A 57,671-nucleotide genomic window follows, 5' to 3' on the forward strand; every position below is an offset into this window, starting at 1 on the left:
GCATGGGCGGCACCCGTACCCAACGACATTGACGCCTTACTGGACAACGGTCAGCTTGGTGAAGCCATACTGGAAGCCATGCAGCTGTTTGCGCATGGTGCACGGGGCAATCTTGTGGATCTGACCGCAGCAATCGCAACCTTCCGACGCGTGGGCCTGGAAGACACCGCGCGGCGCGCAGCGCTGAGCCTGTTGATCCTGCAAGAGCGTTGAAGATGGCTATTCCGGCGACAAATGAGCTATGGATTTCGACCTTTCTACAGGCCCAGGCAGCGGAACTTGGCGCGGCGACAAATACCTTGCTGGCCTATGGGCGCGATCTGAAAGACTTTGCATCCTGGTTGCAGCACAGGGGATCCGGATTCGATCAGGCAGATCGTGATCAGATCGAGGCCTATCTGATCGACTGCCAGGCACAGGGCCTGTCGCGTTCCACCCGCGCGCGGCGATTGTCGGCGATAAAACAGCTGTACCGCTTTGCGTTCGAGGAAGGCTGGAGCGAGACGAACCCCGCCATCCAGATCAAAGGTCCGGGGCGGCAGAAACGACTGCCCAAAACGCTGGACGTACCCGAAGTCGACCGTCTTCTGGCAGCCGCCCGACGAACCGGGCGCAGCAAGGCTGATCGCATACGCAATACCTGTTTGATGGAAGTTCTCTACGCCACCGGGATGCGTGTGACCGAACTTGTGTCCCTGCCTGTTTCCTCGGCCCGTGGCGATCCGCGTATGCTGTTGGTGATGGGCAAAGGCGGCAAGGAACGCATGGTGCCCTTGTCCCCACCGGCGCGGGATGCTTTGGCTGCCTGGTTGACCGCGCGGGACGAAGCCGAAGACCAGACCGTCGAGAAAGGCGGTCAAAGGTCTCGTTTTCTGTTTCCGTCGCGCGGCAAGTCCGGCCACCTGACACGGCACAGGTTTTTTCTGCTGGTCAAGGAACTGGCCGTTCAGGGTGGCGTTTCGCCCGAGAAAGTCACCCCGCATACCCTGCGCCATGCCTTTGCCACGCATCTGCTGGCCAACGGCGCTGATCTGCGTTCGATCCAGACCTTGTTGGGTCATGCCGACGTTGCAACGACCGAGATTTATACTCATGTTCTGGATGAACGGCTGTCGGAACTGGTGTTGCAACACCACCCGCTGAGCAAAGACCCTGACGAAGACCGGGGCTAAGCCCTTGATCCAGCAGCGCGGCATCCCCATAACGGATACGTCACCCTAACCCACCAAGGACCAATGGAACCCTCATCTTCTCTGATCGACAGCGCATTCTGGTTTACGTCAGGCGCGATCCTCTTGTTGCTCGTTTTGTCCGGCTTTTTCTCGGGTTCGGAAACGGCGCTTACAGCCTCTTCTCGCGGAAAACTGCGGGCGCAGGCCGACAAGGGATCACGGGGCGCGAAAAAGGCGCTGGAAATCACCGATGACAATGAACGCCTGATCGGCTCGGTTCTTCTGGGTAACAACCTTGTCAACATCCTGGCGGCCTCGCTGGCGACGGCCTTGTTCACCCGTTTGTTCGGCGAAAGCGGCGTGGCGTTGGCGACCCTGGTCATGACTTTGCTGGTGCTGATCTTTGCCGAAGTGCTGCCCAAGACCTACGCCATCACCAATTCCGAAAAGGCCGCGGCGGCTGTCGCACCGATCATCAGCGTCGTCGTGACGGTATTTTCGCCCATTGTGGCCGCGGTGCGGCTGCTGGTGCGCGGTGTGTTGCGTCTGTTCGGCGTTCAGATCGATCCTGACAGCAACATTCTGGCTGTACGCGAAGAGATTGCCGGCGCCTTGCAACTTGGTCATTCCGAAGGCGTGGTCGAAAAGGAAGACCGCGACCGCATCTTGGGTGCGCTGGATTTGGGCGACCGAACGGTGGAAGAGATCATGCTGCACCGATCGAATATCGAGATGATCGACGCCAATGCCGCCCCCGAGGCGATCCTGAAACAATGTCTGCAAAGCCCCCACACCCGTCTACCTGTGTTCCGGGACGAGCCGGAAAACATCGTGGGCGTTGTCCACGCCAAGGACCTCTTTCGCGCCATGTATGCGCAGGCAGGCAGCAGCGACGGCGGGACCGACCGTTTGGCAAGCTTTGACATCGGAAAGGTGGCAAACGACCCTTACTTTGTGCCCGAAACCACGACGCTGGACGACCAGATGCGGGAATTCCTGCGGATGCACAGCCATTTTGCATTGGTTGTGGATGAATATGGGTCACTGCGAGGCCTGATCACGCTTGAAGATATTCTTGAAGAAATCGTGGGCGAGATTGCCGATGAGTTCGACATAGACGAAGAGGTGCCGGTAACACGCACCGAAGATGGCCAGTATCTGGTTGAAGGTTCCATGACGATCCGGGATGCCAACAGGGCACTGGACTGGTCTCTGCCGGATGACGAGGCGAACACGCTGGCCGGTCTTGTGATTCACGAGGCCCAGATGATCCCTGACGTCGGTCAGGTGTTTTCGTTCCACGGTTTCCGGTTCGAGGTCACGGCGCGTGAAGGCAACCGCATCACCGGACTGAAAGTGCGCCCCCTGTAGCGCCTGCGATTTTTCTGAAATGTTCCGCGCGCTGCCCAAGCGCCTGTCGTCAACTGTACGACCCAATTGCGCTGAACTGGCCGCGGATATTCCGATCATCGCAAAGTCCGGCCCAAGCACGGAGCTGGGCGAGATGGGCCAGTTTGATCACCCCGACTTTGTTTCAGCTGTGCAGTAAAGTGGAAAAGCAGCCTTCAAGGCCGAAAAACCACCGGGCGATGTCGTGCTGAACAAGGCGCAGGCCGTCTGTTTGTTTGCCCTCGGTTACAGGTTTCGACGCACTTTGGCTGCGCGAGAAGACTGTGCAAATCCAAAGCTGGTACAATAGGTGACATACGACACTTGTTGTCGCTAACAGACGAGTAATATCCCCATCGGCTCGACAGTTTTTTCCAAAGTCATGGGGAGGAACACTGTGAAAACCACCTGTCAGGTTGCCGTCATCGGGGGCGGCGTCGTCGGCTGTTCGGTGCTCTATCACCTGACCAAGCTGGGTTGGTCCGACGTGATGTTGCTGGAGCGGTCGGAACTGACCAGCGGATCGACCTGGCACGCGGCGGGCGGGTTTCATACGCTGAACGGCGACACCAACATGGCCGCGCTGCAAGGCTATACCATCCGGCTGTACAAGGAGTTGGAAGAGATCACTGGCATGTCTTGCGGGCTGCACCATGTGGGCGGCATCACGCTGGCCGACAACCAGGACCGGTTCGACATGCTGCTGGCCGAACGCGCCAAGCATCGCTTTATGGGGCTGGAGACCGAGATCGTCGGCCCCGACGAGATCAAGAAGATCGCCCCCATCACCAACACCGACGGCATCATCGGCGCGCTCTATGACCCTTTGGACGGACACCTCGACCCCTCGGGCACGACCCACGCCTATGCCAAGGCCGCGCGCATGGGCGGAGCCACGATCGAGACCCACTGCATGGTGCGCGAGACCAACCAGCGCCCCGACGGCACATGGGACGTTGTGACCGACAAGGGCACCATCCACGCCGAGCATATCGTCAACGCCGGCGGCCTCTGGGCGCGCGAGGTGGGCGCGATGGCGGGCATCTACTTCCCGCTGCACCCGATGGAACACCAATACCTGGTCACCGACAACATCCCTCAGATCGAGGCGATCATCGACGCGGGCGGCGAACATCCGCATGTCATGGACCCGGCCGGCGAAAGTTATCTGCGGCAGGAAGGGCGCGGCCTGTGCATCGGGTTCTACGAACAGCCCTGCAAGCCCTGGGCCGTGGACGGCACGCCATGGGAGTTCGGGCACGAACTGCTGCCCGATGATTTCGACAAGATCACCGACAGTATCGAGTTCGCCTATCGCCGCTTCCCGGTTCTGGCCGAGGCCGGAGTGAAATCGGTGATCCACGGCCCCTTCACCTTTGCCCCCGACGGCAACCCGCTGGTCGGGCCGGTGCCGGGCGTGCGCAACTACTGGTCGGCCTGCGGCGTGATGGCCGGGTTCAGCCAGGGCGGCGGCGTCGGCCTGACGCTGGCGCAATGGATGATCGAGGGCGAGCCCGAGCGCGACGTCTTTGCCATGGACGTGGCCCGCTTCGGCGACTGGATCACCCCCGGATACACCCGCCCCAAGGTGATCGAGAACTATCAGAAACGCTTCTCCGTCGCCTACCCCAACGAGGAACTGCCCGCCGCGCGGCCCAACCGCACCACGCCGATGTATGACATCTTCAGCGATCTGGGCGCGGTCTGGGGCCAGCAATACGGGCTCGAGGTCGCCAACTATTTCGCGCAAGCGGGCGAACCTGGCTATGAAACCCCGTCCTTCCGCCGCTCGGACGCGTTTGCGGCAACGGGCCGCGAGGTGCGCGCCGTGCGCGGTGGCGTCGGCATCAACGAGGTGCACAATTTCGGCAAATACCTTGTGACAGGTCCGCGCGCCCGCGACTGGCTGGATCGGATCATGGCCGGACGCATCCCCAAGCCAGGCCGCCTGTCGCTGACCCCGATGCTGTCGCCCAAGGGCAAGCTGATCGGGGATTTCACCGTGTCCTGCCTGGGCGAGGAGGAATTCCAGCTCACTGCCTCCTACGGCGCACAGAACTTCCACATGCGCTGGTTCCAGCACCATCAGAAAGACGGCGTAACCGTCGAGAATATCAGCGACAAACGCAACGGTTTCCAGATCGCGGGCCCCAAGGCCCGCGAGGTTCTGGCCGCCTGCAAGCGCGCCGATATCAGCGACATGCGCTTCATGGACGTGCGCTGCATGGTCGTCGGCATGACCGACTGCATCGTGCAGCGGGTCAGCTATACCGGCGACCTGGGGTTCGAGATCTACTGCGATCCGATGGCGCAGCGCCAACTATGGTGGACCCTGTGGCAGGCCGGTCAGCCGCACGGCATCACCCCCTTCGGGATGCGCGCGATGATGAGCCTGCGGCTCGACAAGTTCTTCGGCTCGTGGATGCGCGAATTCTCGCCCGACTACACAGCCGCTGAAACCGGGCTCGACCGCTTCATCGCCTTCAACAAGCCCGCTGATTTCATCGGCCGCGCCGCCGCCGAGGCGGAACGTGCCAACGGCCCCGCGCGCAGGTTGGTGGCCTTCGAGGTCGACGCAGACGACGCCGACGTGAACGCCTATGAACCGATCTGGCTGGATGGCACTGTCGTGGGCTTCTGCACCTCGGGCGGTTATTCGCATTATGCCCGCAAGTCCGTCGCCATCGGCTTTCTGCCAACCGAACGCGCAGCAGACGGGCTTGGAGTCAAGATCGAAATACTGGGCCAGATGCGCAAGGCAAAGGTCATCTCGACACCCTTGTTTGACGCAGATGGCGCCCGAATGAGGGGATGACTCGCGCTCGGGCCGACGGCATTGTACCGAAATGACTGAAATACCCATTATCCTTCTGGCAGCGGGTCAATCCAGCCGCATGGGCGGCATCGACAAATTGATGCAGCCGATCAACGGTATTCCGTTACTAGCCCGCTCGGCAAGCACAGCTTGCGCCGTGGGTCCTGTGATTGTCGCCCTGCCCCCTGAACCAAATCCCAGATATGGCGCACTTGATGGCATGGATGTTCAGATCGTTCCGGTCCGGGATGCGGCAGAAGGCATGAACGCCAGTTTGCGCGCCGCGATCCAAAAACTGCCGCCGGATGCACCCGCCGCGATGGTTTTGCTGGCAGATCTGCCCGATCTGACCGAAGCTGACCTGGCAACAATCCTGAAAGCGCGACAATCCCATCCCGACAACCTGATCTGGCGTGGTACGACCGAGGATGGAAAGCCCGGCCATCCGGTTGTGTTTGACAGATCCCTTTTTAGTCAACTGTCACAGTTGCAGGGGGACGACGGTGCCCAGGAGATCGTGCGGAAGCATAAAGACTTTGTTCATCTGCATCCGCTGCCTGGCCGAAACGCACTTTTGGATCTGGATACCTTGGATGACTGGAAGGACTGGCACAAAAAACATGCCCCCTGAACAAACACGGCCCGGTCTTATCGACCGGGCCGGTGCCCAAAACAGGACTACCACTTTGCTCAATCTCCAAAGTGTGGCCAGTGTGCTTTCAGAAACACTCCGACTCCCAAACAGCCAAACCTAAACAAGACCCCCTCGTTAACACGCCGCTATCACTTTTGGTGATCGAGTTAGCCGCCAGCGCCCCCTAGCGCTTTTGGCTCCCCTCACTTGGGCACCTTCATCCTCACTTATCCGATCGCTCGAAACAACGTAAAATTGGAAGGAATGGTTAATTTGGGTCTTCTACGAATGGCTTTTACGCAACATCGCGCGAGACTAGGATCAACTTAAAGGAGACTCTTCAAATTCTGAAAGGGTAGCGATTCGTGATTAAGCGCAAACTTATTCACCGATATCCGCACTCGATAAGATTTTTAGTGCGTCAAGCCATGCCTCACACAGACCCACCCACAACCATTGGAAGAGCAGCTTTTTTCTCCATCATTCGGAAGGATGATTGTCAACAAAACAAAACAAATTCAATATTTTTGAAAGTTTGACGCCATTTTTAGCAACAATCCTCCGATTCGCTCTGGTGCGGATCGGTGAAATTCCGCGAATCCCGATCGACGTCGACCGCAACCCAACACCGGCTTTGTGGCAAAATTAAGATTTATTAATTGATCAGTCAGGAAACGCCAATTCTGAGCAGGCATCTGTTGTCTCAACGCGCAGCCGCAACTGCGCGACGATAATCAGGAGACACAAATGAGCATCCGCAAATCCTCGCTTCTACTTCCCCGCACTTCCAACTGGGTGGGTGTCAGCGCGCTCGGCGCGGCCCTACTGGCAACGACGGCTATACCGTCCATGGCGGACGAGGCATTGGCCGATCTGGTTGAGACCGTTTCACCCTCGGTCGTAACCATCATCGCTGAACAAGATACAGCGCCGACCCCAACCCAGGGGCAAAACTTTGACTTCGAAGGACACCCTTTTGGTGAATTCTTCAAACGCTTCGGCGGCCCCGAAGGGTTCAACATGCCGCAACGCGGCCCGTCTCAGGGCCTGGGTTCGGGATTTGTTCTGGACGAAGCCGGATACATTGTCACCAATCACCATGTCGTCGACAATGCCTCGACCGTGACCGTAAGGCTCAGCGATGACCGTACCTTCGAAGCCGAAGTGGTCGGAACGGACCCGTTGACGGATATCGCGGTTCTGAAAATCGACGCAGGAACTGACCTGCAAGCCGTGGAGCTTGGCGACAGTGACGAGATCCGCGTAGGTGAAGATGTGGTCGCCATCGGCAACCCCTTCGGCCTGAGCTCGACCGTGACCACAGGCATCGTTTCGGCAAAAGGCCGCAACATCTCGGAAGGCCCTTATGCCGAGTTCATCCAGACAGATGCAGCGATCAACAAAGGCAACTCGGGCGGTCCCCTGTTCAACATGGATGGCGAAGTGGTCGGTGTGAACTCGGCCATCTATTCACCCAGCGGTGGTTCTGTGGGGCTTGGATTTGCCGTCACGTCGAACATCGTTGAACACATCGCGGCCGATCTGCGGGATGACGGACAGGTGAGCCGCGGCTGGCTGGGCGTGTCGATCCAGAACGTAAGCCCACAACTTGCGGCAGCGTTGGGAATCGAGGCTTCCTCGGGTGCGCTGGTGTCTGACGTGGTTGCCGGCAGCCCGGCAGACGGCGCCCTGAAGCAGGGAGACGTTATCCTGAGCTTTAACGACGATGCCGTGGAGTCCAGCGGTGACCTTCCCATCCTTGTGGGCACGACCAAGGTCGGCACCGACAGCACTCTGACCGTTTTGCGTGACGGCAAGATGGAAACTGTGACCTTGACGGTTGGCCAGCATCAGGCCGCATCGGCCGAGGCCGACAAACCGGTCGAGGCGGAAGTTGCGGGAACAACACTGGGGGTGACCGTGGCCCCCCTGACCGAAGCGGTTCGGGCAGAAAATGGTGTTGCTGAAACCGTCGAGGGCGTTGTCGTCACCGACCTGAAGCCCGACAGCCCAGCGGCAAAGGCCGGCCTGCAACGCGGCGATGTGATCGTCAAGCTCGGCAATCAGGACACTGTCACTCCGGATGCTTTGAAGGCTGCGCTGGACAGTGAAAAAACCGATCCTGCCCTGGTGCTGATCAATCGTGGCGGCAGCCAGATTTTTGTCGCGGTCGAACTGGCCTGACCTTGAACATGCGTGCGCCGCTTGATGGGGATTTTCGGCGCACGCTTCACCCGGCGGATCAGAGTTGTCCACTATCCGCCGGGATTGCCGGGTGCCGGCCCAGCACCCGGCAAGAACTTCTTCTAACCATATGCTTTAGTTAAAATTTGTGTTTAAATATCAAAAGAAAGGATCCCGACCATGAGCCGCCGTCTGTTGATCGTCGAAGATGATGCTGACACCAGGGACTTCATCGCCAAAGGTTTTGGCGAAGAGGGGTATGTGGTCGAAACCGCTGCTGACGGTCGTGAGGGGTTGTACCATGCCACGGACGGTGGGTTTGACGCCATTGTTCTTGACAGGATGCTACCCGGTCTGGACGGGCTGTCGCTGATCAAGTCGATGCGGGCCGCCGGTTTGAAAACCCCGGTTTTGATGCTGACGGCGATGAGCGCCGTGGACGAAAGGGTAAAAGGGCTGCGCTCGGGCGCTGACGACTACTTGGTCAAGCCTTTTTCGTTTCAGGAGTTGCACGCCAGAATCGAAGCCCTTTTGCGTCGCCCTCAGGAATCCGAAGAGACGCCGACATTGACTTGCAAAGACCTTCAGATGGATTTGCTGACCCGCAAGGTCACACGCGACGGGCACGAGATCACCCTGACACCGCGTGAGTTTCAGATTCTCGAATTTTTCCTGCGCCGCAAAAACCGCGTGGTGTCGCGCACCATGTTGCTTGAAGGCGTTTGGGATTATCATTTTGACCCAAACACCAACGTCGTGGACGTGCATATTTCGAAGTTGCGGCGCCAATTGGACGAAGGCGGTGACGCGCCATTGATTGAAACCGTCCGCGGAGCGGGTTACATGATGTCCGATGGATAACCTTCGGCTTTCCCTGAACAATTCCCGCACAAGGCTGGTTGCAACCAGCATGTTTCTGAGCACGATTCTGACGGCGTCTGTACTCGCCATCGTCTATGTGACCGCCAATCGAAGCATCGAGGCCGAAACCCGCTCGGTCGTATCAGCCGAGTTGACAGGGCTTGCGGATGAATACGAAAGGCGTGGGCTGATAGGTTTGATCACTGCAATTGAGCGCCGTTTGCCAAGTGCCGCCGAGCGGGACGCGCTGTATCTTTTGACAGACAGGTTGGGGGTTAAACTTGTCGGCAATCTCAAGTCTTGGCCGGTGAACATTGCCGCTGGAAGCGGTTGGGTGGACTTGGAATTGCGCCGGGCCGACAATGATCAGCTTGTGCCGGTTTCAGCTGCATCCATCCGCCTTCCGGGCGGCGAGCGCCTGCTGGTTGGACGGGATGCAGCGTCGCGCCAGCAATTCGACAGGGTTTTGTTTCGCTCGGTTGCGTTGGCGCTTGGGATTGCTTTGGTTCTGAGCGTCATCACCGGCTGGTTGTTCACGCGTTTGGTGTTTTCGCGCCTTTCGGATATCGCCAGCACGGCCGAGAATATCGTTTCAGGCGACCTGTCAAAACGGATGCCGCTGCGCGGAACCGGGGACGAATTCGATCAGGTTTCAGGCACATTGAACAACATGCTTGACCGGATCGAGGAGTTGATAAGCAACCTTCGCACCACCTCGAATTCGATTGCACATGATCTCCGCTCACCTTTGTCTCGTCTGCGGCAAAGGGTCGAGGCCCTCTCTGAACCCGACAAAAGCGACTTGGATCGCGAGATCGACATTGCGCGGGCGACGGGTGAAATCGATCACGTCCTGCGGGTTCTGGGGCAGCTCACCGAAATCTCTCGGGCCGAGGCCGGCCTGGGGCGCGAGCAATTCGAAACCATCGATTTGCAGCAACTTGTTGGTGATGTTGTCGAGCTTTATGACCCGGTCGCCGCCGATCAAGGCGTGCAGCTTGAAGTCAAGGGTTCCGCCCCGGCCATTCAGGGGCACCGGCCGCTTCTGTCGCAAGCTCTTTCCAATCTGTTGGAAAACGCAATGCGTTACGCGCCAGAACATACTGCAATCACGATCTCGATCGGTACTCGCGACGGTTTCACCCAACTGAGCGTCAGGGATCGTGGCCCCGGCGTACCGCCCGAAGAATTGGATCGCCTTCAGCTTCCCTTCGTGACACTTGACCCCGCGCGGACGGAGCGGAATGCGGGTTTGGGCCTGGCTCTGGTGGCCGCAATCTCACATATGCACGGCGGAAAATTTGCCGCCCGGAACTGCGACCCCGGGCTGGAAACCACGATCAATCTGGCACAACTGCGTTAATCCGGAACACCGTATATCGCCATGGTTTTGTTCTTGTATCGCGTGTCGGCGGTGACATCCGCACCGAACCAATCCGGTGGCACGTATCCTTTGGCCTGCTCCTCCGAAGTGAACTCTACCTCGACCAGGCGCAGCGGCGCCAGATCGCCTGAAAAGACGTCCAGCTCGAACAGCAAACCATCCGGCAAATGGCCGGTGTAGCGCTCTTTTTCAACCCTGCGCCCTTCGGTTTCCGGCCAGAAGGTTTCGAACTGATCCGCGGTGATCTCTGCCTCTCGTTCTACCCGGACCAGGCCACCGACCCCTTTCAAGGTCAGGAAATACGCATCGTTCTTTTGCCTCAGCCGAAGCTCGGTGGAATCGTCGGGGGCCGTCAGATAACCCTGTCTTACGACGGCTTTTTTCGCTTTGCTCAGGTCCGGCAGGCTTGAAACCAGAAACTTGCGCTCGATTTCCTTGCTCATTGGTTCGAAATCACTCCGTTTTCCAGCTCTTCGAACAGCGCCCTGTAAGACGCACAGGCCGCACTGCGCCCGGCATAGGTGCAGACCGGGGCACGATACTGACCCATCTTTTCAATATCCGCAGCGAAAGGAACCACCGCCTGCAAAAACCGTTTCGGATACAGCTTGCGCATCGCCTTCATGGTTTCCTGATGCAAAACCTTCCGGTGTTGCACCATCGAAAAAAAGGCGCGCAGCTTCTTCTTGCGCAGCTTGTGTTGTTCAAAAAAGCTTACCAGCTGATCGAAACTCCGCTCGGACAGGGTTGTCGGCATGACCGGCACGACGATTTCATCGGCAGCTTTGAAGACATTCTCGGACAAAGTTGAAAAGTTGGGCGGGCAATCCAGAATGATCACGTCATAGTCGCTGCCCGCGGCCATCAAAGCTTTTTTCAGCCGCGAGCGTTTGTTCCGCATCCGCGACAGGAACACGTCGAAGTCGCGAAAGGTCAGGTTCGCCGGCAGCACGTCCAGCCCTTCGAAATCACTGGCCCGGATCGCCTTGATAAACCGCCCCACATCCTCGAAAAACCGCGCATCCTTCAGTTTTTTTGATGGCTTCACCCGAAAGTAGAACCCTGAAGCGCCCTGGGGGTCGAGATCACACAACAGCACCTGTTGCCCCGCCTGCGCATAGGAATAAGCCAGGTTCACCGAAGTGGCGGTTTTGCCAACACCGCCCTTGTTGCTGAAACAGGCAATGATCTTCATTCCTCACTCCTTTTGTCGGTGAAACAAGTTCTGAAACAGGTGCCGGGTATCTGGACCGTCAAACTTCTGAAAGCTGGCAATCACGCGGCTCCGCTCGGCCTTTTGGCGCTGATCCAGAACCGCAATCAATCCCCCAACGGCCAAGCCCATCCGCGCATCCACATGGCCCCGCGTGTCGCTGTGCTGCGCGACAAAGGCCAGCAAGGAGTTTTGCTGAACAGCGCAGTCGTTGAACACGCCCAGATTGTCCTGGAGCTTTTTCAATGGCTTGATGATGTTCTTGAAGCTCTTTTCATCGAACAGAGGCCCAAAAAACTCCATCAGATAGCGCAGTTTCTTGCAATCGATACGAAGGTCATGCACGGTTTCGTCCGGAGTTTCGTCGGTGATACCGTGTGCGATTTTGCAGACCTTGCGATACCGTTTCCAGATCAATGTGCACGCGTATTCATGTGCTGCCCGTTTCGCGTTTGATCCGGGCGTCAGGTGATCCGTTCCGTTGAACATCGCCGTCAGATCGGACATACGGGCGTCGTATTCGTCACTGCGCAACCGGCGGGACAAGCGTGACAGTTCCTTGGCGCGCTCCTTCTCGAAAAGGTCGAACATCTCTTGCAGGCCCGCGTGAAGACTGGGCGGTACAAGACTGAAGTATTTATCTTTTTCCAGAAGGTAGACATCCAGATCACGCAAACGTCCGGTGGCGGCCATGAGATCGGAAAAGACACGCTTCAATTGCACTGTCTGCGCGTCTGAAAAAACGTCTTTGAACAGGCTGATCACGGATCGGACCTTTCGCAATGACACCCGGTAATCATGCAGAAACTCTGTGTCGATATCGGCTATCACCCCATATTCGTTTTGCCGGGCAACTTGCAGATATGTTTGAATGATATCTGCCGCGACCTGAACAGATGGCTCAGCTTTTCCCAACTCGATCTCTGGCTTGGCGCGATAGGCGGCCATGCCCGGGAAAAGTCCGGCACAAAGCGCTTCGACACCTGGCCCACCCCCGGACAAGGCGGAAATCGCGGTGTTCACCTTTTGAAATTCTTTATCATACCCCCGCAGCCGCTGAAGCTGAACGATTGCTGCCTGACCCGTCTGCGAAGACAGGCACCAAGCCGTTCCCCTGACCAGCGTTTTCTCCAGCTCGTCCAATACGGCCAGGGGTTTCGTCTGAACCTCTCCGGTTCCGATCTGCATCAGCGCACGCAGTTTGGGGAAACCCTTCAAAGCCGCTTTCACCGGACCCTGCGGCAGGTCTTGCACAAACCGCCCCTGCCCCTTGCAACGTTGAGACAGCGGCGCACGGCCATTGTGGAAAAGCCACAGTGTTTCTGCGACCTCAACCAGAACACGACCCGAATTCCGCAACGATTGATCGTGGCAATCCAAAAGCACGAAAGATCTCGATTCCGTTGGTGAGTCGATCCTGATCGTGAACCCGGGAATGAGCTTTTCAACACGCGTTTTGTCAATGGATTGGGACAGAATGCACTGAACACCTGAAGGTTCGGTCATGATCCACCAACCCGGGGTGTTTTCAGGTGTTCATTGACACTTGTCTCAACGATCTTCTGCACGCTGGTTCCTTCTTCGACGGTTCTGATCCTTCATCACGTTCAGCGTATTCGGCTTCAACCTTGGCCAGGAGCTTGTCCGGCCCTGGACCGACCCGCGTTTGGTATCTTTTGGCTTTTGAAACCCGGACCGCCGAGGCAGCATGACTTCATGAGAGCGGAAACACCAGAAGACAGCAAGACATTATGTTTTGCCAACGCGCAAACATGGGTGACAGAACCCAGAGGTGCAATTAAGACAGGCTCATGAGCGATCCAGTTTCTTCGATCCGCAACCTTGGACCGGCTTTCGAGCAGGCCTGCGCGCGCGCCGGCATCCACTCGGCTGAAGACCTGCGACAGCTGGGACCGGATGAAGCCTATGCCCGGCTTTTGCGGGCTGGTACCAAAGCACATTTCATCGGCTACTATGTTTTGGTGATGGGGCTTCAGGGACGCCCCTGGAATGATTGCAAGGGTGAAGAGAAAAAGAAGCTGCGACAGCGTTTCGATGCGATCAAGGCCGGCAACAGCGCCTCGCCGGAAAACCAGATGGTTACCGATCTGGATGCCATCGGGGTTCGGGTTGAACCCAAAGATCTAAAGCAGGTCTGAACAAAAAAGGCCGCTCATGGCAGAGCGGCCCGATCATTCGGCAAAAAACCGGCTTAGCCGACCAGTTCGATGCCCGAGAAGAAATATGCGATCTCAACAGCCGCGGTTTCCGGTGCATCCGAACCATGGACCGAGTTTTCGCCAACCGATTCAGCAAATTCCGCGCGGATGGTGCCCGGTGCTGCGTCCGCCGGGTTGGTTGCCCCCATGACTTCACGGTTCTTCGAAATGGCACCTTCGCCTTCCAGAACCTGAACAACGACAGGAGCCGACGACATGAATTCGCACAGTTCGTCATAGAACGGACGCTCGGCATGTACTTCGTAGAACTTGCCGGCTTGTTCCTTGGTCATGTGGATGCGCTTCTGCGCAACGATACGCAGCCCGGCTTCTTCGAACTTGGCGTTGATCTTGCCAGTCAGATTGCGACGCGTTGCGTCGGGTTTGATGATCGAGAATGTACGTTCCAGTGCCATGTCGGCCTCTCCTTACAATGTGGCGCGGGTCCGCGCCGAAATCCATCGCGCGCCGCGTACCACGGTCTTTCGCTTATGAAAAGTGTTATGATGGTTTGCCTGCCGCTTTGGCGCTCAGAATGTATCCGGCAAAGGGTCTACCCGGTCCAGACGCCGAACGTAAAGCACTGCAAGCAAACCTGCAAAACTGCTGGCCCACATCATGCCCAGAACCAGAAACGGCCCGTTTTCAGGGCTGACAAACGCACCCGTCATCGAGGTCAGGATCGCGCCAAGCCCGACCACCATCGCCCCGGACAACCCTGCAGCGCTGCCTGCCAGTTTGGGTCGCACGGACATGACCCCTGCCGAAGCGTTTGCATTGGTCAGTCCATTGCCGAACCCAACGCAGATGGCCGAACCGAAGAATACCCAGACTGACCCAAGCCCGGCGATGAACAGAAGCAATCCGCAGAATGGCCCGGTCGAAGCCACAACGCGGCCGATCAGGATCATTGTGGTCAGACGTGTCCGTGCCGCGATCCGACCAGTAACGAAGTTACCGACCATGAATCCGCCTGTTATGATACCAATCCCAAGTCCCAACATGGCAGGGCTCAGATCAAACCATGCGGCGGCCACCAATGGCGCGCCGGTGATGAAGCTGTAGAACCCACCAATCGAAAACGATGCGCATAAGGCATAGCCCCAGAATCGGCGGGCGCGAAACAGATCCGGATACTCGCGCAATTGGGCTGTAAAAGTTGAAGAGCGGTTTGTATTGGTCTCGCCCATGTCGAACCAAAGCAAAACCAGCAGCCCTGCCCCCAGCACAGTGTAAAGAACAAACCCCGAGCGCCAGCCAAAGAGCATGTCGAGTGTCCCACCCAGCATCGGGCCAAGCATTGGCGCCAAAGCCATGGCCATCGCCACATACCCCAGTTTGCTTGCAGCCTCGTTCGGCGGATACCGATCTCTGATCGATGCGCTGGAAAGAACCGACCCAGCCACCACCGCGGCCTGCAAAAGACGAAAGCCCAGGAACGTCCAAATGGCCTCGGCCAGAGAGCATCCGATTGAGGCGATGACGAAGATGGTGATGCACATCAAAAGTATCGGTCTGCGCCCGTAACGATCGGAAAGCGGACCCATGATCAGCTGCAACACGGCTGAGACCGCCAGATACCCGGCAACCGACAGGTTAACCAAGCCATAATCCACACCGAAATCCGTACTCATGTGGGCCAAAGACGGCAGGAACATGTTCAGTGACAAAACCGACAGTGCCGTGGCAAAAATCAGAGTGACCAAGTGCGGAGGTGTCCGGGCCGCGCGCATGTGAAAACCGTTCCGAATAGCAAACGACACAGCGCTATCACATTGCTTATAGATTGAACATGCCGAGCCGCTGGCGGTGGCAACACAGCTCTGCTAAGAGCGCCCCATGTTACGGATCGAAGACATCACTTATACCGTTGAAGGTCGCCCGTTGTTTGACGGCGCAACCGCGACGATTCCCGATGGTCACAAGGTTGGCCTTGTCGGTCGGAACGGAACCGGAAAAACCACGCTGTTCCACCTGATCCGGGGCGAGTTGGCTTTGGAATCGGGAAATATCTCGGTCCCGAAACGCGCTCGGATCGGTGGCGTGGCGCAAGAGGTGCCCTCTTCTGACGTCTCGCTGATCAACACGGTCCTGGCCGCCGATACCGAACGCAGTGCATTGATGGCCGAGGCCGAAAGCGCCGAAGACCCGACACGTATCGCTGAAATTCAGACACGTCTGGCCGATATCGACGCCTGGTCCGCCGAGGCCCGCGCGGCTTCGATCCTCAAGGGGTTGGGCTTTGACAACGAAGACCAGCAGCGCCCCTGTTCGGATTTCTCGGGCGGCTGGCGGATGCGCGTTGCGCTGGCGGCGGTGCTGTTTTCTCAGCCCGATCTGCTGCTGCTGGACGAACCGACCAACTATCTGGACCTCGAAGGCGCGCTATGGCTGGAAAGTTATCTGGCCAAATATCCGCACACTGTGATCATCATCAGCCACGACCGCGGCCTTCTGAACCGCGCCGTGGGGTCGATCCTGCATCTGGAAGACCGCAAGCTGACCTATTACGCGGTGCCCTACGATAAGTTCGCGGAACGCCGTGCGGAACGGCTGGCACAGGCGGAATCGGAAAACGCCAAGGCCAAGGCCCGCATCGCACATCTGCAAAGCTTTGTGGATCGGTTCCGCTACAAGGCCTCGAAGGCCGTTCAGGCCCAGTCGCGCCTGAAGATGATCGAACGCATCCAACTGGTCTCGACCCCGCAAGAGGCCGCCCTGCGCGCCTTCAGCTTTCCGGAACCCGAGGAACTGTCTCCACCGATCATCCAGATCGAAGGCGGCGTCACCGGCTATGGCGAAACCGAAGTGCTGCGCCGCCTGAACCTGCGTATCGATCAGGATGACCGTATCGCGCTGTTGGGCAAGAACGGACAGGGCAAGTCGACCTTGTCCAAGCTGCTGTCGGACCGGCTGCCCCTCATGGCGGGCAAGATGACCCGCAGCAACAAGCTGCGCATCGGGTATTTCGCGCAGCATCAGGTGGATGAGCTTTACGTGGACGAAACGCCGCTGGACCACCTGCGCCGTCTGCGCCCTGACGAAGCGCCGGGCAAGTGGCGATCGCGACTGGCCGGGTTCGGGTTGAATGCGGATCAGGCGGAAACCGAGGTCGGGCGCCTGTCGGGCGGACAGAAAGCGCGGCTTTCACTGCTGCTCGCCACGATCGACGCGCCCCATATGCTGATCCTTGACGAGCCGACCAACCACCTTGACATCGAAAGCCGCGAGGCGCTGGTCGAGGCGCTGACGGCTTATTCCGGCGCGGTGGTTCTGGTCAGTCACGACATGCACCTGCTGAGCCTTGTCGCGGATCGACTCTGGCTGGTTTCGGACGGTACGGTCAAACCTTTCAACGGTGACCTTGAAGCCTATCGGTCCCTGCTGCTGGCGCGCGACAGACCCGTCAGGGAAAAGCCCCGGGCGGTCAAATCGAAACGCCCCCCGCGCGAGACGATACTGGCCTTGCGTGCGGATCTGCGCAAATGCGAGGACCGGATCGAAAAGCTGACGGAAATGCATGACAAGCTTTCGACCAAACTGGCCGATCCGGCGCTGTACGAGGACGAAAGGATCAACGACCTGGAAACCTGGAACCGCAAGTTCGCCGAAGTCACCGAGGCCATGCAAAAAGCCGAGGCATTGTGGGTCGCGGCCGCCGAACGGCTTGAACAGGCAGAAACCGCATGAGCACGCCCATCACGGACACCAACGCCATGATCGCGGGTATGCATCCCGACTTGCAGCCCGGTGAATTTGCCTTTGTCGTATGGCCAGAAGACAAACCCTGGCCACAGGGCACGCGGGCCAGCTGCGCCGAGGGCGAAGGGCAGTCTCTTGTCGTCCCGATCGCTGCGGCTCCGCAAGATGCCGTCGCGATGCGGTGCATCACGTTGCAGGTTCATTCCTCGCTGGAAGGTGTTGGTTTGACCGCCGCCGTTTCCAGCGCGCTGGCACGGGCCGGCATTCCCGCGAACATGGTCGCGGGGTATCACCACGATCACGTCTATGTCCCATCGGGTTGTTCGCAGGATGCCCTGCGTATCCTGCAAGACCTGCAACGGAGCAGCAGATAACAATGGACAGTGCATTTCTGATTACCGCGTTCACAACGCTTTTCGTGGTCCTTGATCCGCCCGCGCAAACGCCGATCTTCGTGGCGCTGACGCAGGGTATGGACTGGCACACGCGCCGGTCCATTGCCATTCGGGCCTGCCTGACGGCGGGCTTCATCCTGGCCCTGTTTGCCGCCTTTGGCGAAGCCCTTCTGGGGTTTGTCGGCATCTCGATGGAAGCGTTCCGCGTTGCAGGAGGTGTCCTGCTGTTCCTGACCGCGCTGGATATGCTGTTTGAACGCCGCACCAAGCGACGCGAAAGCAGCGCCGAGGAAGAGGAACACCCGGACCCGTCCGTCTTTCCCTTGGGCATCCCGCTGATTGCAGGCCCCGGATCGATTGCAACGATGATTCTGCTTGCGGGCCAGCAGCCGGGCATTCAGGGCCTTGCCATTGTCATCGGCGTGATGCTGGTTGTGCTGGCAATGGTCTTCGTGATGTATCTGACCTCTGGCGCGGTCGCGCGGGTTTTGGGCAAGACCGGGCTGAACGTGTTGACCCGGCTGCTGGGGATGTTGCTTGCGGCCTTGTCGGTGCAGTTCATTCTCGATGGCCTCAAGGCCTTTGGTTTTGCGTCTTAGACTCCCATATATGTGACGTGCAACTTGAGTGGGGTGAACCCTGTGGACAGCGTCGATATCGGACAACTGGTCTATCTGGTCGTGCTTGGGCTGGCCGTCGCGTTCTGGTTCGTTTCGCAAAACCGCCAGTCCCTGAACAAGACGTTGCAGCAGGTGATGGCCTGGGTGTTCATTTTTGTTGGCGTCATCGCCGTCATCGGCCTGTGGGAAGACATCCGGTCTTCGGTTGGCCCTGCCCCGCAGATGACCGTCACCGGCAACGCGATCGAGGTGCCTCGTGCCTATGATGGTCATTATTACCTTCCGGTTTTGGTGAATGGTGAGCCGATCAACTTTCTTGTCGACACCGGTGCTAGCCAGATCGTTCTCAGTGCCCGGGACGCAGAACGTGTGGGCATCGATCCCGACCAACTGAACTATTTCGGCCGCGCCCTGACCGCCAACGGCGAGGTGCGCACGGCGCCGGTGCGGCTTGACACCCTGACCGCAGGCCCCATTACCGACCAGAACGTATCGGCCTGGGTCAATGAGGGCGAGCTGGACAAGTCGCTTTTGGGGATGGAATATCTGCATCGTTTCTCGAGCGTCCAATTTGCAAATGGCAAGTTGATCCTGTCTCGTTGACGGCACTGACCGCTTGAGAACAAAAATAGAACATGCTAGCATTCCGGCATGTCCACTCAACTTCTTGGCCACAAAACTGCGCGTCAGGCGCCGGGGGTAAAGCTCCATCCGCAGATCACCCTGGAACTGGGCCGCGTGCACGAGGCATGCGGCCCCGCCCGGCGCAGCTTTGCCATGTGGCTGGCCGGTCAGACGCAGGGGCCGGTCTTGTGGATTTCCCCCGCCTGGGAACCCGGCCAGTTGAACCCCGATGGGATGATGGCCTTTGCCGATCCGGCCCGGTTCATTTTTGTTCATCCCACCCGTGCCGAAGATCTGCTGTGGTGCCTGGAGGAGGCGCTGCGCAGCGGGGCCATTCCGCTGATCATCGGCGACCTGCCCGGCGCACCGGGGCTCACGCCGATACGCCGGATGCATCTGGCCGCCGAACAGGGGGGTGCGATGGGGCGGGCTCCGCTTGGTTTGCTGCTGACACCCGAAGATGGCGGCGCGCAAGGGGTTGAGACGCGCTGGCACATGGCGGCCACCCATCGGGATGAGGCTCGGATCTGGGCTCTGACACGCCGCCGCGCCCGTGCCCTGCCCCCGGTCACATGGCAGGCCACCATGACCGCCGCCCGTGCCGGGTTGCATCTGGAACGGATCGAAACCGAAGACACACCGGCATAAAGCCACACGGATCACGCAAGATGTGACTGGTCAAAACCCGGGCCGCGCCCTAGCGTCACCACATGAGCCACCCGATCCATGACAGCCGCTATTCCTGGCTTCGCCTTCTGATCACGCTCGCCATTGCAACAGTGGCGAATGTGGGCATGTGGGCCGTGATCGTGGTCATGCCCGCAGTCGAAGCCGAATTCGGAGCCGGTCGTGCCGAAGCCTCGATGCCGTACACTCTGGCGATGATCGGCTTTGCCCTGGGCAACATGTGGCTGGGGCAGGTGGTGGACCGGCTGGGCGTTACCAGCGCCCTGATCGGAGCAGCCGTCTTGAGTGCGCTGAGCTATGTGCTGGCAACGCTGGCACCAAGCATAATGTTGCTATCCGCGGCGCATCTCCTGCTGGGGCTGGGCACATCGATTGGGTTTGGCCCGCTGATCGCAGATATCTCACATTGGTTCATGAAACGGCGCGGCATTGCCGTCGCGTTGGTCGCCAGTGGGAATTACCTGTCCGGCGCCATCTGGCCCACCATGCTGTCCGGAATTCTGGCGCGGGATGGATGGCAACAGGTCTATCTGACGCTCGCCGTGCTGACGCTTGTCGTCGTCATTCCCCTGTCGCTGCTGCTACGCCGCAGGGTTCCGGTCGAGGCACACAGCACCGCCGCAGCATCCGCCCAAATCAATGCACGAAGTGTCGGTGTATCACCGCGCGCGCTGCAATATATTCTGGGCTTGGCCGGGATCGGTTGTTGTGTCGCCATGTCGATGCCACAGGTTCATATCGTCTCCTATTGCGTCGGGCTGGGATATGGGCCCGCGGTCGGGGCCGAGATGCTGTCACTGATGTTATTGGGTGGTGTTGTCAGCCGGATCATCTCGGGTTTGTTGGCAGATCGGCTTGGCGGGGTCCTGACGCTTTTGATCGGTTCGCTTCTGCAATGTATCGCATTGTTCCTGTTCCTGCCCTACGATGGAATGGTGTCGCTTTACGCCATCAGCCTGCTCTTTGGTCTGGCACAGGGCGGCATCGTGCCCAGCTATGCGTTGATTGTCCGCGAATACATGCCGCCGCAAGAAGCTGGTGCGCGCGTCGGGTTCGTCATGATGATGACCATTCTTGGCATGGCGCTCGGTGGCTGGATGTCAGGGTGGATATACGACCTCACCGGAAGCTACCAACTGGCGTTCGTGAATGGCATCCTTTGGAACGGTCTGAACATTGCGATCGTTCTGATGCTGCTCAGAAGATCCCGCCCCACACGGGAAGGCGTCATGGCATGACCCTTCTGACCCGCCGCAACCTGCTAGCCGGGCTGGCAACCCTGCCCCTGACCCGGGCGGCACAAGCCGCATTGCGGCCATACATCCTGTCGGATGAAGGCACCCGGGTCGGGTTCACGTTTGATCTTGCGGGGGTGATACAGTCAGGGACGATGCCGATCCGGACCGCCGATGTTCAGATTGACACAGGTCGGCTACAGAACAGCCAGGTCACGGTGACACTGGACGTCAGCAAAGCCAGAACGCGGCTGCCCTTTGCCCGTATGCCCATGCTCAGCCCCAGCGTTTTGGACGCGAAGCAGCACCCAACGATCCGGTTTGTGTCAACGGACATAAAATTGGGCGCGGAAGGGCGGATATCAGATGGCGCTCGGATCACGGGTGATCTGACGGTTCGCGGCGTGACCCGCCCGATCACGTTGGAGGCCAATCTGTACCGGCAGGCAGGAAGCGCAGTGAACGATCTGAGCCGTCTGACCATTGGCCTGAAGGGCGCCCTGAACCGGCACGACTTCGGAGCTTCGGGCTATCCTGACCTGGTTGACGACACTGTCGGCCTGGACATCCGCACCGAGATCATACGCGCGACCTGATCGCCGAACGGCAAAAAACGACTCGCTAAAGTCGAATTGATGCGCGCATTGTGCGGCGACCCTGCCAATCTGAGACCACCATGCGCACGATCATTTCATTTGCCGCCCTGTTTCTTTCGGTCATTCTGCTTCAGCTTTCCACAGGAGGCGTTGGGCCACTCGATGCCATTTCCGGCATCACGCTGGATTTCACGACCGAACAGATCGGTCTTTTGGGGTCTTCGCACTTTCTGGGGTTTTTCATCGGCTGCTGGTGGGCGCCACGTCTGATGGGCAATGTCGGTCATTCGCGCGCATTTGCAGTTTGCACCGCGTTGGGCGCGATGGGCCTCATCGGACATACGCTGACCGAAAACCCATATATCTGGGCCGCCCTTCGTGTGGCCTCGGGCACCTGTGTCGCAGGCGCATACACGGTGATCGAGGCCTGGCTGAACGCGAAGGTCACCAATGAAACCCGAGGGCGTGCAATGGGAACGTACCGGATCGCGGATATGGGCGCGTCCCTGTGCGCCCAGTTGATTATCGCCGTTCTGCCCCCGGCCTCTTACGTCTCGTATAACCTGCTGGCGATCCTTTGCTGTGCGTCACTGCTGCCGCTGACGCTGACCAAAGCAAGCCAACCCAAAACACCTGACGCGCCCCGACTGAAACCCGGGCTGGCTTGGCGCAGCTCACCCTTAGCCGTGGCTGGCGTGATCGTGGCCGCGCTCAGCTCGGCCTCGTTCCGAATGGTGGGACCGGTTTACGGGCAAGAGGTCGGACTTGGCGTCGATCAGATCGCATTCTTCCTGGCCTCTTTCGTATTGGGTGGTGCGCTTGCTCAATACCCCGTTGGCTGGCTGGCTGATAAATATGACCGGCGCTGGGTGCTGATCTGGCTGTCGGCTGCCGCGGTACTCAGCTGCGGCGTCACCATGGCAGCCAGCGGCACCGGAACGATCGGCGTCATGTCGGCGGCCGTATTCTTCGGCCTGACAACCTTCCCGATCTTCTCGGTCTCATCCGCCCACGCAAACGACTTTGCCACGGCCGAGGAACGAGTGGAACTCTCGGCGGCCCTGATGTTCTGGTTTGCCCTGGGGGCAATTGCATCGCCCTACATAACCTCGACCCTGATCCAGCAATTCGGCCCGGGTGCCCTTTTTGCCTTCGTGGCGTTCGGGCATGTCTTCCTGATCGTGTTTGGTCTGGCGCGGATGCGGTCACGCCCAACCCCCGAGGAGCGCACGAATTATGTTTACGCCCCGCGCACTTCATTCACGATTGGTCGCCTTCTGAAACGATCACGGGAAGAGTGAAAAACTGGGCACCCCCGTTTTCTGAATGTCTTTGGTGATCGCCCTGGCCTTTTCGGTCGGTTCGGTACGGAACAAGGACGAGGCGCTGCGACTCGGATTCAAGACGTTGATGTCCCTCTGCGTGCGCCAAGAGCTTTGGACATGTCCCCGGAACGCGATCCAGATCGTTGCGGCAGCCCGATTTTCGTTGCTGTCGGGGTCTAAATCGACAAGCAGGTCAATGCCGGGCTTTTGCTGGGCGATCACATCATGTAGACGGGCGCGCAGACAGTTACGCGGAAACGGATCATGGCTCGGATTCTCATCACCTCGGCGATCCCCTATATCAACGGGATCAAACACCTCGGCAATCTGATCGGCTCGCAATTGCCGGCTGATTTGTACGCGCGTTACCAGCGTGGCCGGGGGAACGAGGTCATGTTCCTGTGCGCCACGGATGAACACGGCACACCCGCCGAGCTGGCCGCCGCCAAGGCCGGCAAGCCGGTGGCGGAGTATTGCGCCGACATGTATGCGATTCAGGCCGATATCGCCAACCGGTTTGGCCTCAGCTTCGATCACTTCGGCCGTTCGTCCAGCGACCAGAACAAGCGCCTGACCCAGCATTTTGCGGGCAAGCTGGATGACGCGGGCCTGATCCGCGAAGTCAGCGAGAAGCAGGTGTATTCCAACGCCGATGGTCGCTTTCTGCCTGACCGCTATATCGAAGGCACCTGCCCCAATTGCGGCTATGATCGCGCGCGCGGCGACCAGTGCGAAAACTGCACCAAACAGTTGGATCCGACGGACCTGATCGAGCCGCGCTCGGCCATTTCTGGATCCACCGACCTGGAAGTGCGCGAGACCAAGCACCTGTATCTGCGTCAATCCGCGATGAAGGACAAGCTGGATGCGTGGATCGACAGCAAAATTCCTCCCAGATTTCGAAATGAAAATTTGGGAGGCGATGGCGAAGGGTGGACTAAGACCGAAGATCTTTCGGGATTTAAAGAGAACCCGTATTGGCCAACACTAACAACCTCAATTGCCAAGAAGTGGCTGCATGACGGTGACGGCTTGCAGGACCGTGGCATCACCCGCGATCTGGACTGGGGTGTGCCGGTCAAAAAAGGCGATCAGGATTGGCCGGGGATGGAAGGCAAGGTCTTTTACGTCTGGTTCGACGCCCCCATTGAATACATCGCCTGCGCCAAGGAATGGGCGGACGCCAACGGAAGGGCCGATGCGGATTGGGAACGCTGGTGGCGCACCGACAAGGGCGCGGATGATGTGCGCTATGTCCAGTTCATGGGCAAGGACAACGTGCCGTTCCATACGCTGTCCTTCCCGGCCACCATCCTGGGCACCAACGCCCACAATGAAGAGACCGGATCGCCCGAACGGTGGAAGCTGGTGGATTACATCAAGTCGTTCAACTACCTGAACTATGACGGCGGCCAGTTTTCGACCAGCCAGGGCCGTGGCGTGTTCATGGATCAGGCGCTGGACATTCTGCCTGCCGATTACTGGCGCTGGTGGCTGCTGAGCCACGCGCCCGAAAGCAGCGACAGCGAGTTCACCTGGGAGAACTTCCAGCAATCGGTGAACAAGGACCTTGCAGACGTTCTGGGCAACTTTGTCAGCCGGATCACCAAATTCTGCCGCTCGAAATTTGGTGAGACCGTGCCCGAAGGTGGACAGTTCGGACCCCGCGAGCAGGCCTTGATCGAAGAGCTCACCAAACGCGTCCGCGCCTATGAAGGCCATATGGAGGCGATGGAGGTTCGCAAATCCGCGCAGGAGCTGCGGGCAATCTGGGTTGCCGGAAATGAATATCTACAGGCCGCAGCTCCGTGGTCCACATTCAAAGAAGACCCCGAGCAGGCCGCCGCGCAGGTACGTCTTGGCCTGAACCTGATCCGGCTTTACGCCGTTCTCAGCGCACCATTCATCCCCGACACCTCGGCCCGTATGCTGAGCGCGATGAACACGCTGGATACCAGCTGGCCCGATGATGTTGCCGCTGCGCTGAACGCTTTGCCGTCCGGCCACGACTTTACCGTGCCAGACGTTCTGTTCGCCAAGATAACGGATGAACAGCGCGAAGAATGGCAGGACAGGTTCGCGGGAACCCGCGACTGATCGGTCCGGCACAATGGACTCCGGGGGCCCGTTTCGGGCCCCTTTTGCTTGGGCCCTGCGGCCGCGTCAGGGCCTAAGCCAGCATAAGTGCTTGAACTTTTGACCTCTGCCCTGACCGGCGCGGGACTCATCACGCTTGAGATATCGGCGCAAAAAAGTCATCCTGAGATCAGGTTCCTCCGACTCGCGTCGCCGTGGCGACTGGGTCGGTATCTTTTGTTTCTGCATCGAACGAGGCTTTCGCCATGTCCCCAGCATTCCTTTCACCCAATAAGATCAGCAGGCATTTGGCCGCCGCATTCATGCTGATGTCCTTGGGTTTGGCGCATCCGGCGACCGCGCAGGAAGAAGGGGCACCACCAAAGGTTTCCATAGCGGCGGCCTATACCGAGGAAATCACCGACGAAGCCACGTTCATCGGACGTGCCGAGGCAATCAACAAGGTCGATATCGTGGCGCGCGTAAACGGGTTTCTCAACAGCCGCGAGGTCGAGGATGGGGCGACCGTCAAAGAAGGTGATCTGCTGTTCACCATCGAACCCGACCTGTACGAGGCGACGCTTGAGGCCCGAAAGGCCGATCTGAACCGGGCCGAAGCAAATCTTGAACTGGCAAAGGTCGATCTGGCGCGTAAAGAAGAGCTCTACAAACGCGACGCGACGCCAGAGTCAGAACGCGACATTGCCCGCGCCAACGAACTGGTCGCCGAGGCAGAGGTGAAGGCGGCCAATGCTGCGATCCAGCAGGCCGAGCTTGACCTGAGCTACACGCAGATACATGCGCCATTCGACGGCCGTATCGGCAGGATCACGACCAGCGTCGGAGATGTGGTCGGGCCAAACAACCCTCCTCTGGTCAATATCGTCAGCGAGACGCCCATATATGTGAATTTCTCGTTGAACGAAAAGCTCTTCACCTCAGTCTTACAGACTTATGGTGAAAACTCGGCATCGCTGGCGGAAAGCCCGCAAAGCCCGAACGTGCACGTCATCCTGCCCAACGGCACCGAGATGGATGAAGTCGGCAGAATTGTATTCGTTGACAACCGTATCGACCCATTGACCGGCGCAATTACCATTCGCGCCCAGTTCGACAATGCGGACCGGCTGATTCTGGACGGCGCCTTTGTGAATGTGCAGATCGAAGCGCTGGAACCGACCTTGCAGGTTCTGGTGCCTCAAGCCGCCTTGCAGCGCGATCAGCGGGGCGAGTTTGTCCTGGTCGTCAACGACAAGCAGATGGTTGAACAGCGTTACATCACCACCGGTGACACGGTTGGAACCGCGATTATTGTGCTGGACGGGCTGCGCGAAGGCGAAAGCGTAATTGTCGAGGGCCTGCAACGGGTTCGCCCCGGCGTCGCTGTTGACGCAGTCGTCGCCTCTGAGCAACCGGGAGAGTAACAGATGTTCTCAGCCCTGTTTATCAGCCGGCCCAAGCTGGCGCTCGTCATTTCGCTGGTGCTGACCATCATGGGCGGTATCGGATACCTGGTGCTGCCGGTCGCGCAGTTTCCCGATATCACCCCGCCCGTGGTCAATGTCTCGACCACCTATACCGGCGCAAACGCCGAGACCGTTGAAAACACCGTTGCCGCGCCGATCGAGGCGCAGGTCAACGGTGTGGACGACATGATCTACATGACGTCCAGATCATCGGACAACGGGTCCTATTCGCTGGATGTGACCTTTGAGGTCGGCACAGATCCCGACATCGCATCGGTCAACGTTCAAAACCGGGTGGCGCAGGCCATGTCATCGCTGCCAGCCGAAGTGACTTCGTCCGGCGTGGTGACACAGAAATCTTCGACCAACATGCTGATGCTGGTCACTCTGACTTCACCAAATGGGACCTATGACAGTGTGTTCCTGTCGAACTATGCCTCGATCAATCTGCGCGATGCGCTGGCGCGGGTGCAGGGCGTCGGCAAGGCCGATGTTCTGACCAACCTTGAATACGCCATGCGGATCTGGATGGACCCGGACAAGATGGCGGCGCTGTCCATCACACCGGGGGATGTCATCAATGCAATCCGGGAACAGAATATCGAAGTGTCCGCCGGTTCGATCGGTGCGCCACCCGTTCCCGAAGGGCAGACGTTTCAATACACGATTAAATCCAAAGGCCGCCTGACATCCGCAGAGGAATTCGGTGACATCGTGATCCGAACAGGTGACGCCGGTGCCATCGTCCGCGTCAAAGACATTGCCCGGGTAGAGCTTGGCGCAGAATATTATGCGGCTTCGGGCTATTTTCAGGCGGTTCCAGCCACGGTCATCGGCATCTATCAGGCCCCCGGTGCAAACGCTTTGGCGGTTTCGGAACGTGTGCAGGCGGAATTGGCGCGGCTGTCCCGCGCCTTTCCGACGGATGTCGAATATGATGTGCCCTTCAATACGACCGACTTTGTCGAGGCGTCTTTGAACGACGTGGTCTCGACCCTGATCCTGACCTTCATTCTGGTTATTTCGGTCGTGTTCGTGTTCCTGGGAAGTTGGCGCGCAACGATCATTCCGGCGGTGGCAATCCCGGTATCCCTGATCGGTACTTTTGCCTTCCTGCTGGCGTTCGGGATGTCGCTGAACACCATCTCGCTGTTCGCCTTGGTGCTGGCCATCGGTATTGTCGTGGATGACGCCATCGTCGTCGTCGAGAACGTGGAGCGCATCATTGCGGATGAAGGGTTGCCCCCTGCTGAAGCGACCCGTAAAGCAATGGGCCAGATCACGGGGCCAGTCATCGCGACAACACTGGTTCTTCTGGCGGTGTTCGTGCCGGTCACGTTCATGCCCGGCATCTCGGGGCGGCTGTATTCCCAATTTGCCATTACGATTTCGACCGCTGTCGTGATCTCCTCCATCAACGCACTGACCCTTTCGCCTGCCCTGTGCGGCTTGGTTCTTCGTCCCCGGTCCGGCCCTCCCAAAGGGGTGCTTGCGATGTTCGAAAACTTCATCGGCACCGTACGCAACGGCTATGTCGCCATTGTACGAAAGCTGTTGGTTTTTCCGGCCATTGCGCTGGCCATCGTGGTTGGGCTTGGCATGGGAACCGGAACAATCATGTCCAACACCTCAGCCGGATTCATTCCGCTTGAAGACAACGGGTATCTGTTCGTTGATGTACAGTTGCCTGATGCCGCAACATTGGAACGGACCGAGGCGGTGACCGCACGTCTGGATGAACAGATAAGTGAAATCCCGGGCGTCGCGAGCACGGTTCTGGTCAACGGTTTTTCGATGCTGAACGGCACGATCACCAACGGCGCTGCGATTTTCGTCAACCTCGAAAACTGGAGCGAACGGCAGGAAGACGATCTGAGCGCGGACGCCATTCTGGCCAAAGTGCTAGCGATCGCGAACGGTGAATCAGCGGCTTCGGTCCTTGCTTTCAACCCACCGCCCATCCAGGGCCTTGGTATGTCCGCCGGTGTCGAGATGGAAGTTCAGCAAACCGGCGGTGGCACTCCGCAGGATCTGGCATCGGCCGTGGGTTCGTTCGTGTATTCGGCCAATCAGAGGCCCGAGATCGGGCAGGCCTATACGACCTTCCGCGCCAACGTCCCGCAGCTGTTCGTTGATCTGGACCGCGAAAAAGCCAAAACGCTGAATGTCTCGGTCGCCGAGATTTTTCAGACCATGCAGGCACAGCTGGGATCTTACTATGTCAATGACTTCAACCTGTTCGGCCGTGTCTATCGCGTGATGATTCAGGCCGACGGGACCTATCGGGACAATGTCGAAGATATCGCGAACCTCTATGTCCGTTCTCAAAACGGAGACATGGTGCCGCTGGGGACACTGATCGACGTTGAAAACGTGCTGGGTCCGGTTCTGCTGAAGCGCCACAACCTGTTCCGGTCGGCCACGGTGACGGCGGTCCCTGCACCCGGCTTGTCCAGCGGCGATGCAATCAGCGTGATGACCGAAGAATCCGCGACCGCCCTGCCCCCGGGCTATGCGTTCGAATGGACAGGGACGGCACAGCAGCAGCTGGCTTCGGGCAGTCTGGTGATCATCATTCTCGGGCTTGCCATACTGTTCGGTTACTTGTTCCTGGTGGGTCAGTACGAAAGTTGGACCTTGCCTGTCTCAATCCTGCTTTCCGTTGTCGTAGCCTTGTTTGGGGCCGTGGCGGCGGTGGCCATCGTGGGCAGTGACATCAACCTCTATACACAGATCGGTATGATCATGCTTGTCGGGCTGGCCTCGAAGAACGGTATTCTGATCGTCGAGTTCGCCATGGAGCAACGCGCCAAGGGGCTTTCCATCAAAGAGGCCGCCGCAGAGGCTGCGTATCAGCGTTTCCGCGCTGTGATGATGACTGCACTGTCTTTCCTGCTTGGCGTTGTCCCCCTGCTGGCCGCGAACGGAGCCGGAGCCGCCAGCCAGAAGGCGATTGGTGTCGCGGTGTTTGGCGGGATGCTGGCCGCAACACTTGTTGGTGTGATCGTGGTGCCCGTGCTCTATGCCCTGATGCAAGGCATGCGGGAATGGTTGAAGGGCAGCAAGAGCGACCCCGACACTACGGAAAAAGCCGCCTGAACACAGAAAGCCCCATCTGAACTGATGGGGCTTTTTTGCAGTTCCGCTAATAGAAATCAGGCGTTTTCAGCCTATCCCTTATCCTCGGACCGTTCGGACATCCATTGATCGATCCGCGCAATCTGCTCGGCACGCAGCCGCAAGCCCAGCTTGTTGCGGCGCCAAACCGCATCTTCGGCTGAACGGGCATATTCCTTGTCCATCAGCCACGCGACCTCTTGCGCTGTCAGGGTTGCGCCAAAATCCTCTCCCAGATCGGATACCTGTTTTGCATCACCCAAAACATCCCTTGCTTCGGTCCCGTAAGCTCTGATCAGGCGGGCAGCCCAGCTTTCGGTCAAAAAGGGATAGGCCGCCAAAAGATCGCCTTTCAGGGTTTCGACGGCATCCACCGGGAAATCCCCCCCCGGCAGTGCGACACCAGCGGTCCAGGGACCGGGCAGGTTCGGGAAAAACTCACCGACCTTCTCAAGCGCGCTTTCTGCAAGCCTGCGATAGGTCGTGATCTTGCCGCCGAACACATTCAAAACAGGTGCCCCGCCCTGCGCATCGACTTTCAACGTGTAATCCCGCGTTGCAGCAGTGGCACTGCTTGCGCCGTCATCATAAAGAGGCCGCACGCCGGAATAGGTCCACACGACATCGTCGCGCGTTATGCTTTTTTTGAAGTACTTTGATGCAAAGGCGCACAGGTAATCCTGCTCGGCCTCGGTGCAGACCGGTTTGGTCGACGGGTCCGGATGATCCTGATCCGTTGTCCCAATCAAGGTAAAATCCTGCTCGTATGGTATGGCGAAAATGATACGGCCATCTTCGCCCTGGAAAAAATAGCATTTGTCGTGATCGTAAAGCCTAGGCGTCACGATATGACTGCCCCGAACAAGCCGCACGCCCTCGCGAGAGTTCACGCGGATCTTGGATTGAATGATGTCGCCCACCCAGGGCCCACCCGCATTGATCAGCATTTTGGCCCGGACCAAACGGGTCTCACCACTGTTCCGATCCCGAACGGACACTTCCCAAAGATCGCCGACCCGCTCGGCCGAGGTCACTTCGGTTCGGACCATGATCTGTGCGCCGCGCGACTCGGCGTCACGCGCATTCAAAACCACCAATCGCGAGTCTTCGATCCAACAATCGGAATACTCATAAGCCGTTTCGAACTTGTCCTGCAACGGGGCCCCCTCGGGTGCTGACCGCAGGTTCAATGACGTCGTGCCCGGCAGGATTTTGCGCCCGCCCAGATTGTCATACATGAACAGGCCCAACCGGATCAGCCAGGCCGGACGCCGCCCGCGCATCCACGGCATGACCGTGCTGAGCAACCGCGAGGTCGGCGTTTCGGAATCAAACCGCATATCCTTGTGGTAGGGCAGCACAAAACGCATGGGCCAGCTGATATGCGGCATCGCGCGCAGCAGGGTTTCACGCTCGATCAGGGCCTCACGCACCAGGCGGATTTCAAAATACTCAAGATACCGCAATCCGCCGTGAAACAGCTTGGTCGAGGCCGAGGACGTGGCAGAAGCGAGATCGTTCATCTCGGCCAGCGTCACCGAAAGACCCCGCCCGGCGGCGTCCCGCGCTATTCCACAGCCATTGATCCCGCCGCCGATGATGAAAAGGTCTGTGATCTGGTTGTCCGTTGACTGCATATCCATTGATTCCCTGCCTGACACGGTTGCGGGCATTAGCCAGAATGACTTTCGCTTCGTCAATGTTTATGTTCGTTTTTTTTCTTTTTGCAACACTGGTATGATTTTCAAGCAAGTTGGCTTGCCAAAATCGACAAAAAGAACAAAAACGAAAATCAATCCTTTACACCGGAACTGCCCATGTCCTTGTCTTTTCGCCAATCCGACATTCTGGAAATCGCCAGCACCGAAGGGCGCGTTACCGTCGAGGGGCTGGCTGAACGCTTTGGCGTCACCGTTCAGACGATCCGGCGCGACCTGACCGAGCTTGCAGATGCGGGCAAGCTGGACCGGGTTCACGGGGGCGCGGTTCTCCGCTCGGGTGTTTCAAATATCGGATACGAGGACCGCCGCGCGCTGAACGCGGACGCCAAGACCCGCATCGCTCAGACCTGCGCGGCTGATATCCCGGATGGCGCATCAATTTTCATGAACATCGGAACCTCGACCGAGGCCGTGGCAAGGCAGTTGCTGAACCACAAGAACCTGCTGGTGGTGACCAACAACATGAACGTTGCAAACATTCTTGTCGAAAACCCGGAGTGCGAAATCATCATGGCCGGCGGCGTTTTACGTCGAACAGACGGTGGGCTGATCGGCAACCTGACCGTATCGGCCATCCGGCAGTTCAAATTTGACATCGCTGTCATAGGATGTTCGGCCCTCGACACGGATGGCGATCTTTTGGACTTCGACTTTCAGGAGGTTCAGGTCAGCCAGGCCATCATCGAGAAGGCGCGCCGCACTTATCTGGTTGCCGATCATTCGAAGTTTCAACGCTCGGCCCCGGCGCGGATAGGATCAATTGCCGAACTTGACACGGTCTATAGCGACCTGCCCTTGCCCGGCAAGCTGCCAGAGCACTGTCGCGAGTGGCAGACTGGTGTCATCATCTGCGACTAGAGGCGGGCAAATAACAACGTCCGGGCGAGTTGCGCGGCTTGCCAGATCGAACTTGGCCTGACACTATCCTTCATACAAGAATTTGTGCACGGGAGGGGAGGACCGGGCCATGATTGCGCTTTTATTTTCGTTGTTTATCGCCACGATGGGGCTGAACTATTTCAAGTTGACCAAGGCTGGCAACGCCTTGTTTTTCGTCACGTTGGCCATGTGTATCTACTGGCTGAAATTCCACGCCACCACACCGCTGACAATTCAACTCTGAGGGGCTTGCCATGACACCTGAACTGTCCCGCACCCTCAACGCGATCGGTATGCTTGCCGTCTGCCTTGTACTGGCCCTGGCGTTTTTCTATCAGCTTGTCCTCTATGAGCTGCCCTGCCCGCTTTGCCTGCTGCAACGTGTTGGGTTCGTTGCCGTCGGCGTAGGGCTTGGTTTGAACCTGCTCTACGGTCCACGGCCGCAACACTATGCCATCGTGCTGATTGCGGCCTTGTATGGCGGCACTGTATCGATCCGCCAAATACTTCTGCATATCGTACCCGGCACCGGGCACTACGGCTCTCCTGTTTTGGGCCTGCACTACTATACCTGGGCCGGGATCGCCTTTTTCCTTGTGTTGCTGGGCACGTCGATCATGCTGTTGTTTGATCGCCAATACGCGGACCCTTCTGGTCAGGAACCAAGGTTCGGCGGAAATGCTCTGGCCAAGATCGCGTTTTTCGTCATGCTGGCTTTGGCGGTGCTGAACGCGGGTTCAACCTTGCTGGAATGCGGGCCGGGTATCTGCGCCGACCCGCCGACAAGCTACAAGTTGATTGACGAGTTGGACGCCGGCAACTGAAGATACCGTAACCTTCCCCAAAAAGGAGGCACGAGCATGGGATTACTGGGACAGCCGCTTGGCTATTATGACTATCTGACTTTCGTGGCATTGATCCTGCTTCTGGCGGCGGTGATGGCACTGTTTCTCTTTCTCATGGGCCTTCCGGGTCGGATCGCCATCAAGCGCAACCATCCCCATGCCGAGGCCGTAAAGATCATGGGCTGGATGGGATTTCTGGCCGTGGTGCCCTGGGTCCATGCCTTCATGTGGGCGTTCCATGATGGCGTTACGGTCGACATTCGCCGTGGCCCTGACGAGGAAAAAGACGCCATTCGTGATGAAATCAAACGTCTGGGTGGTGATGTCCGGCCTGAATATCAAGGTCGTCTGGAAACAGACGATCCGCAGCAAAGCTAAGGCCAGAGGAAGTCACAAAACATGTTTGTCGCCCTTGGCATCACGCTATTTTACATCATTTTCGTCTGGCTTATTTTCTTCAAGCTGGAACTGCTGAAATTCAACATCGCCTGGGGCATCGTATCCTTTTGGGTTGGCGCGCACCTGTTGCTGATTTTTCTGGTCGCATTGCGGTTCTTTCAGCCCTTCTCGGCCGACAGCCACGTGGTGCGTTCGACCATACAGATCATTCCCAAACTGACACAGCCGACGATCCTGACCGAAGTTCTTGTGGAACCGAACACACCGGTCACCAAGGGTGATCCGCTCTACCGCTTTGATGACACGGTGTTTTCGCTGGCGGTAGACAATGCGCAGGCGCAATTGGTCGCCGCTGAACAGAATTCCAAGATTCTGGAACAGGATGTGATCGCGTCGACCGAAGCTGTTGAACGCGCAAACGCGCAGCTGGCTTATGCGCAGACTCAGCAAGCCCGGTACGAAACTCTTGTGCCCGCCGGTGGAGCGCGGCAAGACGAACTGGACCGCTGGAACGAGCAGGTGACCGAAGACCTTGCTGCCGTCAAACAGGCCGAAGCAAATCTGGAAAAGGCGCGACTGGCCGTGGAGTCCCAGATAGACGGGGTTAACACGGGTATTCTCCAGGCAAGGGCGCAGTTGGCCGAAGCTGAGTATTTTCTTGAAAACACAACAATCTACGCGCCTGAAAACGGCATGATCGTATCGCAACAAGCCCGCCCCGGTCTGGTCGTCGGCGATGTTCGACTGGGCGCGATTGCCAGTTTCGTGACCGAGGACAGCCCCTATATCCTTGCGACCTTTCGACAGCAGAACCTGAAATTCGTGGAACCGGGGCAAGAGGTCGAAGTGGCGCTGGATCTTTACCCGGGCGAAATCCTGACGGGCAAGGTCGAGGCGATCTGGTGGGCCACGCGCCAGGGGCAACTGATCCCTTCAGGCCGCCTGCCCGGCTTTGAACTGCCGAAACTGCCCGGTCGAATTGCCGTGCAGATCACCGTCGATATCCCGGAAGGGCACATTTTCCCGGCTGGCGGCCACGCCGCCGTGGCGATCTACACCGGCATGGGCAAAAGCTTTGAGTTCCTGAGACGCATCAACATCCGTCTCTATTCCTTCGCCAACTTCATTCGACCGCTGGATATCTGAGGATGCGCGCCATGACACTCCGCCGGTTGATGGGAACTGCACTTTGCGCCGCCACCTTCGCGGCCTGCACGCCCGTGGGGCCCGATTTCGTGCGCCCGAACTCTCCGGTCGTCAAGCAATGGATCGAGGTAAACAGCCCCAGCGTCGGCCAAAGCGGCCTGACATCGCGCAGCGCACCCGTGGTCAAATGGTGGGAAACATTCAATGACCCGACCCTCAACCGTCTGATTGCCGAAGCTTATGCCCAGAACCTGACGCTTCAGGTCGCGGGAGCGCGGGTGCTTCAAGCGCGGGCACAGTTGGGGATCGCTTTCGGCGAATTGTACCCGCAATCCCAGGCCATAGGCGCGTCTTTGCAGCGGCGGCAAATCAGCGACAATCTTGGGCCTGTTGCCGATATCAACCGGATCATCCCCCTGGATACCGAATTCTCGACGTCTCAGGTTGGGTTCGACGCCCAATGGGAGCTGGATGTCTGGGGCGCACAACGGCGCGGCGTGCAGGCGGCGCGGTCGAATCTGGCTTTGCAGGTCGCAAACTATGATGACGCATTGGTGACACTGACCGGCGACGTGGCCGCGCTCTATGTCAATATCCGCGCGTTGCAGGAATCGTTGGCGGTCGCCCGGGAAAACATCAAATTGCAGCAGGAATCGGCGGACCTGACCCAGCTGCGGTTCAACAACGGGGTCACGACCGAACTGGACGTTCAGGAATCCACTGCCTTGCTCAACAATACCAAGGCCTTGGTGCCCGAGTTGGAAAGCGACCTGCAACAGACCAAGAATGCGCTGGCCGTGCTGCTGGGGGCCACGCCGTCCCGGATGACCAACCTGCTGGGGAATTCCGGCCGTATCCCGTCAGCGCGAACAAATGTGGCCGTTGGGGTGCCGGCAGAATTGCTGCGCCGCCGCCCGGATGTCCGCGCGGCGGAACTGGCTGCTGCGACTCAATCGGCGCAGGTGGGTATCGCGATGGCTGACCTGTATCCTCAGTTCGTGCTGTCGGGCGCGATCGGTTTGCAGGCATCGGGCGGGCGCGATCTGTTCAGCGGCAACAGCTCCACCGGTCTGGCAAGTGCCGGCGTGGTCTGGAACGTGCTCAACTATGGCCGCATCAAAAACAACGTCCGTGCGCAGGATGCAGCCTATCAAGCCCTGATTGCCAATTATCAGAATACCGTTCTGACCGCGTATTCCGAGGTGGAAAGCGCAATGGTCGCCTATGCGCAAGCGCGAAAACAGGTTGGGTTCTATCAGAAAAGCGTCGAAGCTTCGCGCAAGGCCGCAGATATCGCCGTAAGCCAGTACAGGGACGGAATCGCCAGCTATTCTCGCATTTTGAACACGCAGACCGCGCTTTTGCGGTCACAGGCAAATCTGATCGAAGCGCGGCAGCAGGTGTCCAGCAATCTGGTTGCCGTTTACAAGGGTCTGGGCGGCGGATGGCAGATCCGGCAAAACCAGGAATTCCTGCCTGAAACCGTGCTGGCGGAAATGGCCTATCGCACCGATTGGGGCGATCTGCTTGAAAAAACCCCGACCCGGGCCAGCCTGAACTAGGCGCTACTTGGTCAACCCGCGCAGCCCACCCGAGATCAAAATATTGACCTCGTAAAGGATGCGGGGCGCAGCCAGCCCGCCGGGGCTAGCCAGATAGTTGGGGCTCCATTCCGGATCGAATTTCTGTTTGAAGGCGCGCAAACCTTCAAAATGATAGAACTGCTCACCATGTTCATAGACAAAGCCGCCGATGCGGTTCCAAAGTGATGCAAGCTGACGGTTTTCGATGCCTGAGAACGGCGCCGCACCCAATGAGAACCAGTGGAACCCCTGCTGCGATCCCCAGTTCATCATCTCGGCAAAAAGCGCATCCATTACAAAGCTCGGGCTGTCAGGCTCATAGCGCATCAGATCCAGCGACAGTTCGGATTTGTTGCCGCCCTGAAACAGGTTGGCGAAGGCCATGATCTTGCCTGTCTTACCGTTACGCAGAACCGCATGATCGAAATATGACAGATACTGATCGTCAAAGCCCCCCAACGCAAAGCCCTTTTCGGCACCCGCCTTTTGTGCCAGCCAATGATCTGAAATCGCGCGCAGTTCCCGCAAAACCGGGGCCAGGTCTTCTTTCGGGATGATCTCGAATACATAGCCCTCCCGCTCGGCCCGGTTTCTGGCCTGTCTGAACCGCTTGCGTGACTTTCCGTCCAGCGAGAAATCCCTGAGCGGAACCCGCGCGACCTCACCAATCTTCAGGATCGACAGGCCCAGATCCAGAAATGTCGGCAGGTATTTGGTTGAAACACTGTAGAAGGCACACAGTTTTCCTTCTCGGTCCGCCATTTCCCTGAGTTGCCAGATCAACTGCCGCCCCGCCGTTTCATCGCCGACCGGCTCTCCCTTCGAGATCAGAGCGTTGCCCGTGTCTGCATACGCAATGAATGCGGTCTGATCCGGTGAGATGAGGAACTGCTTGTCACCGGTAAGCGATATTTGGGATTCGGTATCTTCGCACTCCATCACAAGCCGTTCAACGACCTCGGGGATTTCCGTGCGCACGGGCGTCGGAATCTCTCTCCCGAACAGAGAGTTCACGGCCACGACGCCCACGATCACCGCCACGATGAGGCTGGAGCGCAAAAAGCGCGAAGCGTCACCGTTCCAGGCAAACTCCCACCACAGGGCGTTCTGGTACTCGACATGGGAATAGGCGAACAGTCCAATCCAGAATATCACCGCCAGCAGCGCCACGACACTGACCAACCAAGGAATGTTCAGCCTGAAGATCGACGCGCCACTGACCCGATAAAACGCCCCGCGGAACATCGCCAGGAGGCCAATCGTGCCCAGCATCGACAGCGCTTCGTGAGTGTCCAGCCCTTTTGCCAGCGAGGCAAAGAACCCGGCCACCATCAACAACATGGCCACCACCCATGCGCGGTAGAGCTTTCGAAACAAACCGCGGGACACCAGCAAAAGCAGCACGCCGACAGCACTGCCGGCAAGGTGGGATGCCTCGACAAACGACAGCGGCAAGACCTCTCTCAGAACACCAAGGTTCTGCGTGCCCGCTGGCAATGCGCCGGACACCAGCAGGACCACCCCCGCCACGGCCGCAACTCCGGCTGCCACCATGGGAACAATGGGGCGGATGACCCGATAGACCCATGTCGCGGCGCCACCGATCCTGTGCCTTTGCGTCAGTGCGGACGCGATCGCAATGGACACGCTGGCGATACCGAACGGCAAGAAGGTGTAAACGACGCGATACAGCAACAAGGCTGCGATCACATCCGAACGTCCCGACGCCCCGAGCCCCGCGATCAGCGTGGCTTCGAACACCCCAAGCCCGCCCGGCGCGTGGCTGAGGATTCCAACGGCGATGGCGGCGATGTAGATCGTGAAGAAATAGGGATAGCCAACGCCCAGATCGTCCGGCATCAGGACATAGAGCGCCATGGACGCGCCAACCAGATCTCCGATGGCGGCCAGTGTCAGAAGGCTGGCCAGTTTGCCACCCGGCAAGTCAAACCCGATACCGGCGACGGCCAACCGCCTGCCGCCGCTGGACAACCATATGAACATCGCAACCAATGCCCCCAAAAGGCACAGCCCGATGACGGTTTCCACCGTTTCGCTGACAGGCATCACTTTCGAGATCCCGTCCGGATGCACGGTCAGCAGCACACCCAGGACCAGAACAAGCCCCATCCAGAACGCGACCCAGGACGTTGCGATAACCCCGGCCACCCGCCCCAGATCCAAGCCCAGCGACGCATATATCCGATACCGGATCGCCGTTCCGGTAATGTAGGAAAAACCCAGACAGTTCGACACGGCATAGCCACTGGCCCCTGCCATTCCGGCAACAGGCAATGGCACTTTGCCGCCCGCCACGCTTTGCACGGCAAACACATCATAGAGCGACAGCGACAGGAAACTGAACGCGGTCCAGCACAATGCGAAAAACATCAGTTTCCACGACGTCGTTGCGATATCGGTCTGGACATCCGACCATTTCACATGCGCCGACAAATCATGCAGAACCGTCAGCGCGATCCCGGTCACGAGAACCGGTATCGCAATCCGCAGCCAGGGTTTTTCCAACATGGCCGTAAGCTTTTCGGCCCAGTGCACGGCCAGAGGTTCACCGTCACTTTCCGCATTGGTCATGCTGCACGTCCCCGCCAGTTTCTGATCGCAGATACCACGCGCGGCTCACCCGCCCGTCGACGATTCAGACATCATCTGCCAACGGACTCTGGCACATTTTGGTTTTATCTCAAAGCGCTAGAGCCGCCCTTTGCGTGTCGACAGCAAAAGGTTCGTTTCCGAACGCGTCACGCCGTCGATCCTTCGGATCTGAAACAGAACCTCATCCAGTTCGGCCAGGGTTTCCGTACTGATCTCGGCGATCAGATCCCAACTGCCATTTGTCGAATGAACTGCCGTCACCTGACGCATGGCTCCGATCCGGGCCATGACGCGTTCCGTCCCGCGCCCCTCGATCTCGAGCATCATCAACCCGCGCACCGGGCTTTGCGCCAGATCGCGACGCGTCAGGACGGTAAAGCCGACGATTTCACCGGACTGTTTCAGCCGCTGCAACCTGCTGCGGACCGTGGTGCGGGTCACGCCCAGTGTTTCCGACAGCTCTGACAGGCTTGCCCGTGCATCCCGTTGCAACGCATTGAGCAGCCGATTGTCCAATTCGTCCATGGCATCTTCTCATAAAGGATTTTCCGAGACCATTTTGAGCATTTTGCCGACTTCACGCAAGACAGTCCGACGGCCTAAATGAACACATGGAAATCAAGGATATCATACTGGTCGGCGCCCCAATGGACGCCGGGAAACGTCGTCAGGGATGCCGGATGGGACCTGATGCGTATCGCGTGGCAGGGTTGGATCAAGCACTGTCTGATCTTGGTCACACCGTTCACGATTGGGGCGACGTGCAGGCCGAAAACGTCGACATTCCCCAACACCCGCACCTGTTCGCCCTGCCCGAATGCGTGGGGTGGACGCGCGCTCTCAGCAAAGCTGCGCAAGACGCGGCGGGTCAGGGCATTCCGATTTTCATGGGGGGTGATCACGCCCTGTCCATGGGTACGGTGGCCGGGATGGCCGCCCATGCTGCTCGGATCGACCGCCCTCTCTTTGTGCTATGGCTTGACGCCCACAGCGACTTTCACACTCCGGACAGTACCGGCAGCGGCAATCTGCACGGCACGCCGGTGGCATATTTCACCGGCAGACCCGGATTCGAGGATTTCCCTCCTTTGCCCGCCGTCATACCGACGGATCGCGTCGGCATGATCGGATTGCGTTCTGTCGACCCGGCGGAACGGGCAGCGCTGGAGCAAGACCGCGCCATGCTGGCGGATATGCGCAGCATCGATGAAAACGGTATCAAAGCCCCCCTTTTGGCCTTTCTTGATCGCGTGAAGGCGGAAAACGCTCTGCTGCATGTATCTTTGGATGTCGATTTCCTCGACCCGGCAGTGGCGCCCGCAGTCGGCACGACCGTGCCCGGCGGTGCAACCGAGCGCGAAGCCCACCTGGTGATGGAACTGCTGCATGAAAGCGGGCTTGCCTGCTCGCTGGACCTGGTCGAGTTGAACCCGTTTCTGGATGACCGGGGCCGAACCGCAAAACTGATGGTCGATCTGGCCGCCTCGTTGATGGGTCGCCGTATCTTCGACCGCCCCACCCGGAGTTTCTGATGCTGTCTCTTCAAGCGCCATCTGCCGCTGTCATGATCCGGCCGCACGCGTTTGCGTCCAACCCGGAAACACGCGATGACAATGCCTTTCAAACGCTGAGCACCGCATCCGCCCAGGCCACGTCGGAAGCGGCCAGGGATGAACATGATCGGGCGGTGCAGCACTTGCGGGACGCCGGTGTCACTGTTCATGTGTTTGACGATTTCGGCGACCTCAACACACCTGACAGCGTTTTTCCGAACAACTGGTTCTCGACGCATCCCGGCGGCCATGTGGCGATCTACCCGATGTTCGTGCCATCGCGCAGACGCGAACGCCGGACCGATGTAATCGAACTGCTCAAACAGGAATACCGTGTGCAGGATGTCATCGACTATTCCGGGCTGGAACAAGACAATCTGGCACTGGAAGGGACCGGCGCGATGGTGTTGGATCACGTGGCCCGTATCGCCTACACGGTGACGTCCAATCGCGCCGATCCGGTCCTGTTGGAACGGTTCTGCACACATTTCAACTATGAACCAATCGCCTTCGAAGCCCGCGATGCCAAGGGCCGGGACGTTTATCACACCAACGTTTTGATGGGTATCGGAACGCATTACGCCCTGATTTGCCTCGACATGATTTCGGACCCGGCCCGCCGCATGACCGTTCGCAATCGGCTGGAAGAATCCGGTCGAACGGTCATTGACCTGACGCATAACCAAATTGCCGAGTTCGCAGGTAACGCCATTGAGCTGACCGGACGGGATGGGTTGGTTCTGGCCCTGTCCAGCAGGGCACTTGCCGCCCTCACACCAGACCAAATCGCAACAATCCAGGACAGTGCAACACCGTTGCCGCTGTCCGTTCCAACAATTGAAACCGCCGGTGGGTCCGTGCGCTGCATGATTGCAGGCGTTCACCTTGCCCGCCGATAGGAGAGCACCATGCAACCTTCAGACAAGGCCCTGGTACCATTCGTTTCCGTCGACAACATGATGCGACTGGTACACCACATTGGCGTCGAACAGATGATCACGCAGATTGCCGCTCAGATCGAGGCCGATTTCAAACGATGGGAAAGCTTCGACAAAACACCTCGCATTCCGGCGCATTCTCCTCATGGCGTAATTGAGCTGATGCCAACTTCGGATGGTGAGGCGTACGGGTTCAAATACGTAAACGGCCATCCCAAGAACACCTCCGAGGGGCTGCAAACCGTTACCGCATTCGGCCTGCTGGCGGATGTCTACACCGGATATCCGACGCTGTTGACCGAAATGACAATGCTGACCGCGCTGCGCACGGCTGCGACTTCGGCATTGGTCGGGCGCTATCTGGCCCCGAAAAATGCCAGGACAATGGCCATGATCGGCAATGGCGCACAGTCCGAATTCCAGTGCCTTGCCTTCAAGGCAATGTGCGGAATCGACACCGTTCGGCTTTATGACATCGATCCGAATGCCACGTCGAAATGCGCTGCGAACTTGCAGGGCAAGGGCCTGACGGTCATCCCTTGCAAAACGCCGGAAGACGCCATCGAAGGTGCCCAGATCATCACCACCTGCACGGCGGACAAGAAATACGCAACGATCCTGACCGACAACATGGTCGGGCCCGGCGTGCACATCAACGCCATCGGAGGCGATTGCCCCGGCAAGACCGAGTTGCATCGCGACATCCTGTTACGTTCGGACATCTTCGTCGAATACCCTGAACAAACCCGGATCGAAGGTGAAATTCAGGCGCTGGACGCGGATCACCCTGTGACCGAGATGTGGCAGGTCATCACCGGCGCCGCCAAGGGGCGCACCGATGAGCGGCAGATCACTTTGTTCGACAGTGTAGGCTTTGCCATCGAGGATTTCTCGGCCCTGCGCTATGTGAAACAGGCGATTGAAGGCACAACCTTCTTTGAACCGCTGGACATGTTGGCCGACCCGGACGATCCGCGCGATCTGTTCGGAATGTTGATGCGAGCTGGATAGCACGCAATCTTGGGGGCTCTGCCCCCGCCGCGCTGCGCGCGCCTCCCCCGGGATATTTTCAGCCAGATGAAACAAGGGATCCGAACTTCATCTGGCCACAAATATCCCGGAGCGCGAGGCAGAGCCTCGCTTCCGAGCTATCCCGCAAGCGATGGCAGATAGAGGACAATACCCGGGAATGCCACAAGCATTGCGATGGTCAGGGCGTCCGCGATGAAAAAGGGCGTGACGCCTTTGAACACATCTTGAACACTCAGGTCCGGGCGCACACCGGCAACGACAAAGCAGTTCAGCCCGATGGGCGGTGTTATCAGGCAAAACTCGGCCATTTTGACGACGAGAATGCCAAACCAGATCGCACACATCGGGCCGGACATTCCAAACGCGCTGTCGGCGGCACTGACGGTTTCACCACCATTCAGGGCCATCACCGCCGGATAGACGACGGGCAAGGTCAAAAGCAGCATCCCGATCGCGTCCATGAACATGCCCAACACCGCATATGCCAGTAGAATGCAGATCAAGATCATCATGGGCGACATTTCGAGCCCCGTAATCCAATCCGAGAAGGCACCCGGAAGGTCGGCGAACCCAAGAAAGCGGACATAGATCAGAACGCCCCAGATGATCGAAAAGATCATCGCCGTCAGTTTGGCGGTTTCCAAAAGCGCAGATTTGAACTCGGCCCAGCGCATTCCGTGGAACAAGGCGAAACAGAATACGATGAAGGCGCCAATGGCACCGCCTTCCGTCGGAGTGCCCCATGCTTTTTCACCAAACGGGTTATAGACAAAGCAAATGATAATCAGAATGACGGCGACAATCGGAATGGCACCGGGAAGTGCTGCAAAGCGCTGTTTCCAGGAAAACCCCGTGACCGGCGGGCCAACGGATTTGAAGATCACTGCAATCCCAACGATCAGAAGGCCGTACACGATTGCGGAAAACGCACCCGGAATGAAACCCGCCAACAGCAGTTTCCCGACATCCTGCTCGACGATGATCGCGTAGATCACCAGAATGGCCGAAGGCGGGATCAGGGAGGCCAGCGTCCCGCCCGCGGCAACCACACCTGCTGCAAAGCGTTTGTTATAGCCCACCTTCAGCATTTCCGGAATCGCGATACGGGCGAAGACGGCGGACGTCGCAACCGAAGCTCCGGACACCGCAGCGAAGCCGGCCGTGGCGAAAACGGTCGAAACCGCCAACCCGCCGGGCACCCATGCGACCCAGCGTTTTGCGGCCTCGAACAAAGCGCGGGTAAGCCCCGCGTAATATGCCAGATACCCGATCAGGATGAAGGTCGGAATCAGGCTGAGAGTGTGGGACGCGACCTTGGAATGTGGCACCTGCCCCGCGGTCTTGACCGCCACTGTAAGCGCCTTGCCAAACCGTTCCGGATCGTAACCGAACTTGGCCCAGAAAATCCAAAACAGTCCGACAAGTCCCGCCAAACCGGCTGCGAAGGCAACCCGCATACCCGCCACGACAAGAACCAGAAGGCCGCCAGTGACCCAGAGGCCAATATCAATCGTGTCCATCTATCAGTCCTGCCCTTCGAACTGTTCGGCCTCGGCCGCCGCCTGCGCCGCTGCATCCTGTATCAACGGAACGGCCGCCGGAGCGTCCAGCCCCAGCCAGAACGCCCGACCATACCCCCAGACTTGCAGCGCAAGGCGCAGGCAGAGAACGGAAAATGCAACGGGTGCCAGCAGCTTGGCCGGCCACAAGGGTATACCGATGTCGATCGAACTGTCCCGGCTCCACATTGGGGCGCCAAAATCAAAGGACCGGTCGAAATGAGACCAACTGCCCCAAACCAAAGCCAGCATCAGGATCAGGATCAGAACCACCGAGAGCAGTTCGAACAGCCACAAAGCCCGACCGTGCAAGCGGGATATAACGATATCCATCCGGATATGCCCCCCATCACGCTGAACATATGAAATGCCCAGAAAAGCGATGAGAGGCATCGCCTGTTCGATCCAGTCCACATAGCCCGGCAAAGGAGCATTCAGCGCATTTCGGCCACTGACCGACACAACGGCCAATACCATCAGTGAAAAAACCGCCAATCCGCTGATCAGTGCCAGAAACCGTTCGAGCACGAGCAAACGCTGATCCAACTGGCTCAGACGGCTGCCGTCTACCAGAACCGTGGCTTGTCCTGCCATTCCGGTGTTTCCTTGTTGTTTGTTGCCGGGCGCCTTGAAAGCACCCGGCCTTATGGATCAGTTGCCGCCGCGCTGTTGCTTCAGCGTCGTCTGGACAAGATCGTAAAGGTCCTGTGCCGGCAGGCCCTGTGCGGTCATGTCCGCAATCCATTTTTCACGGATCGGATCAGCGGCCTTTGTGCGGAACTCTTCAATTACCGCTTCGTCGATCATGACCTTCTGGACACCCTTTTCTTCCAAGACGCTGTCCCATTGTTCGAGCAAGCCGCCGTAATTCGCCAGGTAGTGATCGATCGCCTCGTCAATCGAGCTGTCCAGAGCCTCACGATGTTCGGCTGGCAGGGCCTCGTAGGCATCGATGTTGACGACAACCGGGCAGTTCACCGTTCCTGGATTCAGGTTCGCGGTCCACCAGTCCGCTTCGTTGATCGTTCCGAATGACAGGTGCGCGTGCTGGGCAAAGGCCACGGTGTCGACGACGCCCGATTCCATCGCATTGAAGGCTTCGGTCGCCGGAACCGATGTCGGCACCCCTCCGACCGCCTCGAAGGCCTGGCCAAGGCCGCCGGTCGCCCGGACCCGCATTCCGTCAAATTCAGCCAGTTCATCCCGCGGCTCGCCCGTGCCGACAAGGTTATACTGCGGCATTGGCGAGGTCATGATGATGCGGGCGTTCCATTGCGCCATCTCTTCCTTGACCGCCGGATGGTCGTATACCGCATGGCTTACCGCAACTTCTTCCTGCAGGTTATTCACACCCAGGAACGGCAGTTCCAAAACGGTGATCGCCCGGTTCTTGTCGCGGTGATAGCCAGCACAGAACTGAGCCATCTCAAAGGCGCCGATTTCGATCCCGTCCAGGTTTTCCCTGGGTTTGGACAACCCGCCATAGCTGACATTGATGGTGAATTCGCCACCGGTTTTTTCGCTGACCAGTTCGGCCAGCTTTTCAACATGTTCCGTAAAGGCGCGGCGCTTGCCCCAGACGGATGCGTTCCATTCTGTCGCCGCGGCTTCGGTCACAAAAGCAACGCCAAGGGCGGCGACTGCGGCACCGCTCAACATCTTTTTCATAGTATCGTCTCCCATAGGTGCGCCCCCTACCGAGGCGCTTGCCGATCAAGCTAGCGCCAACATTCGATTGTGCCAACCCTAACCGGGATTTGCGTATTTTGCAGAATAAGCCCCAGAAACGACCCAAGACGACAGAAGCCTTGAGGTCACCTGTCGTTGCAACCACAATTGACACACAGCGCCCTCAATTCTCGTTACTTTTAAGTGGCTGTTTTTGTTCTATTTTAGTGATTCTTTTGCCGATTTTTTTACAGATTTGGCCATATTGTTGAAATTTCTTTACAAAGAAATCCAAGGATTACACCAATTTATTTATTTATTTTCAGAACGCGGTAATATTCAAACTTGGGGAGGAACAGGATCGACATTGCCTGAATGACAGGCAAAAAATCCACAAGCAATCCAGTCCAGAGGGAGGAGCCTCAAAGATGACCACCGCTGCCCAGGCAGATGCCAAGACTTATCCGCCATCCGCAGAAACCGTCGCTCGTGCGCATGTCGATGCGGCAAAGTATGCTGACATGTACGCAGCCTCAATCAGCGACCCCGACGCATTCTGGGGCGAGCAAGGCAAGCGCATCGACTGGATCAAGCCCTTCACTCAGGTCAAGGACGTCAGTTACGAGTTTGGCTCGGTCAAGATCAACTGGTATGCCGATGGCACGTTGAATGTGTCGGCCAACTGCTTGGATCGTCATCTGAAAACCCGCGGCGACCAGACCGCGATCATCTGGGAGCCGGATGATCCGAATGACCCGGCCCAGCATATCTCTTACGCAGAATTGCACCGCCGCACCTGCCGGATGGCCAACATTCTGGAATCCCTTGGCGTGCGCAAGGGCGATCGCGTGGTCATCTATCTGCCGATGATCCCCGAAGCCGCTTATGCCATGCTGGCCTGTGCGCGGATCGGCGCAATTCATTCGATCGTTTTCGCGGGCTTCTCGCCCGACGCTCTGGCCGCGCGCATCAACGGGTGCGACGCCAAGGTTGTGATCACTGCGGATGAAGCGCCGCGTGGCGGCCGCAAAACGCCGCTGAAATCCAACGCAGACGCCGCCCTGCTGCACTGCAAGGACACAGTGAAATGCCTTGTGGTCAAGCGCACCGGTGGTCAGACCACCTGGATCGACGGTCGCGACTTTGACTACAACGAAATGGCGCTCGAGGCTGACGACTATTGCGCCCCAGCCGAAATGAACGCCGAAGATCCTTTGTTCATTCTTTACACGTCCGGTTCGACCGGTCAGCCCAAGGGCGTTGTGCACACCACGGGGGGGTATCTTGTTTACGCCTCGATGACGCACGAGATCACATTCGATTATCACGAAGGTGATGTGTACTGGTGCACCGCTGACGTGGGCTGGGTCACCGGGCACAGCTATATTGTCTATGGTCCGCTGGCCAATGGCGCGACCACCCTGATGTTCGAAGGCGTGCCCACCTATCCCGACGCCTCGCGTTTCTGGCAGGTCTGCGAAAAGCACAAGGTCAACCAGTTCTACACCGCCCCCACTGCGATCCGCGCGCTGATGGGTCAGGGCAATGAGTTTGTCGAGAAATGCGACCTCAGCGATCTTCGCATTCTGGGCACCGTGGGTGAACCGATCAACCCCGAGGCCTGGACCTGGTACAACGAGGTTGTCGGCAAAGGCAAATGCCCCATCGTCGACACCTGGTGGCAGACCGAAACCGGCGGCCACCTGATGACGCCGCTGCCCGGTGCACATGCGATGAAACCCGGATCAGCCATGAAACCGTTCTTTGGCATCGAACCGGTGGTTCTGGACCCGCAATCCGGTGTTGAAATCGAAGGCAACGGTGTCGAGGGTGTTCTGTGTATCAAAGACAGCTGGCCCGGCCAGATGCGCACTGTCTGGGGCGATCATGAGCGGTTCGAGAAAACCTATTTCTCGGATTACAAAGGCTACTACTTCACAGGTGACGGCTGCCGTCGCGACGAAGATGGCGACTATTGGATCACCGGTCGTGTAGATGACGTGATCAACGTGTCCGGTCACCGTATGGGCACGGCCGAGGTGGAAAGCGCGCTGGTTGCACATGCTGCTGTGGCCGAGGCTGCGGTGGTTGGATACCCTCATGAAATCAAAGGGCAAGGCATCTATTGCTATGTCACGTTGATGAATGATCGCGAGCCTTCGGACGAGTTGATGAAAGAGCTGCGCACATGGGTCCGCACCGAGATCGGCCCAATTGCGTCCCCGGATGTGATCCAGTGGGCACCCGGCCTGCCGAAAACGCGCTCGGGCAAGATCATGCGCCGTATCCTGCGCAAGATCGCCGAGAACGATTTCGGATCCTTGGGCGACACTTCGACACTGGCCGATCCGTCGGTGGTTGAAGACCTGATCGAAAACCGTGCGAACAAGTGAGGGTATGATGGACGCTGCCACGATCACCACGCCCGCCGTTCTCATCCTTCTCGGCCCTCCGGGTGCCGGGAAGGGAACTCAGGCCCGGATGCTGGAAGAGAAATTCGGACTTGTACAACTCAGCACCGGTGACCTGCTGCGCGAAGCGGTCGCGGCCGGAACCGAAGCCGGCAAAGCGGCAAAAGCCGTTATGGAAGCCGGCGATCTGGTAAGCGACGAGATCGTCATCGCCATCCTGCGCGACCGCATGGCACAGCCGGATTGCGCCAAAGGCGTCATTCTGGACGGTTTCCCGCGCACGACGGTTCAGGCCGAAGCGCTGGACAGCCTGCTGGCATCGAACAACCAGAAGATCAACGCCGCGATCAGCCTCGAGGTGGAAGACGCGGAGATGGTGACCCGTATTTCGGGCCGCTACACCTGCGCCGGCTGTGGTGAAGGCTACCATGACCAGTTCAAGAAGCCTGCCGAAGAAGGCAAATGCGACAAGTGTGGCCATACCGAATTCAAGCGCCGCGCCGACGACAATGCCGAAACGGTGGCCTCGCGCCTTGCAGCGTACCACGCGCAGACGGCACCACTGATCGCCTACTATGACGGTCAGGGCGTGCTGCAGCGTACAAACGCCATGGGCAGGATCGAAGACATTGCCAATGACCTTGAAGGGATCGTTGACGAAGTCATGAAATAGGGGGTGGATTTAGGGCCGCAAGGCTCTGATCCCAAACAGAATACTTCAAAAGACCGCTTTGGCGGACTGGAGGAGTTTTGCCTGACGTCACATGGCGTCTGGCGCAAGTGAGAAGCGGTCCGACGCACTGGAGGATGTGGGCATCGGGCCGTCCAACGAGGAAGCGAAGGAGGAACCCGCGATGGCGGATCATTCAACAAACTCCGCGCAGACTGCCGAGTCCGATAAGGGCTATTGGCAGGCCAACCTGCGCCTCATCTACATCAGCCTCGCGATCTGGGCGCTGGTGTCGTTTGGATTCGGCATTCTGCTGCGTCCGTTGCTGTCGGGGATTGCCGTAGGCGGAACCGATCTGGGCTTTTGGTTCGCACAACAGGGATCGATCCTGGTGTTTCTGGTGCTGATCTTCAACTACGCCTGGCGCATGAACAAGCTGGACGCCGAATTCGGCGTGGACGAAGAATAAGGGAGAGCGGGGATTATGGATCAGTTTACCATCAACCTGCTGTTTGTTGGCGCATCATTCGCGCTATACATCGGCATCGCGATCTGGGCCCGCGCGGGTTCCACATCGGAGTTCTACGCCGCCGGTCGCGGCGTTCACCCGGTCACCAACGGTATGGCGACAGCGGCGGACTGGATGTCTGCGGCCTCGTTCATCTCGATGGCGGGCCTAATTGCCTTTACCGGCTATGACAACTCGACCTTCCTGATGGGGTGGACCGGTGGCTATGTGCTGCTGGCACTGCTGCTTGCGCCCTACCTGCGTAAGTTCGGCAAATACACCGTCTCGGAATTCATCGGCGACCGTTTCTACAGCCAGACCGCGCGTGTCGTTGCGGTGATCTGCCTGATCGTTGCGTCGGTGACCTATGTGATCGGTCAGATGACTGGTGTGGGTGTGGCCTTTGGCCGCTTCCTAGAGGTGTCGAACACGTCCGGTCTGCTGATCGGTGCATGTGTGGTCTTTGCCTACGCGGTGTTTGGCGGGATGAAAGGTGTAACCTACACCCAGGTTGCTCAGTACTGCGTGCTGATTACAGCCTACACCATCCCGGCGATCTTCATCTCGTTGCAGCTGACCGGCACGCCGATCCCTGCCCTGGGTCTGTTTGGTGACACCGCCGGTGGTGAGCCCCTTCTGACCAAGCTGGACGCCATCGTGACCGAGCTGGGTTTCAATGAATACACGGCCCACCACTCGAACACGCTGAACATGGTGCTGTTCACCCTGTCGCTGATGATCGGTACTGCGGGTCTGCCGCACGTCATCATGCGCTTCTTCACCGTGCCGAAAGTCTCTGACGCACGTTGGTCGGCTGGCTGGACTCTGGTCTTCATCGCTCTGCTGTACCTGACCGCCCCTGCGGTTGGCGCAATGGCACGTCTCAACATCACCGACATGATGTGGCCCAATGGCGGCATCGAAGGTGGCGCTGTCTCAGTCGAGGAAATCGACACCGATCCGCGCTATGACTGGATGAAAACCTGGCAGAAAACCGGTCTTCTGGATTGGGAAGACAAGAACGGCGACGGCAAGATCCAGTACTACAACGACAAGTCCGAAGCGATGGCCACCATTGCGGAAGAAAAAGGCTGGGTCGGTAACGAGCTGACCAAGTTCAACCGTGACATCCTGGTTCTGGCCAACCCCGAAATCGCCAACCTGCCGGGTTGGGTGATCGGTCTGGTCGCTGCCGGTGGTCTTGCGGCTGCTCTGTCAACCGCTGCGGGCTTGTTGCTGGCTATCTCGTCAGCGGTGTCCCACGACCTTGTAAAAGGTGCGATCAACCCGCAAATCTCTGAAAAGGGTGAACTGCTGGCTGCGCGTATCGCAATGGCCGTAGCCATCGTTGTTGCAACCTACTTGGGTCTGAACCCACCCGGATTTGCGGCGCAAACCGTGGCCCTGGCATTCGGTCTGGCGGCAGCCTCGATCTTCCCGGCGCTGATGATGGGGATCTTCTCGACCCGCATCAACAACACCGGCGCGGTTGCAGGTATGCTGGCTGGTCTGGTTGTGACCCTGGTCTACATCTTCCTGCACAAGGGCTGGCTGTTCATTCCGGGCACCAACTCGTTCACTGATGCAGACCCGCTGCTGGGTCCGATCAAGTCGACCTCGTTCGGCGCAATCGGTGCTATGATCAACTTTGCGGTTGCCTACGTTGTTGCAGGCATGACCAAAGAGACCCCGCAGGAGATCAAAGATCTGGTCGAAAGTGTGCGCATTCCCCGTGGTGCGGGCGCAGCTCAGAATAAGTGAGCTTGATGCGGTCGTTGGTTCTTGCCTTCGACCGCGTCTTTCGATCCACTGTTCCCGCCCGGCACACCACTGGGCGGGATTTTTTAACCAGAACACCGGAGACAACACATGCCCCTGTCCCATGATGAAATTGCCCGGTTTCTGAAATCCGTTCACCCCTATGACGTGTTGCCTTCCGACGCCCTGGATCAGATCGTCAAACAGATCGAGGTCTGGGAAGTTGAGGAGGACGCTTCTGTCTATGAGTTGGGTCACAAGTTGCCCGGGGTGTTCTTGATCTACGAAGGACAGGTTGAGATTACTGATGAGAACGGGGCCATCGTCTCTCATCTGGGGCTGCGCAACTCCTTCGGCGAGAGAGGCCTGCTGAAAGACGGCAAAGCCGCCACCAAAGCCCGTGCTCATACGCCGTCGGTCCTGATGGTTCTGCCACCGGATTTGGTGCGCAGTTTGATCGACAACCACGATGTCGTCGCCAAATTCTTCAATCGAACCCGTGGAGGTCGCAGCGGCCCGCAAAGCCTTGCGACCAGTTCGATTGACGTTCTGATGGCGCGCGATCCCGCCACCTGCCCTGCGGACACGACAGTTCAGGAAGCGGCACGGATCATGCGCGACAAACACATCTCGTCGCTATGCGTGACAGATGGAGAGAAGTTGAAAGGTATCGCCACCCTGCGGGACATTTCGGGCAAATATGTTGCCGACGGGTTGCCCGCAACCACACGGATTTCCCAAATCATGACTGCAAATCCCGTGACGCTGTCGCCCAGCGATATCGGCTCGGACGTTCTGCATATCATGATGGAGCGCGGCATTGGCCATATCCCTGTTTCCGAAGGCGGTCGTCTGGTCGGGATCGTGACGCAGACCGATCTGACCCACTATCAGGCCGTCAACTCGGCCGAATTGGTTGGTCGGATCGCAAAGGCTGACAGTGCCGAAGAGATGGCGAGGGTGACGGCGGAAATTCCGCAGTTGCTGGTTCAGTTGGTTGCCGGCGGGAACCGGCACGAGATCGTCACGCGGCTGATCACCGATATTGCAGACACGGTTACCCGCCGCCTGCTGAAATTGGCCGAATCTGAACTGGGGCCGCCGCCTGTACCCTATTTGTGGCTGGCCTGCGGCTCACAGGGACGGCAAGAACAAACCGGCGTATCGGATCAGGACAATTGCCTGATGCTGGACGATAGCGTCACCGACGCCGATATGTCCTATTTCACCAAACTGGCCAAATTCGTCTCTGACGGGCTGGACGTCTGCGGGTACTTCTACTGCCCCGGCGACATGATGGCGACCAATCCGCGCTGGTGCCAGCCGGTTCGTGTCTGGCGCGACTATTTCAAAGGCTGGATTGCTAAGCCAAACCCCGAGGCGCAGATGCTGGCCTCGGTCATGTTCGACCTGCGCCCCATCGGCGGCGCATTTGAGTTGTTTGGCGATCTGCAAGCGGACACTCTGGCAGTGGCCAGGGCAAACTCGATCTTCGTCGCACACATGATTTCGAACTCGCTGAAGCACACGCCCCCCCTAGGCCTGCTGCGCGGTTTCGCGACGATCCGCTCGGGCGAGCATCGCAATACGCTGGATCTGAAACACAACGGAGTTGTGCCCGTCGTCGATCTGGCGCGCATCTACGCACTGCAAGGCGAGCTGACCGAAGCCAACACCCGCGCCCGCCTGAAAGCAGCCGAGGCCTGTGGCGTGCTCAGCCCTTCTGGTGCGCGTGACTTGCTGGACGCCTATGATCTGATCGCTGAAACCCGGCTGGAGCATCAGGTGCGGCTGGTTAAATCCGGAGCGATGCCCGACAACTACCTGCCACCGTCTGAATTGTCGGACTTTGAGCGAAGTCATCTGCGTGATGCTTTCGTGGTGGTAAAAACGATGCAATCGGCAGTTGGCCACGGCAAGGGAATGCTGGGCTGACATGCGACTGACCAACGGAGAGACCACATGTTTCTGGAACTGATCGGCACGATTTTCGCAGGGGTCGCATGTGCCGGCATCGTTCTTCTGCTGAACAAGCTGACCGGAGGGCGTTTGCCAAAATGGACAACGCCGGTTGCGGCCGGTCTTGGAATGATCGCGATGACCATCAACAGCGAATATTCCTGGTACGATCGCACGCGCGACCAACTGCCGGAAGAGATGACCATCGTGCAAGAGGTCGAAAGCCGCGCGTTTTATCGTCCCTGGACCTACGCGGTGCCGTTCGTTGACCGGTTTGCCGCAATCGACACCGTATCGGTGCGCACAAACGAAAACGTTCCGGAACAACGGCTTGTCGATCTGTACTTCTTTGGCCGCTGGGCTCCGGTTTCGAAACTGCCGGTGGCCGTGAATTGTGCAGAAGGCCGCCGCGCCAACCTGGCGGATGGTGCCGAATTTGCCGAGGACGGGCGTCTGGTGAACGCTGACTGGATAGCAGCCGGAGCCAATGACCCCGTCATCGCAGCCACTTGCGGGGTGTAATCATGCTGACCGGATTGAGTTTGAGGCTCAGGATTTTTCTGTTCTTCTGTCTCCTCGCCCTTGGCGGGGTTGCCATCAGCGCCACCGCTCTCTGGATCACCTATTCCCGTGCGGGAAACCCCGGTCTGCTGAATGATTTCGTCTTCGCCGAAATCCTGATCGGATTTGGATTTCTGGCACTGGTCGCGGGTGTTTGGCTGCTGTTCGACGACAACGTCGCCAAACCGATCGAACGGCTTTCCGCCCAGCTGCGGGCCCGTGCACATGCCGGTGTAAGCACTGACCTGGACATGCAGGCCGCGCGGTATCTGGGTGATCTTGCCCCGGCAGCGGCGGGATTGGCGGAACAACTGGCCTCGAACGCCATGCGCACAGCCGAGGCCGTGGCCGCCGAAACCGCGCATCTGGCCGCCGAAAAACAGCGCCTGACCGCGCTGCTGACGGAAATCCCGGTGGCCATGCTGCTGGCCAGTCCGAAACATCAGATCGTTCTGTACGACGGGCAGGCCGCCGAGGTTCTCGCCCAGATCGCGCATCCTCGACTGAACGCATCTCTTTTCGAATATCTCGAAGCCACCGGCCTGACGGACGCATATGCCAAGATGTGCAAAACCGGAAAGGACGTCTATTGCACCCTGTCCAGCGTGGACGGGCGGCAGACCTATTCCGCCAGGATGAAACCCTTGGGGGATGCACCCGGATATATGCTTGTCTTCGAAGACAGCGCGACACATATGTCACCGGACGATGCCCGCCCGCTGGTTTATGATTTCGAACTTCTCAATACACCGGGGGATGATGCGTTCGAGAACCGCCCCCTGTCGGATCTGTGTTTCGTGGTTTTCGACACGGAAACAACCGGTTTGCTACCTCACAAGGATGAGATCGTGCAGATCGGCGCAGTGCGCGTTCTGAATGGTAAAATCGTTCAGGGTGAGCATCTGGACATGCTGGTTGATCCCGGCATTCCGATTCCCCCGGCCTCGACCAAAGTACACAAGATCAGCGATCGTATGGTTCAGGGGGCGCCCGATATCGCCGAAGCCGGACGCGTATTCCATCAGTTTTCGCGCGACGCGGTGATCGTGGCGCACAATGCCCCGTTCGACATGGCGTTCCTACGCCGCCATGCCAAACGGATGGGTGTCGAGTGGGATCATCCGATACTCGACACGGTTTTGCTGTCTGCGGTGCTGTTCGGGGCAAGCGATACGCACACACTGGACGCCTTGTGTGAACGGCTGGAAATCACGATCCCCGAAACGTTGCGCCATACCGCACTGGGCGACGCGGTTGCCACGGCCGAGGCATTGATCAAGATGCTGCCGATCCTGCAAGCACGCGGCCTCACGACTTTTGGCGAGGTGATTATGGAAACCCGCAAACATGGTCGTTTGCTGGAAGATCTGAACTGACAGCACAAATTGCACCCGGCAGTCAGCTTTTCATGGACAATCCGGGCCACGCATGGCACCTGATGCGCGGCCAAGGATTAAGCGCGCGATGACCGAAAAGACCTTCAGACCGACCCCGGATCAAAGCCCCGCCTTTCGGGAAGCGCTGGGTTGCTTTGGCACCGGTGTCACGGTGATTACCGCGCAATCCGACAATGGCCCGCGTGCCATAACGGTGAATTCATTTGCCTCAGTCTCGTTGGATCCGCCACTGGTCCTGTGGTGTCTGGCCAAGGAATCATTCCGATTTGATACGTTCAGTACCTGTGATCTCTATTCGATCCACGTCATGGCGCAGGATCAGCAGGATCAGGCGTTGCGGTTTGCACGCGATGGGGCGGATTTCTCACATGCCGACTGGACCGAGGATGAGGCCGGGCGTCCACATCTGGCCCAGTGTCTGGCCCGGTTCGATTGCCGCCTTCATGCCCGTCATGACGCAGGGGATCATCTGATCATCGTGGGTCAGGTAGAGCAGGTCATGTATCGCACCGGCAAAGGGCTGATTTTCAAACGCGGGCAGTTCGGCGGGTTTGTCGACCTGATCTAATCGTCCAGCGACCCGTGAACCGCCAACGCCTCCAGTTCCGCGTCCTGCGGAGTGATCACGCGAAAGGCTTCGTGCACGCCTGTCTCTGTCAGTTCCCTTGCGACGGTCAACAGCGTGTTGGCCGTATGGTCTTCGCACAACTCTGACATGTGGTCGATTTCAGCTTGCGCAACGCCCAATGCGGCCTCGACCGAGGGTGCGCCATAGAACTGCACAAAATGTTCGGCCAGGTTATGCGCAATCTGATCTTTCTCTGCGGCTTCGATCTGCGTCACGGCGACAAAAGTCACCCGACCAAAGGTTTCCAACCCCAGCCAGCCATTCGCAAATGCCTGTCGTGCCTTGCCTTCAAGATCGCCCAGCCCCCAGTTGGAAAACTCAAACCCACCCGAAACGCACCACTCTCCGGTGCGTGCCGGGGAATGAAACACGTTTATGTCGCTTTCGTCGAAATGGATCGCTCGGGCCAGTTTCATTCTCGGTTCTCCAACAAGTCAGTTAGTGGGCGCAGATGCGTGTCGACCCCGTCGCGGATCAGCATCCCGAAACGTTCATCCGTTCCAAGGAATACACCACCATCGATCAGCGGTTCGCCCACGCCGCGCAGCAGGCCCATCCATTCGGCGTGCAAGGACGCGTTGCCATCCTCCTGCCAACGGTTGAGCCAGGTCAACATGTGTCGTGACCAGCTTTCCACCAACTGCGTTGCAGAAACCTCGGCACAGCCTTCATCGTACAGCGCGGTGATATCAGGGGTTTCACCCGGCGCATCACTGGTTTGCAACAGCGTCAGCTCCCAACCGACGATCAGCCAGTCCGGCTCTTCTTCGAGCATTGATGTTGACGCAGCCGCGCGAAACCGGCCGCACCGCGCGCCGTTCACGCAAATCAGACCATCCCAACCCAGATGCACCGCAACCTCTGGCGGGGCCAAAGCACCCAGCGCGTTCTGGAATCCCACAGCACAAAGCGGCAGCATCGCCACGGCATCCTGCAACGGTACCTCGGGGGCAAAAACAATTGCCACGCGCAGGAAATCCGCCTGAATATTGTAGACAACCGTCCCCGCATCACAGCCTAGCGCAGCCATGGCTTGCGCGCGCTCGAACGGGTCTTCCCCACCCTGAACCGGGTGGCCCGTCAGCAAGGGTGGGAAAACCGGCTGGCTCATGCGTTGCCTTTGGCGATCATGTCGCGGGCGATCTTGCGGAATGCCTCGGCCTGCGGGCTGTCAGGTTTGCTGACCACGATGGGCGCACCACCGTCGGCGGCGACGCGGATGTCCAGATGCAAGGGGATTTCACCCAGCAGCGGCACGCCCAGCGCCTCTGCCTCGGACTTGACACCACCATGACCGAAAACATGTTCTTCGTGCCCACAGTTCGAACAGATATGCGTGGACATGTTTTCGATCATCCCGACAATGGGTGTCTTGAGCTGGTTGAACATGTCGATCCCCTTGCGGGCATCAATCAGGGCCACGTCCTGCGGCGTTGAGACGACAATGGCACCATCCACCTTGAACTTCTGGCTCAGCGTCAGTTGCACATCACCGGTGCCGGGCGGCAGATCGACGATCAGAACGTCCAGCGCGCCCCATTGCACTTGGCTCATCATCTGTTGCAGCGCACCCATCAGCATCGGCCCGCGCCAGACAACCGCCTGACCTTCATTGGTCATCAAACCCATCGACATCATGGTGACGCCGTGGTTGCGCAGCGGCAGGATCGTCTTGCCGTCAGGGCTGGCCGGACGGCCCGAGACACCCAACATCCGGGGTTGCGACGGCCCGTAAACATCCGCATCCAGCAGACCCACACGCCGGCCTTCCGCAGCCAATGCGCAGGCAAGGTTGGCCGAAACGGTGGATTTGCCAACCCCACCCTTGCCAGAGGCAACGGCGATGATCCGATCCACACCCGGCACTGCCTGCGGCCCGGTTTGCGATGGCTTGGGTTTCGGTTTCAGATCCGGCGGTGCCTTGTCGGAATGCGCGGTCATCAAGGCCGAAACATTTGCCACGCCTTCCACCATCTGAGCGGCCTTTTCAGCCGTGGCGCGGACGGGTTCCATCTTTTCCGCATATTTCGGGTCGACCTCAAGCACGAAGCGTACCGTGTCGCCTTCCACATTCAAGGCGCGCACGATGCCTGCGCTTACGATGTCCTGCCCGGATACCGGGTCGGTGA

The 57,671-nt window shown here is 58.6% G+C and carries 52 protein-coding genes (2 of these 52 cut by a window edge); 38 read left to right on the top strand and 14 right to left on the bottom strand.

Going from position 1 to position 57,671, the window contains the following annotated elements; genetic code table 11:
- The 9 genes from ACR0C6_RS05960 to ACR0C6_RS06000 form a co-directional block, all read left to right on the top strand.
- Nucleotides 1-213, top strand: the end of a protein-coding gene (locus tag ACR0C6_RS05960; RefSeq protein ID WP_224855463.1) for a hypothetical protein. Its footprint begins 1,308 nt before the window's first position; 213 of the gene's 1,521 nt are visible here — the last part of the coding sequence; the start codon falls outside the window, past its left edge; the stop codon is at nt 211-213.
- A 2-nt stretch (nt 214-215) separates the two neighbouring features.
- Nucleotides 216-1,172: a site-specific tyrosine recombinase XerD gene (locus ACR0C6_RS05965; protein ID WP_480444912.1), complete on the top strand. Its 957-nt coding sequence runs from the start codon at nt 216-218 to the stop codon at nt 1,170-1,172.
- A 63-nt stretch (nt 1,173-1,235) separates the two neighbouring features.
- On the top strand, nt 1,236-2,543 hold the full coding sequence (locus ACR0C6_RS05970; RefSeq protein WP_171168472.1) for an HlyC/CorC family transporter: 1,308 nt from the start codon (nt 1,236-1,238) through the stop codon (nt 2,541-2,543).
- A gap of 19 nt (nt 2,544-2,562) precedes the next feature.
- Nucleotides 2,563-2,721, top strand: coding sequence for a hypothetical protein (locus ACR0C6_RS05975; protein WP_480618656.1), 159 nt, complete (start codon nt 2,563-2,565; stop codon nt 2,719-2,721).
- Between the two features lie 237 nt (nt 2,722-2,958).
- Nucleotides 2,959-5,376, top strand: coding sequence for a GcvT family protein (locus ACR0C6_RS05980; RefSeq protein ID WP_480618657.1), 2,418 nt, complete (start codon nt 2,959-2,961; stop codon nt 5,374-5,376).
- A 31-nt stretch (nt 5,377-5,407) separates the two neighbouring features.
- Complete coding sequence (locus tag ACR0C6_RS05985; protein WP_480444910.1) at nt 5,408-6,007, top strand: nucleotidyltransferase family protein; 600 nt, start codon at nt 5,408-5,410, stop codon at nt 6,005-6,007.
- A 750-nt stretch (nt 6,008-6,757) separates the two neighbouring features.
- Complete coding sequence (locus ACR0C6_RS05990; RefSeq protein ID WP_152457755.1) at nt 6,758-8,194, top strand: DegQ family serine endoprotease; 1,437 nt, start codon at nt 6,758-6,760, stop codon at nt 8,192-8,194.
- A 180-nt stretch (nt 8,195-8,374) separates the two neighbouring features.
- Nucleotides 8,375-9,055 (top strand): response regulator transcription factor, encoded by a 681-nt coding sequence (locus tag ACR0C6_RS05995; RefSeq protein WP_152457754.1) that lies wholly within the window; start codon nt 8,375-8,377, stop codon nt 9,053-9,055.
- On the top strand, nt 9,048-10,418 hold the full coding sequence (locus ACR0C6_RS06000) for an ATP-binding protein (protein ID WP_171116302.1): 1,371 nt from the start codon (nt 9,048-9,050) through the stop codon (nt 10,416-10,418). Before ACR0C6_RS05995 ends, ACR0C6_RS06000 begins: the two co-directional genes overlap by 8 nt.
- Here ACR0C6_RS06000 and ACR0C6_RS06005 read toward each other — a convergent pair.
- Genes ACR0C6_RS06005 through ACR0C6_RS06015 form a run of 3 tightly spaced genes read right to left on the bottom strand, consistent with a single transcriptional unit; the run spans nt 10,415 to nt 13,158 of the window.
- The gene (locus tag ACR0C6_RS06005; RefSeq protein ID WP_152457752.1) at nt 10,415-10,882 is read right to left on the bottom strand and encodes a CYTH domain-containing protein; all 468 of its coding nucleotides are present in this window, start codon (nt 10,880-10,882) and stop codon (nt 10,415-10,417) included. The two genes, ACR0C6_RS06000 and ACR0C6_RS06005, sit on opposite strands and share 4 nt — an antisense overlap.
- Entirely contained in the window at nt 10,879-11,634 is a 756-nt protein-coding gene (locus ACR0C6_RS06010; RefSeq protein ID WP_480444906.1) for a ParA family protein, read from the bottom strand. Before ACR0C6_RS06010 ends, ACR0C6_RS06005 begins: the two co-directional genes overlap by 4 nt.
- Nucleotides 11,635-11,637: 3 nt before the next feature.
- Entirely contained in the window at nt 11,638-13,158 is a 1,521-nt protein-coding gene (locus ACR0C6_RS06015) for a CHAD domain-containing protein (protein WP_480618658.1), read from the bottom strand.
- Nucleotides 13,159-13,463: 305 nt separating this feature from the next.
- Between ACR0C6_RS06015 and ACR0C6_RS06020 the strand changes: the two genes are divergently transcribed.
- The gene (locus ACR0C6_RS06020) at nt 13,464-13,811 is read left to right on the top strand and encodes a TfoX/Sxy family protein (protein ID WP_480618659.1); all 348 of its coding nucleotides are present in this window, start codon (nt 13,464-13,466) and stop codon (nt 13,809-13,811) included.
- Nucleotides 13,812-13,864: 53 nt separating this feature from the next.
- On the opposite strand, the gene ndk is transcribed toward ACR0C6_RS06020, so the two are convergent.
- Together ndk and ACR0C6_RS06030 are read right to left on the bottom strand one after the other, a co-directional pair.
- Entirely contained in the window at nt 13,865-14,287 is a 423-nt protein-coding gene (gene ndk / locus ACR0C6_RS06025; RefSeq protein WP_480618660.1) for a nucleoside-diphosphate kinase, read from the bottom strand.
- A gap of 114 nt (nt 14,288-14,401) precedes the next feature.
- Entirely contained in the window at nt 14,402-15,604 is a 1,203-nt protein-coding gene (locus tag ACR0C6_RS06030) for a multidrug effflux MFS transporter (RefSeq protein WP_171228882.1), read from the bottom strand.
- 106 nt (nt 15,605-15,710) lie between these two features.
- Here ACR0C6_RS06030 and ACR0C6_RS06035 point away from each other — a divergent pair, with 106 nt between their 5' ends.
- The 11 genes from ACR0C6_RS06035 (at nt 15,711) to ACR0C6_RS06085 (ending at nt 29,696) form a co-directional block, all read left to right on the top strand.
- The gene (locus tag ACR0C6_RS06035) at nt 15,711-17,561 is read left to right on the top strand and encodes an ABC-F family ATP-binding cassette domain-containing protein (protein ID WP_480618661.1); all 1,851 of its coding nucleotides are present in this window, start codon (nt 15,711-15,713) and stop codon (nt 17,559-17,561) included.
- Nucleotides 17,558-17,947: an ACT domain-containing protein gene (locus ACR0C6_RS06040; protein WP_480618662.1), complete on the top strand. Its 390-nt coding sequence runs from the start codon at nt 17,558-17,560 to the stop codon at nt 17,945-17,947. The genes ACR0C6_RS06035 and ACR0C6_RS06040 overlap by 4 nt, the downstream gene beginning before the upstream one ends.
- 2 nt (nt 17,948-17,949) lie before the next feature.
- Nucleotides 17,950-18,567, top strand: a complete 618-nt coding sequence (locus ACR0C6_RS06045; protein WP_152457746.1) for a MarC family protein — start codon at nt 17,950-17,952, stop codon at nt 18,565-18,567.
- Nucleotides 18,568-18,609: 42 nt separating this feature from the next.
- Nucleotides 18,610-19,191: a retropepsin-like aspartic protease family protein gene (locus tag ACR0C6_RS06050; protein WP_152457745.1), complete on the top strand. Its 582-nt coding sequence runs from the start codon at nt 18,610-18,612 to the stop codon at nt 19,189-19,191.
- Nucleotides 19,192-19,239: 48 nt separating this feature from the next.
- Complete coding sequence (locus ACR0C6_RS06055) at nt 19,240-19,860, top strand: ImuA family protein (protein WP_480618663.1); 621 nt, start codon at nt 19,240-19,242, stop codon at nt 19,858-19,860.
- Between the two features lie 62 nt (nt 19,861-19,922).
- Nucleotides 19,923-21,137: an MFS transporter gene (locus ACR0C6_RS06060; RefSeq protein ID WP_480444897.1), complete on the top strand. Its 1,215-nt coding sequence runs from the start codon at nt 19,923-19,925 to the stop codon at nt 21,135-21,137.
- Nucleotides 21,134-21,730 carry a YceI family protein gene (locus ACR0C6_RS06065; protein WP_480444896.1) on the top strand — a complete coding sequence of 199 codons (597 nt, stop codon included), beginning with the start codon at nt 21,134-21,136 and terminating at the stop codon, nt 21,728-21,730. Before ACR0C6_RS06060 ends, ACR0C6_RS06065 begins: the two co-directional genes overlap by 4 nt.
- 80 nt (nt 21,731-21,810) lie before the next feature.
- Nucleotides 21,811-23,031, top strand: coding sequence for an MFS transporter (locus ACR0C6_RS06070; protein WP_171231784.1), 1,221 nt, complete (start codon nt 21,811-21,813; stop codon nt 23,029-23,031).
- Between the two features lie 288 nt (nt 23,032-23,319).
- On the top strand, nt 23,320-25,152 hold the full coding sequence (locus ACR0C6_RS06075; protein WP_480618664.1) for a methionine--tRNA ligase: 1,833 nt from the start codon (nt 23,320-23,322) through the stop codon (nt 25,150-25,152).
- Between the two features lie 302 nt (nt 25,153-25,454).
- On the top strand, nt 25,455-26,555 hold the full coding sequence (locus tag ACR0C6_RS06080) for an efflux RND transporter periplasmic adaptor subunit (RefSeq protein ID WP_171116571.1): 1,101 nt from the start codon (nt 25,455-25,457) through the stop codon (nt 26,553-26,555).
- A gap of 3 nt (nt 26,556-26,558) precedes the next feature.
- Nucleotides 26,559-29,696 carry an efflux RND transporter permease subunit gene (locus tag ACR0C6_RS06085; RefSeq protein WP_480444893.1) on the top strand — a complete coding sequence of 1,046 codons (3,138 nt, stop codon included), beginning with the start codon at nt 26,559-26,561 and terminating at the stop codon, nt 29,694-29,696.
- 71 nt (nt 29,697-29,767) lie between these two features.
- Here the strand turns inward: ACR0C6_RS06085 and glpD are convergent, their stop codons facing one another.
- Nucleotides 29,768-31,357: a glycerol-3-phosphate dehydrogenase gene (glpD, locus tag ACR0C6_RS06090; RefSeq protein WP_480444892.1), complete on the bottom strand. Its 1,590-nt coding sequence runs from the start codon at nt 31,355-31,357 to the stop codon at nt 29,768-29,770.
- Nucleotides 31,358-31,531: 174 nt separating this feature from the next.
- On the opposite strand from glpD, the gene ACR0C6_RS06095 reads away from it, so the two are divergent.
- From ACR0C6_RS06095 to ACR0C6_RS06120, 6 genes are all read left to right on the top strand, one after another.
- Complete coding sequence (locus ACR0C6_RS06095) at nt 31,532-32,293, top strand: DeoR/GlpR family DNA-binding transcription regulator (RefSeq protein ID WP_480444890.1); 762 nt, start codon at nt 31,532-31,534, stop codon at nt 32,291-32,293.
- Between the two features lie 109 nt (nt 32,294-32,402).
- Nucleotides 32,403-32,558: a DUF5993 family protein gene (locus ACR0C6_RS06100; protein ID WP_171116330.1), complete on the top strand. Its 156-nt coding sequence runs from the start codon at nt 32,403-32,405 to the stop codon at nt 32,556-32,558.
- 10 nt (nt 32,559-32,568) lie between these two features.
- The gene (locus ACR0C6_RS06105) at nt 32,569-33,138 is read left to right on the top strand and encodes a disulfide bond formation protein B (RefSeq protein ID WP_152457736.1); all 570 of its coding nucleotides are present in this window, start codon (nt 32,569-32,571) and stop codon (nt 33,136-33,138) included.
- A gap of 36 nt (nt 33,139-33,174) precedes the next feature.
- Complete coding sequence (locus ACR0C6_RS06110) at nt 33,175-33,537, top strand: DUF3302 domain-containing protein (protein ID WP_171116334.1); 363 nt, start codon at nt 33,175-33,177, stop codon at nt 33,535-33,537.
- A gap of 21 nt (nt 33,538-33,558) precedes the next feature.
- Entirely contained in the window at nt 33,559-34,704 is a 1,146-nt protein-coding gene (locus ACR0C6_RS06115) for an HlyD family secretion protein (protein WP_480444889.1), read from the top strand.
- 11 nt (nt 34,705-34,715) lie between these two features.
- Nucleotides 34,716-36,266 (top strand): efflux transporter outer membrane subunit, encoded by a 1,551-nt coding sequence (locus ACR0C6_RS06120; protein WP_480444888.1) that lies wholly within the window; start codon nt 34,716-34,718, stop codon nt 36,264-36,266.
- A gap of 3 nt (nt 36,267-36,269) precedes the next feature.
- On the opposite strand, the gene mprF is transcribed toward ACR0C6_RS06120, so the two are convergent.
- Together mprF and ACR0C6_RS06130 are read right to left on the bottom strand one after the other, a co-directional pair.
- On the bottom strand, nt 36,270-38,879 hold the full coding sequence (gene mprF / locus ACR0C6_RS06125) for a bifunctional lysylphosphatidylglycerol flippase/synthetase MprF (protein ID WP_480618665.1): 2,610 nt from the start codon (nt 38,877-38,879) through the stop codon (nt 36,270-36,272).
- Between the two features lie 117 nt (nt 38,880-38,996).
- On the bottom strand, nt 38,997-39,425 hold the full coding sequence (locus ACR0C6_RS06130) for an Lrp/AsnC family transcriptional regulator (protein WP_152457732.1): 429 nt from the start codon (nt 39,423-39,425) through the stop codon (nt 38,997-38,999).
- An 86-nt stretch (nt 39,426-39,511) separates the two neighbouring features.
- Here ACR0C6_RS06130 and rocF point away from each other — a divergent pair, with 86 nt between their 5' ends.
- From rocF to ACR0C6_RS06145, 3 genes are read left to right on the top strand one after another with little or no spacing between them, the layout of a single operon-like run.
- Complete coding sequence (gene rocF / locus ACR0C6_RS06135; RefSeq protein ID WP_480618666.1) at nt 39,512-40,432, top strand: arginase; 921 nt, start codon at nt 39,512-39,514, stop codon at nt 40,430-40,432.
- Nucleotides 40,432-41,352 carry a citrulline utilization hydrolase CtlX gene (gene ctlX, locus ACR0C6_RS06140; RefSeq protein WP_480444883.1) on the top strand — a complete coding sequence of 307 codons (921 nt, stop codon included), beginning with the start codon at nt 40,432-40,434 and terminating at the stop codon, nt 41,350-41,352. The genes rocF and ctlX overlap by 1 nt, the downstream gene beginning before the upstream one ends.
- A gap of 9 nt (nt 41,353-41,361) precedes the next feature.
- Nucleotides 41,362-42,402: an ornithine cyclodeaminase gene (locus ACR0C6_RS06145; RefSeq protein ID WP_171639652.1), complete on the top strand. Its 1,041-nt coding sequence runs from the start codon at nt 41,362-41,364 to the stop codon at nt 42,400-42,402.
- A gap of 137 nt (nt 42,403-42,539) precedes the next feature.
- On the opposite strand, the gene ACR0C6_RS06150 is transcribed toward ACR0C6_RS06145, so the two are convergent.
- From ACR0C6_RS06150 to ACR0C6_RS06160, 3 genes are read right to left on the bottom strand one after another with little or no spacing between them, the layout of a single operon-like run.
- A complete protein-coding gene (locus tag ACR0C6_RS06150; RefSeq protein ID WP_171231793.1) occupies nt 42,540-43,943 on the bottom strand; it encodes a TRAP transporter large permease in 1,404 nt (467 codons plus the stop codon).
- A gap of 3 nt (nt 43,944-43,946) precedes the next feature.
- The gene (locus ACR0C6_RS06155; RefSeq protein WP_152457727.1) at nt 43,947-44,576 is read right to left on the bottom strand and encodes a TRAP transporter small permease; all 630 of its coding nucleotides are present in this window, start codon (nt 44,574-44,576) and stop codon (nt 43,947-43,949) included.
- Nucleotides 44,577-44,633: 57 nt separating this feature from the next.
- Nucleotides 44,634-45,650, bottom strand: coding sequence for a C4-dicarboxylate TRAP transporter substrate-binding protein (locus tag ACR0C6_RS06160; protein WP_171116347.1), 1,017 nt, complete (start codon nt 45,648-45,650; stop codon nt 44,634-44,636).
- A gap of 428 nt (nt 45,651-46,078) precedes the next feature.
- On the opposite strand from ACR0C6_RS06160, the gene acs reads away from it, so the two are divergent.
- From acs to ACR0C6_RS06200, 8 genes are all read left to right on the top strand, one after another.
- Nucleotides 46,079-48,043: an acetate--CoA ligase gene (gene acs / locus ACR0C6_RS06165; RefSeq protein WP_480444880.1), complete on the top strand. Its 1,965-nt coding sequence runs from the start codon at nt 46,079-46,081 to the stop codon at nt 48,041-48,043.
- A gap of 7 nt (nt 48,044-48,050) precedes the next feature.
- Nucleotides 48,051-48,734, top strand: a complete 684-nt coding sequence (locus ACR0C6_RS06170) for an adenylate kinase (RefSeq protein ID WP_152459846.1) — start codon at nt 48,051-48,053, stop codon at nt 48,732-48,734.
- Nucleotides 48,735-48,915: 181 nt separating this feature from the next.
- Complete coding sequence (locus ACR0C6_RS06175; RefSeq protein WP_152459845.1) at nt 48,916-49,200, top strand: DUF4212 domain-containing protein; 285 nt, start codon at nt 48,916-48,918, stop codon at nt 49,198-49,200.
- A gap of 15 nt (nt 49,201-49,215) precedes the next feature.
- Entirely contained in the window at nt 49,216-51,000 is a 1,785-nt protein-coding gene (locus ACR0C6_RS06180) for a sodium:solute symporter family protein (RefSeq protein WP_171228579.1), read from the top strand.
- A 108-nt stretch (nt 51,001-51,108) separates the two neighbouring features.
- Entirely contained in the window at nt 51,109-52,932 is a 1,824-nt protein-coding gene (locus tag ACR0C6_RS06185) for a DUF294 nucleotidyltransferase-like domain-containing protein (protein ID WP_480618667.1), read from the top strand.
- A gap of 27 nt (nt 52,933-52,959) precedes the next feature.
- Nucleotides 52,960-53,478, top strand: coding sequence for a hypothetical protein (locus ACR0C6_RS06190; protein ID WP_171363000.1), 519 nt, complete (start codon nt 52,960-52,962; stop codon nt 53,476-53,478).
- A gap of 2 nt (nt 53,479-53,480) precedes the next feature.
- The gene (locus ACR0C6_RS06195; protein WP_171168521.1) at nt 53,481-54,893 is read left to right on the top strand and encodes a 3'-5' exonuclease; all 1,413 of its coding nucleotides are present in this window, start codon (nt 53,481-53,483) and stop codon (nt 54,891-54,893) included.
- 88 nt (nt 54,894-54,981) lie between these two features.
- On the top strand, nt 54,982-55,482 hold the full coding sequence (locus tag ACR0C6_RS06200; RefSeq protein ID WP_171204599.1) for a flavin reductase family protein: 501 nt from the start codon (nt 54,982-54,984) through the stop codon (nt 55,480-55,482).
- Here ACR0C6_RS06200 and ACR0C6_RS06205 read toward each other — a convergent pair.
- The 3 genes in view from ACR0C6_RS06205 to ACR0C6_RS06215 are tightly spaced (each overlapping or abutting the next) and all read right to left on the bottom strand, a layout consistent with a single transcriptional unit that may run on beyond the window.
- The gene (locus ACR0C6_RS06205; RefSeq protein WP_480618668.1) at nt 55,479-55,958 is read right to left on the bottom strand and encodes a DUF6505 family protein; all 480 of its coding nucleotides are present in this window, start codon (nt 55,956-55,958) and stop codon (nt 55,479-55,481) included. The genes ACR0C6_RS06200 and ACR0C6_RS06205 overlap by 4 nt on opposite strands.
- Nucleotides 55,955-56,653, bottom strand: a complete 699-nt coding sequence (locus ACR0C6_RS06210) for a biotin/lipoate--protein ligase family protein (RefSeq protein WP_480618669.1) — start codon at nt 56,651-56,653, stop codon at nt 55,955-55,957. Before ACR0C6_RS06210 ends, ACR0C6_RS06205 begins: the two co-directional genes overlap by 4 nt.
- On the bottom strand, nt 56,650-57,671 hold the 3' portion of the coding sequence (locus ACR0C6_RS06215) for an Mrp/NBP35 family ATP-binding protein (RefSeq protein ID WP_480618670.1). It continues 40 nt past the right edge of the window; 1,022 of the gene's 1,062 nt are visible here — the last part of the coding sequence; the start codon falls outside the window, past its right edge — the gene reads right to left on this strand; its stop codon occupies nt 56,650-56,652. Before ACR0C6_RS06215 ends, ACR0C6_RS06210 begins: the two co-directional genes overlap by 4 nt.

It is taken from the genome of Ruegeria sp. AL12 (assembly GCF_056540885.1).

What these genes read in the sequence shown, in the direction of transcription:
- ACR0C6_RS05965 (WP_480444912.1), top strand. Translation starts at nt 216, where the DNA reads ATGGCTATTCCGGCGACAAATGAGCTATGGATTTCGACCTTTCTACAG.
- ACR0C6_RS05970 (WP_171168472.1), top strand. Translation starts at nt 1,236, where the DNA reads ATGGAACCCTCATCTTCTCTGATCGACAGCGCATTCTGGTTTACGTCA.
- ACR0C6_RS05975 (WP_480618656.1), top strand. Translation starts at nt 2,563, where the DNA reads ATGTTCCGCGCGCTGCCCAAGCGCCTGTCGTCAACTGTACGACCCAAT.
- ACR0C6_RS05985 (WP_480444910.1), top strand. Translation starts at nt 5,408, where the DNA reads ATGACTGAAATACCCATTATCCTTCTGGCAGCGGGTCAATCCAGCCGC.
- ACR0C6_RS05990 (WP_152457755.1), top strand. Translation starts at nt 6,758, where the DNA reads ATGAGCATCCGCAAATCCTCGCTTCTACTTCCCCGCACTTCCAACTGG.
- ACR0C6_RS05995 (WP_152457754.1), top strand. Translation starts at nt 8,375, where the DNA reads ATGAGCCGCCGTCTGTTGATCGTCGAAGATGATGCTGACACCAGGGAC.
- ACR0C6_RS06000 (WP_171116302.1), top strand. Translation starts at nt 9,048, where the DNA reads ATGGATAACCTTCGGCTTTCCCTGAACAATTCCCGCACAAGGCTGGTT.
- ACR0C6_RS06005 (WP_152457752.1), bottom strand. Translation starts at nt 10,882, where the DNA reads ATGAGCAAGGAAATCGAGCGCAAGTTTCTGGTTTCAAGCCTGCCGGAC.
- ACR0C6_RS06010 (WP_480444906.1), bottom strand. Translation starts at nt 11,634, where the DNA reads ATGAAGATCATTGCCTGTTTCAGCAACAAGGGCGGTGTTGGCAAAACC.
- ACR0C6_RS06015 (WP_480618658.1), bottom strand. Translation starts at nt 13,158, where the DNA reads ATGACCGAACCTTCAGGTGTTCAGTGCATTCTGTCCCAATCCATTGAC.
- ACR0C6_RS06020 (WP_480618659.1), top strand. Translation starts at nt 13,464, where the DNA reads ATGAGCGATCCAGTTTCTTCGATCCGCAACCTTGGACCGGCTTTCGAG.
- ndk (WP_480618660.1), bottom strand. Translation starts at nt 14,287, where the DNA reads ATGGCACTGGAACGTACATTCTCGATCATCAAACCCGACGCAACGCGT.
- ACR0C6_RS06030 (WP_171228882.1), bottom strand. Translation starts at nt 15,604, where the DNA reads ATGCGCGCGGCCCGGACACCTCCGCACTTGGTCACTCTGATTTTTGCC.
- ACR0C6_RS06035 (WP_480618661.1), top strand. Translation starts at nt 15,711, where the DNA reads ATGTTACGGATCGAAGACATCACTTATACCGTTGAAGGTCGCCCGTTG.
- ACR0C6_RS06040 (WP_480618662.1), top strand. Translation starts at nt 17,558, where the DNA reads ATGAGCACGCCCATCACGGACACCAACGCCATGATCGCGGGTATGCAT.
- ACR0C6_RS06045 (WP_152457746.1), top strand. Translation starts at nt 17,950, where the DNA reads ATGGACAGTGCATTTCTGATTACCGCGTTCACAACGCTTTTCGTGGTC.
- ACR0C6_RS06055 (WP_480618663.1), top strand. Translation starts at nt 19,240, where the DNA reads ATGTCCACTCAACTTCTTGGCCACAAAACTGCGCGTCAGGCGCCGGGG.
- ACR0C6_RS06060 (WP_480444897.1), top strand. Translation starts at nt 19,923, where the DNA reads ATGAGCCACCCGATCCATGACAGCCGCTATTCCTGGCTTCGCCTTCTG.
- ACR0C6_RS06065 (WP_480444896.1), top strand. Translation starts at nt 21,134, where the DNA reads ATGACCCTTCTGACCCGCCGCAACCTGCTAGCCGGGCTGGCAACCCTG.
- ACR0C6_RS06070 (WP_171231784.1), top strand. Translation starts at nt 21,811, where the DNA reads ATGCGCACGATCATTTCATTTGCCGCCCTGTTTCTTTCGGTCATTCTG.
- ACR0C6_RS06075 (WP_480618664.1), top strand. Translation starts at nt 23,320, where the DNA reads ATGGCTCGGATTCTCATCACCTCGGCGATCCCCTATATCAACGGGATC.
- ACR0C6_RS06080 (WP_171116571.1), top strand. Translation starts at nt 25,455, where the DNA reads ATGCTGATGTCCTTGGGTTTGGCGCATCCGGCGACCGCGCAGGAAGAA.
- ACR0C6_RS06085 (WP_480444893.1), top strand. Translation starts at nt 26,559, where the DNA reads ATGTTCTCAGCCCTGTTTATCAGCCGGCCCAAGCTGGCGCTCGTCATT.
- glpD (WP_480444892.1), bottom strand. Translation starts at nt 31,357, where the DNA reads ATGGATATGCAGTCAACGGACAACCAGATCACAGACCTTTTCATCATC.
- ACR0C6_RS06095 (WP_480444890.1), top strand. Translation starts at nt 31,532, where the DNA reads ATGTCCTTGTCTTTTCGCCAATCCGACATTCTGGAAATCGCCAGCACC.
- ACR0C6_RS06100 (WP_171116330.1), top strand. Translation starts at nt 32,403, where the DNA reads ATGATTGCGCTTTTATTTTCGTTGTTTATCGCCACGATGGGGCTGAAC.
- ACR0C6_RS06105 (WP_152457736.1), top strand. Translation starts at nt 32,569, where the DNA reads ATGACACCTGAACTGTCCCGCACCCTCAACGCGATCGGTATGCTTGCC.
- ACR0C6_RS06110 (WP_171116334.1), top strand. Translation starts at nt 33,175, where the DNA reads ATGGGATTACTGGGACAGCCGCTTGGCTATTATGACTATCTGACTTTC.
- ACR0C6_RS06115 (WP_480444889.1), top strand. Translation starts at nt 33,559, where the DNA reads ATGTTTGTCGCCCTTGGCATCACGCTATTTTACATCATTTTCGTCTGG.
- ACR0C6_RS06120 (WP_480444888.1), top strand. Translation starts at nt 34,716, where the DNA reads ATGACACTCCGCCGGTTGATGGGAACTGCACTTTGCGCCGCCACCTTC.
- mprF (WP_480618665.1), bottom strand. Translation starts at nt 38,879, where the DNA reads ATGACCAATGCGGAAAGTGACGGTGAACCTCTGGCCGTGCACTGGGCC.
- ACR0C6_RS06130 (WP_152457732.1), bottom strand. Translation starts at nt 39,425, where the DNA reads ATGGACGAATTGGACAATCGGCTGCTCAATGCGTTGCAACGGGATGCA.
- rocF (WP_480618666.1), top strand. Translation starts at nt 39,512, where the DNA reads ATGGAAATCAAGGATATCATACTGGTCGGCGCCCCAATGGACGCCGGG.
- ctlX (WP_480444883.1), top strand. Translation starts at nt 40,432, where the DNA reads ATGCTGTCTCTTCAAGCGCCATCTGCCGCTGTCATGATCCGGCCGCAC.
- ACR0C6_RS06145 (WP_171639652.1), top strand. Translation starts at nt 41,362, where the DNA reads ATGCAACCTTCAGACAAGGCCCTGGTACCATTCGTTTCCGTCGACAAC.
- ACR0C6_RS06150 (WP_171231793.1), bottom strand. Translation starts at nt 43,943, where the DNA reads ATGGACACGATTGATATTGGCCTCTGGGTCACTGGCGGCCTTCTGGTT.
- ACR0C6_RS06155 (WP_152457727.1), bottom strand. Translation starts at nt 44,576, where the DNA reads ATGGCAGGACAAGCCACGGTTCTGGTAGACGGCAGCCGTCTGAGCCAG.
- ACR0C6_RS06160 (WP_171116347.1), bottom strand. Translation starts at nt 45,650, where the DNA reads ATGAAAAAGATGTTGAGCGGTGCCGCAGTCGCCGCCCTTGGCGTTGCT.
- acs (WP_480444880.1), top strand. Translation starts at nt 46,079, where the DNA reads ATGACCACCGCTGCCCAGGCAGATGCCAAGACTTATCCGCCATCCGCA.
- ACR0C6_RS06170 (WP_152459846.1), top strand. Translation starts at nt 48,051, where the DNA reads ATGGACGCTGCCACGATCACCACGCCCGCCGTTCTCATCCTTCTCGGC.
- ACR0C6_RS06175 (WP_152459845.1), top strand. Translation starts at nt 48,916, where the DNA reads ATGGCGGATCATTCAACAAACTCCGCGCAGACTGCCGAGTCCGATAAG.
- ACR0C6_RS06180 (WP_171228579.1), top strand. Translation starts at nt 49,216, where the DNA reads ATGGATCAGTTTACCATCAACCTGCTGTTTGTTGGCGCATCATTCGCG.
- ACR0C6_RS06185 (WP_480618667.1), top strand. Translation starts at nt 51,109, where the DNA reads ATGCCCCTGTCCCATGATGAAATTGCCCGGTTTCTGAAATCCGTTCAC.
- ACR0C6_RS06190 (WP_171363000.1), top strand. Translation starts at nt 52,960, where the DNA reads ATGTTTCTGGAACTGATCGGCACGATTTTCGCAGGGGTCGCATGTGCC.
- ACR0C6_RS06195 (WP_171168521.1), top strand. Translation starts at nt 53,481, where the DNA reads ATGCTGACCGGATTGAGTTTGAGGCTCAGGATTTTTCTGTTCTTCTGT.
- ACR0C6_RS06200 (WP_171204599.1), top strand. Translation starts at nt 54,982, where the DNA reads ATGACCGAAAAGACCTTCAGACCGACCCCGGATCAAAGCCCCGCCTTT.
- ACR0C6_RS06205 (WP_480618668.1), bottom strand. Translation starts at nt 55,958, where the DNA reads ATGAAACTGGCCCGAGCGATCCATTTCGACGAAAGCGACATAAACGTG.
- ACR0C6_RS06210 (WP_480618669.1), bottom strand. Translation starts at nt 56,653, where the DNA reads ATGAGCCAGCCGGTTTTCCCACCCTTGCTGACGGGCCACCCGGTTCAG.